Origin of the sequence: Microbispora sp. H10670 (assembly GCF_014161385.1) — a bacterium.
GTDB lineage: Bacteria > Actinomycetota > Actinomycetes > Streptosporangiales > Streptosporangiaceae > Microbispora > Microbispora triticiradicis.
On record NZ_JABBWW010000006.1, the window covers coordinates 171,122 to 228,792 of the forward strand.

The window sequence follows — 57,671 nt, forward strand, 5'->3', positions numbered from 1 at the left end:
CACGATGTGCGGCCGGAAGGCCCGCATCTCGGCGGCCAGCCGCAGCAGCGCGCGGCAGTCGTCGCCGGGCCGGACCGAGCGGCCCAGGCCGGGGACGCGGTGCACCCGTGCCACCGTGTTCCCGAGCCGGTCGCTCTCGGTCTCCTCGACCTGCCCGGTGTAGAGGCGGTGGTCGAACTCCTCGGTGTTCAGCCGTTCGCACAGCCCCAGAATCTGGGTGGCCGGGCCGCCGATGTTCATGCGCGCGATGATTTCCATGACCCGAATTCGGTCGTCCGGTCTCACCACGGGCTCTTCGGTGATGAGCCTGTTCACGTCGGAGAAGCTAACCCGCGATTTGAGCTTTTCGCCGACACCGTCACGGCCGCGGCGAAGCCTTTTCGCATTCCCTACCGAGGCATGATCGAGGACCTCCCGAGCACGTCCAGAGGCGCTTCGCCGGGAAAAGCAGAGCGACGACCGAACCGGGGGCCCGTACAAAAGAGTGGCAAGGAGTCGACCGGCCGCCCGCGCCGCGGCCCCGGCATCGCGCCCGTGCTCGTCAGGGTTGGCCCCATGGCCAAGACAGCGCCCGCCACACTGCCGCCACGGGCGGGGGACACCGCTCCTCTCCGGGAGCGCGACGAGAGGCCGGGCCGTCTCGGCAGATGGCTCCCGGCGGTGACGGCGACCGCGTTCGCGGGGGGCGCGGCGGTGCTCCACGGCGTGTCCGTGCGGGACCTGCTCGTCTTCGCCGCCTACCTCGCCGCCTGCGTGGCGCTGCCGGGGACGCTGCTGGTGCGTGCCCTGTATCGGGGCCGCCGCAGCCTGGCCGAGGAGATCGCGCTGGGCGTCGCGCTCGGCTACGTCGCCGAGGTCGTCGTCTACGCCGCCGCGCGGGCCGCCGGGGCGCCGCTGCTCGTCCTGGCATGGCCGGCCGCCACGTACGCGGCCGTCGCCGCGTCGGCGAGGCTGCGCCGCCGCGTGTCACGCGCGCCGCGGACACGCGCGCCGCTGTGGTGGTCGTGGGCCCTGTCGCTGGCCGTCATGGTCCTGGTCGCCTGGAGCGCGGTCACCTTCTACCGGCAGGCGGCGCTCACCTGGCCGCTCATGGCGGCCGCCAACGTCGACCTGCCGTACCACCTGGCGCTGATCGGCGAGCTCAAGCACCACATGCCGCCCACCGTGCCCGTGGTCGCGGGCGAGCCGCTGCTCTACCACTGGTTCGTGTACGCGCACCTCGCGGCGGCGAGCTGGGTGACCGGGATCGAGCCGGTGGTGCTGCTGTTCCGCCTCGGCATGCTCCCCGTGCTCGCCGCGCTCGTCGTCCTGCTCACGATGATCGCGCGGCGCGTCGCCGGCTCCCGGGCGGGAGCGCTCGCCGCGGTCGCCGGCACGTTCTTCGTCGCGGCCCCGAGCCTGTACCTGGGCGCTTCCACAGGGGTGTTCACCTGGCGGGTTCTGTCGTGGACGAGCCCGTCGCAGACGTTCGGGGCGCTGCTGTTCGCGCCCGTCGTCCTGCTCGTGATCGAGCTCCTGGAACGCCGCGGCGACGCCGGCCGGTGGGTGCTGCTGGGCGCCTTCCTCGTCGGGGTCATGGGCGCCAAGGCCACGCAACTGCCACTGCTCGCCGCCGGGCTGACGGCGGTGGGCGCGGTCGAGGCGGCCAGGCGGCGCAGGCTTCCCCGGGCGCTGCTCGGTGCGGCGGCGATGACCGGGGCGTGTCTCCTGTACGCGCAGTTCGTGTTGTTCGGCGGCGCGCGCAACGGGATGGTCGTGGACCCGCTCTCGCTCATGCGCTTCACCTGGGGAGAGCTGACCGGCCGGCCGGGGAGCGGCGCGGCGCCCCTGGGGGGCGCGCTCCTGTACGCGCTGTGCTGGACGGTCGTCTGGTTCGGAGCCGCCGGGCTGGTAGGCCGGTCGCGGGCGCCTATGGGCCCGGGACCGCTGCTGCTGACCGGCATGGGGGCGGCGGGCCTGGGAGCGGTGGTGGTGTTCGGGCACTGCCAGATGAGCCAGATCTACTTCCTGGCGGGGGTGATCCCCTACCTGGCGATCGTCGCGGTCCGCGGGCTGTCGGAGGTGCGGGCCAGGGCGCGGCTGTCGAAGACGGCGGTGACGCTGGCCGTCGGCACCGGGGTGCTGGTGGAGGTCCTGCTCCGGGTCGTCTCCGGCGTCGTGGTCCCGCTGGAGCCCGGCCTCCCGGAGGTCCTCCTCTTCCGGCCGTACGCCGCGCTGGCGGTCGCCGTCGCGTCGGCCGCCCTCGTGCTCCTCGTCAGGGGATGGGCCCGTGCGCGGGTCTGGGCCTTCGTGGTCTTCATGGTCAGCGCCGTCGGCCTGCCCGGGGCGTGGATCGCGAGGGCCGTCCCGTACGGCGGGGGCGGGGGCGCCGCCGCTCACCGGAGCGGGGCGCCCGCCGAGGCGGTCCCCGCCGGGACCGTGGCGGCGGCCCGGTGGCTGCGGGCGCACTCGGACCCCGGCGACCTGGTCGCGACGAACGCCCACTGCCGGTGGGGATACCGGAACCCCTGTGACAACCGTCATCTCTGGCTGGCCGCGCTGGCCGAACGACGGGTGCTGGTCGAGGGCTGGACCTACACGTCGTCGAACATGGCGCGCTGGCATCCTGGACTGCCGGTGCAGAACATCCCGTTCTGGGACCGGGAGCGGCTGCGGGACAACGACGCCGCCTTCCTCGCTCCCTCCCCGGCCGCGAGCAGGCGCCTGCGCGACCGTTACGGCGTGCGCTGGCTCGTCTTCGAGCGGTTGGGCGGAATTCCGGGCGGCGCTCCCGCATATCGCGCCGGCGATTACACGATCTACCGTGCCGGGTGAATTCCCGGACACCGCCGCCCGCTTTGTTTTCCGAGATATTCCGGTGGCGCTCCGGCTGTCGAATAGACCGTCACCGTATCCTTCGACCATGGATATTCGCGTCGTCGCCAGAAATGCCGCCCGCCCTGCTTATCTCCCCGTGATGACGCGGAAAATATGGTCTCGGCTGAGCCAGGGGCACGACCGGGAGAGGAGCTCCGCGCGCGCCTGGGCGGCGAAACACGCCGAGGACATGGACGCCTGGGGCGACGGCGTCGACCCGGTCCTGTGGCGGGAGGGCAAGGAGTTCGCCGAGTCCCTCGCGGACCTCGCCCGGCCGCGCATGGAGGCGCTCGCCGCGGCGGGGGTGAACCTGGGCGGGGCCGGCGGCATGCAACTGCTCTATCTGCTGACCAGGGTCGTACGGCCCGCGCTCGCCCTGGAGACCGGGGTGGCGGCCGGATGGTCCACCGCGGCGATGCTCGCCGCGATGCGGGTCAACGGATTCGGCCGGCTGATGTCCAGCGACTTCCCGTTCTTCCGGCTCGCCAACCCCGAGCGCTATATCGGATATGTCGTACCGAATGACCTGAAAAGCAGGTGGTCCTTGCGGATAAAGGGCGACCGCCGCAATCTCGAGGAATTCCTGTCCCCGGACACGATGGTCGATCTCGTTCACTACGACTCGGACAAGACCAGGCACGGGCGGGAGTTCTTCCTCCGGCGGGTACGGCCCCACATGACCGGCAGGCACGTGCTCGTGATGGACGACATCCAGGACAACCTGGTCTTCCGGGAGTACGCCGAGCGGCAGCCGCTCTTCCGCGTCTTCGCCTACGAAGGCAAGTACATCGGTGTCACGGGCTCGGGGCTGCGGGCCGTCGAGCGCCGCTAGCACCCCGATGGAACGCCTTGCGAGGGGATCGAGCGCGATGCGCTGTGTCCATGTCTGCGAAGTGATCAAGACGCTCGACGTCGGAGGCGCGGAGGTGCTCCTCGTGGAACGGCTGCTGGCCGCGTCGCGGCAGGCGCACCGCTACACGGTCGTGTGCCTGAGCGCCTCCACCGCCGAACTGACCGGCAGGCTCAGGTCGGCGGGGATCGAGGTCGTCGACCTCACCGCCTGCCCGCGGCCGCTGCGGCTCGCGCGCCTGCTCCACGAGGTCAGGCGCCTGCGGCCGGACGTCGTCAACCTGCACTCACCGCTGCCCGGGGCGCTGCTGCGGCCGGTGTCCCGGCTCTGGCGTCCCCGGCCGGTCCTGGTCTCGACGGTGCACAACGTGCGCTACCGCCCGGTGACCATGCTGCTCGACCGGCTGACCGGGTGGCTGGACAGCCGGATCGTCGCGGTCTCGCCCCAGGTCGCCCGGGCGCGCACCGGCAGGCGCGGTCGCGCCCCGGCCACCTGCGTGCACGGGGTGCGCGTGGCGGAGCAGCGTCACAGGGCGGCGCTCGCCGCCGTCACCCGGCGGGAGCGGGGCGTCCCCGATGACGCCTTCCTCATCGTCAACGTCGCGAACTTCCGGCCGCAGAAGAACCACAGGCTGCTGGTCGACGCCGCCGCCAGAGTCGTCGCGGCCGAACCGCGCGCCGTTTTCCTGCTCGCCGGGTCCGGCCCGGAGCTGGAGCCGACGGGCCTCCGCATCGCCGCGCTCGGGCTCGACGCCGCCGTCCGGATAGCCGGCCATGTGCCCGACGCGGGCCGGCTGATCGCCGCCGCCGACCTGCTCGTGCTCAGCTCCTCCTGGGAGGGGCTGCCGGTCGTCGTCATGGAGGCGCTGGCCGCGGGGGTTCCCGTGGTCTCCACCGCCGTCGGGGGCGTGCCCGACCTGATCGAGACCGGGCGCAACGGCGTGCTCACCCCGCCGGGCAGCGCGGACGCGCTCGCCGAGGGCATCCTGCGGGCGATGCGGCCCGGCACGCTGGCCCGGCTCCGGGCGGGCGCCCGGGAGAGCGCCGACCTGGTGGACATCAGGCGGGCCGCGGAGTGGTTCGACGCGCTGTACGCCGAGGCGTGTTCAAGGGACGTGGGGTGACGCCGGTGGAGTACATCGTCGTCATCGCCGCCGCGGTGCTGCTCGTCGTCGTCGTGCACGCCGGCCTCAAGCCCCGGGTGGCGTGGTGCGCGCTCCCGGTGCTGCTGGCCGCCTTCGCCGTACGGCTGGCCGTCCACGTCCTGCTGATGCGGTCGGGCCTGGGATACGGCGGGGACAACTACTCCTACGAGGCGAGGGCGCTCGGCATCGTCGAGCTGTGGCACAGGAACGGGGTGCACTACGTCACCTCCGACGAGCTGGGGTCGGTCTACGGCGTGGCGGTCCCATGCCACGTCTTCGCGCTGGTCATGTACCTGTGCGGCGGGAGGGCGCCCCTGGCCTGCACCTCGATCGTGGCCTTGCTCGGCTGCGCGCTGTGCGTCGTCCTCTACAGGTTCGCCCGGCTACTCGGTGCGGACGAGCGGGCGGCGTTCCGGCTCCTCGTTCTCACCGCGTTCCTGCCGGGGTTCCTGCTGCACACCTCCGACATGTTCAAGGACGGATTCAACGCGTTCCTCGTGGTGACGTGCCTGGGCCTCGCCGTGTCCAACCTGCGGCGCTTCGACCCGCTCAAGGTCGTCGCGCTCGGCCCGCTGCTCTGGGCGTTGTGGAACGTGCGCCCCTACATGGTGTTCATGTGCAGCCTGCCGCTGCTCGCCGGGGCCGTCCGGGTCAGACACGCGCTGTCGGGCCGGAGCCTCGTCGTCTTCGCCGTCGTGCTGATCCCGGTCCTCGTCCTGCTGCAGGGCTTCGACCAGGGCCTCGACCAGGACGGCGGGCCGCTCGGCACGATGCAGGCGCAACTCGACCGCGGGCAGTCGCAGCACACCCGGCTCGCGAACGCCGAGGGCGGATCGGGCGTCGTCTTCGACGACGGCGGCAACGCGTGGAGCGACCTGGGGCCGAAGCTGGCCTACACACTGCTGTCGCCCTTCCCGTGGGCGAGCGGGAGCATGGCGCTCCAGCTCGGCAAGATCGACACGCTGCTCTGGTACTGGCTGCTCTTCTGCGCGGTCCAGGGCGCACGCCACCTGTGGCGCCACGACCGCAGGACGCTCCTGATCCTGCTGCTGTTCCTGGTGCCCGCCTCCGTCGCGTACGCGACGACCATGTCGAACATCGGCCTGATCTTCCGGCAGCGCATTCCGATCGTGATGGTGACGAGCCTGCTGTCGGCGATCGCGTGGAGCAGGACGCGGCCGTACGCCGGGCCACCGGAGGAGCGCGCCGCCGACCCCGAAGCTCCCGGCTCACTCGTACGCGGAACGTGAGGTCGTCCGATGGCACCGACAGACGAAGGCAAAGTGCGGCGCGTCGTGCTCTTCATCGGGCACCTCGGGCTCGGAGGCGCCCAGAGACAACTGTGCCTGCTCGCGGAACGGCTGCGGGACAGGGGAGTAGAGGTCCACGTGTTCGTGATGTCCAGGGGCGGCCCGCACGCCGACGACCTGCGCGCGGCCGGGATCGGCGTGCATTATCTGGGCTTCTCCCGCAACCCGGAGGGGATCGTCCCGCCGCCCGGCAACCTGCGGGCCTTCGCCCGCCTGGTCGGGCTGTTGCGGGAACTCCGGCCCGAGGTCCTGCACGGCTACCTGTGGGAGTGCTACCTCGTGGGGACCCCCGCGGCCCGGCTGGCACGGGTGCCGGTGGTCGTCACCGCCCGGCGCACGCAGGGCTACCTACGGCCGAAGAAGCCGTGGACGGCCGCGATCGAGCGGGCGGTGAACCGGATGACCGACCACATCGTGGCCAACTCGGCGGTGATCGCCCAGGGCACACGCGAGGTCGAGGCCGTTCCCGGCCGCAAGGTGAGCGTGATCTACAACGGACTCCCGCCCTCGGCCTTCGACCGGGTCGAGCCCGAGCCCGTCGACACCGCGCTGCCCGTGGTCCTGTGCGTCGCCCGTCTCAGCGAGAACAAGGGGCAGCGCTTCCTCGTCGAGGCCGCCGCGCTGCTCGCCCGCCGGGGCCGCCCCTGCACGTTCGTGCTCGCCGGGGACGGCCCGGAGCGCGAGCGGCTCGAGCGGCAGGCAGCGGAGGCGGGAGTCGACGTCCGTTTCCTCGGCTTCCGCCAGGACACCGCGGGACTGCTGGCCCGCGCCGACGTGGTGGCCCTGCCCTCGACGGCGGAGGGCCTGAGCAACGCGGTCATGGAGGCGATGGCGGCGGGCAGGCCGATTGTCGCCACCGCGGTCGGAGGCACCCCCGAACTGCTGAAGGACCGGGGTGTCCTGGTGCCCTCCCGGACGCCGCGCGCCCTGGCGGACGGCATCGCCCGGCTGGTCGACGACCCGGCGCTCGCGGCCTCGCTGGGCGCGTCGGCCCGCGCCTGGGCCTGGAAGAACCTCGACGTGGAGACCGTGACCGACGAGCACCTCGACCTGTACCGGCGGCTCCTCACGGCCCGCCGGGGGAGCTAGAGCGTGCGGAGTTTCCTGCAGACCATGGTCAGCCAGGCGTTCCCGCTGGCCATGGCCGCCGTGGCGGGCGTCTTCCTCGCCCGCGGCCTGCAACCCGAGGGGCGGGGCGTCTACGCGACCGTCACCACGACCGCGGGGATCGCCACGGTCGTGGGCCATCTGTCGGTCGGAAGGTCGCAGATGGCGCTGTGGCCGGTCCTGGACCGCCATGGGCCCCTCGTCGGCAACGCCATGGTCCTCGGGCTGGTCCTCGGCGCGGCCGCCGGGGCGATGATCTTCTGCGTGGTGACCGTCCTGGGCCTGCCGGTCCCGCCGCAGCTCATGGTCATGGCCTTGTTCGCCGTGCCGTTCGGCGTCGCGGCGCTCAACCTGAAGGGCGTCCTGCTGCTCCAGTCCCGGGTCGGAACGGCCAACAGATCTACCGTACTGTCCGCATTGGTGTTGTACGTCCCGATCCTGCTGCTCGCGGTCACCGGGAGGCTCACGCTGACGGCGGTGGTCGCCTGCTGGACCGTCTCCACGATCCTCCCCTTCGTGCTGTTCGTCCGGCCACTCGGGCTGCCGGCGCGAGGGGAGAGGGCGCTCGCCCGCCGCCAGCTCGCGCTGTCGGGCCGCTACCACCTGGGCGCGGTCGCGTTCCATCTCCTGCTCACCGTCGACGTGCTGCTCCTGAACATTTGGGTGACACCGGCCGAGGTGGGGCTGTACACCGTCGCGACCTCGTTCCTGTCCCTGTCGAGGGTGCCCACCGACGCGCTGGCCCAGATCGTGGTCGCCCGCCAGGCGGTCAGGGACGAGGCCGAGGCCCGGGCCGTCACGGCCCGGACCGTCCGGCTCAACCTCATGCTCGGGTCGGCCGCCGTCTGCTCGCTGGCGTGCGTCTCGCCCCTGCTGATCCCCACCCTGTACGGCGCGGCCTTCTCGGGGAGCCTGACGCCGCTGCTCGTCCTCGCCCCCGGCACGGTGGCCTGGTCGCTGCTGCGGCCGGTGGAGCAGTACCTGGTGCGGCTGGGCCGTCCGATGACGATGACCGCCGTCGCCGCGTGCGCCCTCGCGTCGAACGTCGCGTTGAACGCCGTGCTCATACCGCTGTGGGGAGCGGCCGGGGCGGCCCTCGCCTCGACCCTGAGCTACGGCGCCATGGCGGCGGTGGAGGTCGCGTGGTTCGCCAGGGTCGCCGGACTCGGCGCGGGGGATCTGCTGCCGCGCGCCGCCGATGTGCGGTGGGCCGCCGCCTCGCTGCGCGACCGGGGGCGCGGGACCCGCGGTCTGGTGAGCGCGCGCAGATCCGTGTAGAGCCCGCCCGCGGGCGTCGAGGGCGGGCGCGGGAACCATCGGAGAGGATGACGTGAGGATTCTCCATATCTCGTACCGGATGCCTCCGGAGCCGGGAGGCAAGGAACGCCACACCGCGCGGGTCGCCCACGAGCAGGCGCTCCGGGGGCACCAGGTGCTGGTGGCCCTCCGGCACGGAGAGGTCCCGCCAGGCGTCGCGGCGGTGACGCCGGAGCGCAGCCGTGTGACCCGCGCCGTCGCCAGAAGGTCGGACCCCCTCGCGTTCGCCGTCGACTGCGCCCGCGCGCTTCCGCGCCTGGGGCCGCTGGACGTCGTGCACCTGCACGGGGACCACCGCGAAGCGCTCTTCCTCGGCCCGGTCGCCCGGCGGCTGAGGGTTCCGCTGCTGGTCACCGTGCACGGCGCGCTGGCGATGCGGCACCGGGCGATCATGCCCTGGGCCTTCCGCCACGTCGCCGGATTCACCGCGCTCGGCACCCGGCCCACGGCCGACCTGCGCAGAGCCGGAGTCCCCGCGCACGCGATCCTCACGATCTCCAGCGGAGTGGACCTGCCCCGGCTCGAGGCGTTCCGGGCGCGGGCCACCCCGGAACCCGGGCTCATCGTCAGCGTGGGCAGCCTCGTCCCGGTCAAGAATCACGCCCTGACCATCGAGGCGTTCCGCCGGCTGCGCGCCGTGCGGCCCGGGATGCGCCTCGTCATCGTGGGCGAGGGGCCCGAGCGCGCCCGCCTCGAACGTCTGGCGAGCGCGGAGCGGGGCGTCGAGTTCACCGGGCACCTTCCCGGCGACGAGGTCTACAGGCTGGTGAGCCGGGCGCAGGTGTTCGTGCTCTCCTCGTGCAGACTCTCCTCCGTCGGGGAGGGCGTGCCCACGGCCGCGCTGGAGGCGCTCGCCCTGGGCGCCGCGGTGGTGGTTTCCTCCGACGCCACGCTGGACCCGGTGGTGGCGGACCGCGAGGCCTACCGCGTGTTCCGCAGCGGATCGGCCGACGACCTCCTCGCCTGCCTGCGGTCGGTGCTGGACGGGGACGAGGCCCGCGCCCGGATGACCGGGCGCGCCAGGGCGGCCGTCGCCGGCCTCGACTGGCCGCTCGTGGCGGCCCGCATCGAGGACTGGTACGGGTCACCGTGATCGTGTGATCGATCGCGATCTGGCCCGGTGACCTTTCCTGTCCTTCGCCGGGCCGGGGACCAGGTACCGGAGCCTCTCCAGCATCGGCGCCCGTGCGGTGCCGTGCTGCGGCCGGCCGCTCCTGCGGACGAACGGTGCCGGCGCGTACGGCGCCGCGGGCCGTCGCCCCGGAAGCGAGCGCGGAACCGAGAGCGGCACCGGGTTCCCGTACGCCCGGTCCACTCCGTAGCGCAGGGCCCGGCGGGCGGCGGCCTGCATCTGCGCGGGGTCGAACAGCACGTCCACCCAGTAGTTGGAGGCCCGGTAGGTGGCGGTCGGGAACGTGTTCGCCCCGGCGTAGGCGTAGACCCCGTTGCCTCCGGACGCGGTGCTGGACGGGGCGGTGAGCGGGCCGCGGCTGTACTGGGTGGTGAAGTAGTCCCGGTCCAGCGCGTAGAACCCGGTCGGCGTGAAGTACGACGCGATGTAGGTTGTGCCCGGCGTGATGTTCACAGGCGTGGAGAACAGGGCCTGCTGCCACCCGGACGGCGTCTCGTTGGTGAACGTCACGTTCGCCAGCAACTGCCCGTCGACGGTCCACAGGCTGCCGACGTGGACACCCGTGTTCTGGGTGCTCTTGTAGAACCGGATCCCCCGGATGGCGCCCGAGACGGAGGACTGGAACTTGACGCCGAGCGTGACCGCCTTGGTGTCGGGCTGGGCGATGATGTCCGGTGTCGCCGACTCGTCCCACAGCGTGGTCGCCTGCGAGTAGACCACGTCGACCCAGGCGTTGCTGGCCCGGTAGGTGCTGGTCGGGAACGTGCTCGTCTTGCTGTAGGTGTAGAGCCCGTTGCCGCCGTCCGCGCCGTCCGCCAGACCGGTGATGAGGCCGTTGGAGTACTGCGTGACGAAGTAGTCCCGGTTGACCGAGTAGTTCCCGGTGTTGGTGTGGTAGGAGGCGACGTAGCTGACGTCGTTGTTCACCGGGACGGGCGTCGAGAAGTTCACCTGTTGCCACCCGCTCGCCGTCTCGCTGGTGAAGGTCGCCTGCGCCAGCAGCTGTCCGGTGTTGGTCCACAGGCTGCCGACGTGCGTGCCGGTGTTCAGCGGGCCCTTGTAGAACCTGATCCCGGAGATGTAGCCGGGGCTCCGGACCCGGAACCGGACGCCGACCTCGACGGGCTGTCTGTCGTCCTTGGTGATGGTGGCGGGCACGGTGTCCGGGGACCAGATGGAGCAGGGGCATCCCGCGTTGACGGTCACCGATCTGCCGGCCGGGGTCCGCTGGACGTTGCCGATGTCGTCGACGGCCCGGGACCTGATCGTGACCGGGCCCTGGTTGCTGGTCGTCGTCCACGCGTACTGCCAGTTGGTCCGGCCGGTCGCCCGATGCCACGTGGTGCCGCCGTCGACCGACACCTCGACCCCCGCCACGACGCCGCCTCCGGTGTCGGAGGCGGTCCCGGCGACCGTCACGGTGGTGCCGCCGGGCACCGAGGCGCCGCTCGACGGGGTGGTGATCGTCGAGGTCGGGGGAGCGGTGTCGGCCGACGGCGTGGCCGGCACCAGGCCCGCCTGCAGGGTGGCCGGCTGCGTCCGCATGTCGGCGAGCAGGTTGACCGTCGCCTGCTGCATCCGGATGTCGGTCGGCGTGCCCGGCCGGTCGTGGACGGCGTCCAGCCCCCACGACCACTGGATGGTCCCCGCGCCGAAGACGTACGCGCCGCTCGGGTCGCGGTAGAGGACGAGGCTGTGCGTGGCGACCCCGGCGCCGTAGGTCGCGCCGAAGTCGAGCAGGAACTTGTTCGGGCTGGCCAGGGTGGTGCGGGAGAGCAGCACCAGCCCCGCTGGAGCGAAGCTGTTGTCCGGCGCCTCGTCCCACTCGTAGCCGAGCGTCCCGTTGGGGAAGGTGGCGACCTGCCCGGGCTGCAGGTTCGCGACCGAGGTGTTGCGCCACAGGCGCATCGGGGCGTACTCCGCCGGAACGGTGATCGCGTTGTTGACGTTTCCGTTGATCATGAAGAGCGTCCCGGTCAGGGCGTTCTCCGGATAGCCGCCGTTGGGCGGCTGGGCGAAACGCGGGTCCCGCCACGTCCCGGTCCAGGTGGGACTCGGATCGATCTTCATGTTGGCGACGGTCTCCTTGTAGCAGACCATCGTCCGGTTCGGGGTCGCCGAGGGGTCGATGCTGCTCTCCCACCTCGTCTTCCAGAACATCTCGTTGCCGGTGAAGAAGGCGATGTTGACGCCCTTGTTCTTGGCGTTGATGACGTTGTCGCGTGTCTCCTGCGACCAGTACTCGTCGTGGCCGGAGGAGAAGAGCACCTTGTGGTTGAGAAGTTGCGCGCCGCTGGTCACCGTGTCGACGCTGCTGGTGTAGCTCACGTCGTAGCTGTTCGACTCCAGCCATCTGATCATCGGGTATTCGGCGTTGAAGAAATAGGTCTCCGGCCATCCGGCGCGGGTGATGACCGGGCGGTTGTAACTGACCTTGAAGGCGCGGCCCACGGGAAGGCCCTTGTACAGGCTGTTGCCTCCGTAGGTGTTGTACGCCTGCCAGGTCGCGTCGGAGGTCTGCACGAGGATGTCGGAGTTACGCGCGTCGTTCCTGACGACGAAGATGTTCTGGCTGACTCCGCTGGTGCCGTCCGTGCGGACGAAGTTCGCGAGGTAGACGCCGGAGACCGTGTCGGCCGGGACGGCCCAGGACGCCGAGACGCTCCAGTTGCCGCAGTCCACCAGTCCCGTCGCCGTGTTGTTGAGGCAGGCCGGCTGCGACTGCGGCAGCGGGACCGAGGGGTTGACGGTGGCGATCTTCCGCGCGCCCAGGCCGCTGTAGTAGCCGACCCGGTAGATGTCGATCCGGTAGGAGGTGATCGAGGGGGCGTTCACCTTGAACTGCTGGGTCTGTCCCGCGTTGACGCTCATCTGGGTGGCGTAACCGGTGATCGCCGGGCTGCCCGCACCGGGCACGTCCCATTCGGAGGGCGGACTGCCCGGCAGGCTGTTCTCGATGCAGATGATCGACGTCGGCGGGCAGGTCTGACGGGACGCCCGGCGGTGGCCGAGCCGCAGGTGCCTCCAGCCGCCGAGGCGTGCGGCCCGCGTGTCCGCCGTGGGGCTCGCCTCGGCCGCCTGCACGGTCCCGGGCGCCACGGGTCCGGCGGGGCCGCCGGGCGTGCCGGGTATGCCGGGCGGGGTGGGGGTCGCCGGGGCGTGACCGTCCGCGGCGGCACCTGTGGAAGCGCCTGTGGAACCACCGGGGGAAACCTTGGCGTCGGGGGTGGGCGTGCCCTGCGGCGAGCCGGAGGGGCCCGTGCTTACGATCCTCACGTCACCTTGGTCCAGGTCTTCGGCGGGCGCCGGAGCCCAGGCGGTGGCGAGCAGAACGGCCGCGGCCGTCAGCATGGTGCCGAAGATACGCGCGGTGCGGGGAAATCCTGTTTTCCGGGCAACGCCGATTGTTTTCCATTCGCCTGGCATGTACAACCTCTGGTTCGCGCGGCGGAACGCCTTAAGGTGAGGACGGCTAGCGAAGGCTAGCGGGGACCGAATATCGCCCGGCGGCATGCGCGGAAGCGGAGAGTTCCCGGCAGGGCGGACACCGTCTCGCATTTCGCGCGCCCGGTTGGCGCCGCCGGCACGCGCCCGGGTAAAGCGCCGTGGAAGAGCAGGACAGGGAATGGGTGTGGAATCGGCACGCCTCCCGCCGCACGGCCGCCGGAACACCCGTGCTGCGGTTTACCCGGGGAAAGATTTGGCCGGGATATCGCGGCGGCCCGGGAGCGGGCGTCAGAAGCTGGATTTCTCGCTGGAAGGACGGGTTCGCGTGAACCGGGAAAGTGGAGCGACGTCGCGGTCGCCCATCGGGGCGGGCGCACTGCGGCGTGCCGTCGCCGGTGTGGGAGTCGCTGTCGGAGCCACCGTGAGAGGCGCCGTGGGAGCCACCGTGGGAGCCACCGTGGTCGCCACGGTGGTCTCCGGCGTGGTCGCCGGCGGAGGTGTGGCGCCGGCCGCCCCGGCCGGCCTGGCCGCCCCGGCCGGCGCGGGGGTCGCGCGCTTCGCGGCGGGCGGGACCGCGTCCGCGAGCCACGGCCCGCGAGGGCCGAAGACGGACACGGAATGCGCCCCCGGGCGTCCGCACGGTCCGGCGGATCGCGGCGTGAAGAAGGCGAGGAAGCGGCCGTGCACGCCGCGCGGCGCACGCGCGACGAACGGGGCAGGCGCGCGGGGAGGGGCCGGCGCCGTGACCGCCGCGCCGCCCTGGTCCTGGGACGACGCGGCCGGAGGAGACGGCCCCGCGGCCGCTTCGCGGCCCGCGCCTCCGGGTGGGGCGGGGGCCGTTTCGGGTGGGACGGGGGCCGCCGCGCCGGTCCGGCCGGCCGGACCCGCGGGAGTCGTGCCCCTGTGGGACGACGACGGCGGGTCCCGCGACTCGGGCCGCGCCATCTGGCCGTTGCCGTCCGCGCCGCCCTGGCTGTCCGGAGCGGGCGGCCCCGCCGGTCCGTTCGTCCCGTTCGCCCCGTCCGGCTCGTCCGGGGAGCGAGGTGTGGCCGCACCCGCGGGGGAGACCGGCGAGCGTGGGCCGCAGGGGCCACCCGGACCGGAAGGCCCCGTGGGGCCCGAAGGACCGGAAGGACCCGCAGGAGCGGAAGGGGCCGAAGGACCCGCTGGACCCGAGGGGAAGGCCGGCCCGGAGGGGCCGCCCGGGCCCGCCGGAGCGCGGGGACCGGCCGGACCGGAGGGGGAGGCGGGTCCGCAGGGGCTGCCCGGGCCCGCCGGCCCCACGACGAGCGTGGACTCGAGCTCGTTCGTCGGCAATCCCGGATCGCTCCTGACGTTCCTCGGCCGGGTGCCCGGTGACGGCCGGACGCTGGTCCGGGATCCCCGCACGAACACCTGGTACGACCTGTCCCACGTCGCGGGCTACCCCGCCGGCGTGCTGGCCGCCTCGGTCGACGCCGAACTCGCGGGCACGGGCGACGACCTGTACGTGACCGTGGCCACCGCCGATCAGGTGGCGCAGACCCGGTGCACGGTCTTCCCGGCCCCGGGCACCGGCGGCGTCCCGGCCTGGCCGGGCAACTGCCGTCCGTTCACCGTCCTGTCCTGACCGTCCGGCGCCGGGCGGAGTTCCCGCCCGGCCCACCGCCCGGCTCTACCGCACGGCCGACCGCAGGGCGGCCGGAAACGCCCGGCGCAAAAGAGCCCATCGCCTATCGGGAAATGCGATGAAAGCGGAGCCGGGCGTAGCAAAAGGAGTGGACCGTATGGAAACTCCGAAGGCCCGGAGGTACCATCCAACCCGAGCGGTCATTTCGTAGATCTTTTTCGTCCGCATATAGATCCTGTTTATCGGCGCGGCAATCATCCATTCCGTAGCGACCTTCCTCGCGTCATCGTTTGCGCGTCGCATCTCTCGGCTCCGTGAGCCGGTTCGTATAGAAAGTCCCGCTGCGGCGCGCAGGGTCATGTGGCATTCGCCCGATTATGCGAGAAAGGTCAGGAAATGAATGCAAATGCGATGAAACGCGGGCGGGAGCCCGCCGTACGGAAAACGGGTCGCGGACGCCGTCCCGGCGCGGGCGGAACCCTACGGCGCCGCCTCCCGGCCGTCCTCACGGCTCTGTTCGCCATGCTCGCACCGGGGGTCGCGGTCCCCGGCGGCGCGAGCGCCGACCCGTCCCTGACGCTCGGCGACGCGGACACGTACGCGGTGCTGGCGGGGACGTCGGTGACGAACACCAACATCACCTCGATCACCGGGGATCTCGGGGTCAGCCCGGGGACCACGGTGACCGGCTTCCCGCCGGGCACCGTGAGCGGCTCCATCCGGACCGGGGCCGCCGCCGCCGGCGCGAAGGCCGACGTGACCGACGCGTACAACGCCATCACGGCCATGTCCTCGAACGCCACGATCCCGCCCGCCCTCGGCGGAACGACCAGGACCCCCGGCGTCTACGACTCCACCGGCGGCCCCTTCACCATCAACGGCACGCTCACGCTCGACGCGCAGGCCGACCCCGACGCCGTCTTCGTCTTCCGGGGCACCACCCTCACCGCCGGCGGCGTGAGCAACATCGCCCTGGTGAACGGCGCCCAGGAGGACAACGTGTACTGGCAGCTCACGAGCACCGCGTCGCTGGGCACGTTCTGCACCTTCCGGGGGAACGTGCTCGCCTCCGGCGCGGTGTCGGTGAGTCCGGGCGCCGCCGTGTTCGGACGGCTGTTCTCGCTGAACAACACGATCGGCCTGCAGGGCACGATGAGCCTCCCGGCCACCCGCGTGACGGTGCCGAACAACCCGCCCACGACCACGAGCCTGACCTCCTCGCTCAACCCGTCGAACACGGGGAACGCGGTGACCTTCACGGCCAACGTCCAGGCGCAGTCTGGGTCGATCGTCCCCGCGGGCTACGTGGCGTTCAAGGACGGGACGACGGTCATCGGCACGGACTACCACGACGACGGGCATCCCGCCAGGCTCACCACGTCGAGCCTCACCGCCGGGCAGCACCGCATCACGGCCGTCTACCTCGGCGGCGACACCTTCGACGGCGAGCAGGTCATCCACTTCGCCCCGAGCACCTCGCCCGAACTGGTGCAGAGCGTGTCGAGCGTCAGCCTGTGGAGTGACAGCGTGACTCCCGACCAGGCGTCGCGCAACGACCCGCAGGCCGTGGTGGTCGGCGTGAAGTTCCAGTCGGCGGTGGACGGCGTCGTCACCGGCATCCGGTTCTACAAGGGCCCGCTGAACACCGGCACCCACACCGGCAGCTTATGGACGGCCGGCGGCCAGAAGCTCGCCACCGTGACCTTCACGAACGAGACCGCGACCGGCTGGCAGCGGATGGACTTCCCCAACCCCGTCGCCATCAGCTCCGGCACCACGTACATCGCCTCGTACCACACCACGTCCGGCTTCTACGCGCTGAACCGGCCCTACTTCACCTCCGCTTACACCAACGGCCCGCTCACCGCGCCCGCGGACGGCCCTTCGGGCGGCAACGGGGTGTTCGCCTACAGCGCCACCGACACCTTCCCGACCGGCAACTACCGGGCGTCGAACTACTGGGTCGACGTGATGTTCACTGCCGCGCAGACGCTCTGGGACAACACCGCGACCCCCGCGGTCGCCAACCAGCCCGACACCCAGGACGCGGTGCTCGGCGTGAAGTTCACCTCCGCGACCGGCGGCCTGGTCACCGGCGTCCGGTTCTACAAGGGCCCGCTGAACACCGGCACCCACATCGGAAGCCTGTGGACCTCCGGCGGCACGCAGCTGGCGACCACGACCTTCACGAACGAGACCGCCTCCGGATGGCAGCAGGCCGACTTCCCCGACCCCGTCGCGATCACCGCGGGCACCACCTACGTGGTCTCGTACCACACCTCGGGGCGCTACTCGGTGACCAGGCCGTACTTCACCTCCGCGTACACCAACGGGCCGCTGACCGCGCCCGCCGACGGCGCGTCGGGCGGCAACGGGGTGTACGCCTACAGTCCGACCGACACCTTCCCGTCCAGCACCTTCCGCGCGTCGAACTACTGGGTCGACGTCGTGTTCCAGCAGAGCTGAACGAACGGCCGGCACCGGGCAAAGAACGGGCAACGAAACGCCCAGGCCCGGTGTCCGGCCGTGTCCCCGCCGGTCCCTTACCCAATGCTTACGCGCGGGCAGGCCACCGCGCCGATCGTCCCGTCCGGGACGGCCACGCGGCAGGGCCGGATCCCCGAGAGAAGGAGGAGTCCTCTCATGGCGGCAGTCGCCGGTCACCGCCGGTTTCTCCCACGCGGCGCCACCGCGGTGTGGTTGTACGCGGCCCTTGCCGGGGCCCTCGTCGCGGCCCTGATAGCGGGCGTCCTCGTCGTGACGGACGGCCGCGCGAGCGCGGACCAGCCCCCGGTGGACCTCGGCGCCGCCGAGCACACCGCGGTGCTCGCGGCGGGCACGGTCATCAGCGCGAACGCGACCCTGATAACCGGGGACGTCGACGTCAGCCCCGGCACCGCCGTCACCGGTTTCCCGCCGGGCGTGATCGAGGGGGACGTGCACGCCGGTGACGCCGAGGCGGCGCAGGTGATGGCCGACGCGACCGCCGCGTACGACGACATCTCGGCCCGGGGCCCCGCCGTCACCGTGCCCGCCGAGCTCGGCGGCACCCGCAGGACCCCCGGCGTCTACGACTCGGCGGACGGGACGTTTCGCATCGACGGCACGCTCACCGTCGACGCCGGGGGGAACCCGGACGCGGTCTTCGTCTTCCGCGCGGCCACGCTGACCACGGCCAGGGTCAGCAACATCGTGCTGACGGGCGGAGCGCAGGCGGACAACGTCTTCTGGCAGGCCACCGAGGGCGCCGTCCTCGGGACGTACTCCACCTTCCGCGGCACCGTCCTGGCCCGCGGCTCGATCAAGGTCACGGAGGGCGCCGTCGTCGACGGCCGGACCCTCCTGCTCGACAACACGGTCACGATCGAGGGCACCACCGAGGCGGACAACGGAATGGACCGCGCGAACGAGGTCGACGCGATCGTCCCGCCGCCGACCCGCGTCACGCTGCCGTTCGACCCCGGCACCACGACCCAGCTGACCTCCTCGCCCAACCCCTCCCAGGCGAAGTTCCCGGTCACGTTCACCGCGCGGGTCCGCCCCCGCAGCGGCACGCTGGCGCCCGCGGGAAGGGTGGTCTTCAAGGACGACGGCGTCGTCATCGGCTCGGGCATGCAGACCGGCGCCGACACGCCCGCCACGTTCACCACCTCGGCGCTGTCGGTGGGGGAGCACCACATCACCGCCGTCTACCTCGGCGGTCTCACTGCGCAGGCCGAGGCGTGGGTGCGCTTCGCGCCCAGCACCTCCAACGAGGTGGTGCAGGTCGTCAACGCGCGGTAGAACGGCTGACCTCCGGCCCCGCCGCCGTAAGGGTTGCGCCATCATTCGCCAACCACGCGCGGCGGCGGCGGGGCGGGGACGCGGGGCCGTTGTTCACTACGGCGGTGAGCACAACCAGCCCGAAGGCCGTCCCCTTCAACCGGACCCACGTGGCGGACAACGAGCTCGCCTACCTCTCGGAGGCGGTACGCCAGGGGTTCACCTGCGGGGACGGGCCGTTCACCGAGCGGGCCGGCCGGCTTCTGTGCGAACTGACCGGCGCCGGCCGCGCCCTGCTGACGACCTCGTGCACGCACGCCCTGGAGATGTCGGCGATCCTGCTGGACCTGCGGCCCGGGGACGAGGTCCTCATGCCGTCGTTCACGTTCGTGTCGACCGCCAACGCCTACGCCCTGCGCGGGGCGGTGCCGGTGTTCGTGGACTGCCGGCCGGACACCCTGAACATCGACGAACGCCTGATCGAGGCCGCGATCACCGAGCGGACCAGGGCCGTGGTGGTCGTCCACTACGCCGGGGTGGGCTGTGAGATGGACGCGATCGGCGCGGTGACGCGACGTCACGGCCTGGCCCTGGTCGAGGACAACGCGCACGGGCTGGGCGGGCTCTACCGGGGCCGGCCCCTCGGGTCGTTCGGGCTCATGGCGACGCAGAGCTTCCACGCGACGAAGAACGTGCAGTGCGGGGAGGGGGGCGCCCTGCTCGTGAACGACGCCGCCCTCGCCGCGCGCGCCGAGATCATCCGCGAGAAGGGCACCGACCGCAGCCGGTTCTTCCGGGGACAGGTCGACAAGTACCAGTGGGTCGACATCGGGTCGAGCTACCTGCCCTCGGACGTCCTCGCCGCCATGCTGACCGCCCAGCTGGAGTCGTTCGACGCGATCCAGCGGCTGCGCCAGGCGGTGTGGCACGAGTATCACGAGAGTCTTGCGGAGTGGGCGGCCGAGAACGGGGTGGCGCAGCCGGCGGTCCCCGGCGACCGCGAGCATCCGGCGCACCTCTACCACCTGCTCCTGCCCGACCTGCGCAACCGGCAGGCGTTCATCGCCCACCTCGCGGCGCACGGCGTGCAGGCGGCGTTCCACTACCAGCCGCTGCACAGCTCTCCGGCCGGTCCGCGGCACGGCAGGGCTGCCCCCGGCGGCTGCCCGGTCACCGAGAACGTCGCGGACCGGCTCGTGCGGCTGCCGCTGTTCGCGGGTCTCGGCGAGGCCGGCGCGGCTCGTGTCGTCGACGCGGTACGCGGCTACGAGGTGCGCTGACGGTGCGCCGGAACACGGCCGGGTTCGCGCCGGGGCCCGCTCCGGGATCGGCTCCGGGACCCGCCCTCGGCCCGGGTCCGGGTCACGCTCCCCGGCCGTCCGCGGCCTACGGCGGCCGGCCCGCGAGGCTCCTTCACCTCGCGCGGCGGGTCCTGTCCGCGACGCTCGACCGGCGGCGCCTGCTCTACCTGGGCGGCGGCGCGCTGTCGGCCGTGGTGTACTACGCGATCCTCGGCGCTGAACTGGCCGCGCTCGGGCACCGGGTCCCGTACCTCCTCCTGATCGTGACCAGCCAGTTCGTCGCCTCGGTCGTCGTCTATCCGTGGTATCGGCTGATGGTCTTCCGCGTGTCCGGATCGTCCTGGGTGCTGGGCCACCTGCGGTTCTACGCCGTCGGGCTGGGCTTCCTGGCGGCGTCGGTCATCGGCGTTCCACTCCTGGTGGAGCTCGCCGGGATGCCGATCATGGTGGCGCAGGCGCTGGTCATCGTCGTGAACGTGCCGCTGGGCTACCTGGCGCACAGACTCTGGACGTTTCCGTCCCGGCGTAAGAACTGATCACTAGAAAGGCTGCTCATGGAGGCCACTGACATCCGCCGTACGGTCGAGCTGGAGGACCGGCACTGGTGGTATCGGGAGCGGCGCACCATGCTCGCCCGGGAGCTGAGGCGGCTCGGGCCGCCCGGCAGGGCGCTCGACATCGGCGCCGCGGGCGGCGGCAACACCCGCGTGCTGGTCGAGCACGGGTGGGACGCGCTGGCGGCCGACTACTCCGAGACCGCGGTCGAGCTGGCCGTACGGCGGGGCCTGCGGGCGATCCACGCCGACGCGTGCGACCTGCCGCTGCCTGGTGAGTCCTTCGGCCTCGTGCTCGCGTTCGACGTGCTGGAGCACATCGAGGACGACCACACGGCCGCCCGCGAGCTGGTGCGCGTGCTGCGGCCGGGTGGCCGGGCGCTGATCACGGTGCCGTGCGACATGGCCCTGTGGTCGGCGCACGACGTGGCATCGTGCCACTTCCGCCGGTACGCCCGGGAGGAGCTGGCCGCGCTGCTGCGCGGGGCAGGGCTGGTCGTCGACCGCATGTGGAGCTGGAACGTGCTGATGCGGCCGATCGTGGCCTGGCGCAGGAAGCGCATCGGCGGCTCCGACGTCACGGACGTGCCGCGCCTGGTCAACCTGGGGCTGGGCGCCGTGGTCGCGGCGGAGAGATATCTCCCCGTCAGATCGCTTCCGGGGGTCACCCTGGTCGTGCGGGCGCACCGTCCCGCGTCTTTCTGAGGCGATTCTCCATTCCCGCGTTCTCCGGCCGTAGCGCGGGACGCCGCAAAAGAATGTCAAGGACTCCGCCCGGAACGAGGTCTTGGGCGAATACGCGCCGCCGCCGCCGCGAGAATCGCACGCATGGCTGACACCTCGCCTCGGGAAATCCCTGTGACGGGCCCGTCCCGATCGCATGAGAAAACGCTGGTCCATCCGGCCGCGGAAGGCGCGGCCGGGGGAAACCCGCGGACCCGGAGCCCGCTCGGATCGCCGCAGGAACATATGGCCGACGCGCCGGCGAACGGCGCAACGGCGCGGCGGACGCTGGTGAGATGGGTGCCGGCCGTCGTGGTGCTCGCGCTGACGGCGGCCGCGCTGAGCCGCTACGGCGTCCGCGTCTCCGACACGGCCCGTTTCTGCGGCTACGTCGTCGTCTGTCTCGCGGTCCCGGGAACGCTGCTGGTCCGGGCCCTCTACCGGGGTGACCGCTCCCGGGGCGAGGAGGTCGCGCTCGGGCTGGCCCTCGGATACGCGCTGGAGGTGTTCGCCTACGTAGCGGCCAGGGCTGTGGGGGCGCCGCTGCTCGTCCTCGCCTGGCCGGTCGCGACGTACGCGGCCTTCCTCTTCGTGCCCCGCCTGCGGCGGCACTGGCGAAGCGCCCCCGCCACGGCCCGGTCGCCGATCTGGTGGTCCTGGTCGCTGGCCCTCGTCGTCGCCTACCTGGTGGTCTGGAGCGCGGTCACCTTCTTCCGCACGCAGGCCCTCACCTGGCCGGCGCTCGGGGCGTCGTACCCCGACATGCCCCTCCACCTGGCGTTCATCGGCGAGCTGCGGCACCACGTGCCCCCGACGATGCCGATCGTCGCCGGGGAGCCCCTGCCGTACCACTGGTTCGTCTACGCCCACTACGCGGCGGCGAGCTGGGTGACCGGCGTGGAGCCGCTGGTCCTGCTGTTCCGCCTCGGCATGCTGCCGATGATCGCCGCGCTCGTGGTCCTGCTGGGCCTGGCCGCCCGGCGCGTGATCGGGTCGCGGGCCGGAGCCCTGGCCGCCCTGGCCGCCGTCTTCCTCGTCGCGGCGCCGAACCTCTACATCGGCCCGGTCGGCGGGGCGCTGGTCTGGAAACCGGTCCAGTCCTGGTCGAGCCCCACGCAGACCTTCGGCGCACTGCTGTTCGTCCCGGTCTTCCTCCTGCTGAGCGATCTGCTGGAGAACCGGCGGCCGCTGCAGAACCGGCGGCGGGACCCGCGCGAGTGGCTCCTGCTCGGGATCTTCCTGGCCGCCGTCTTGGGAGCCAAGGCGACGTACCTGCCCCTGCTCACGGCGGGCCTCGCGGCGGTGGCCGTCGCCGGGACGGTGCGGCGCCGCCGCCCGGACGGCCCGGCCCTGGTCGCGCTGGGCATGAGCGCGGCCTGCCTGCTCTTCGCCCAGTTCGTCCTGTACGGCGGTGTGCGCGGGGGAACGACGGCCGCCCCGCTGTCCCTGATGCGCGTGACGTGGGGCGGCGTGACCGGCGACGGGAAGCCGCTCGCGGGGCCGGTGGCCACGGTCCTCGGGCTCACCCTCCTGTGCGTCCTGTCCGGAGCCGTCGCCTGGTGCGGGACGCTCGGCCTGCTCACCCGGCCCCGGGCGCTCGCCCGGCCCGCCGTCGTGCTGACCCTCGGCATGAGTTTGGCCGGGCTGGGCGTGGCGCTCTGCTTCGGGCATCCCGGCCTGTCGGAGATCTACTTCCTCCAGGCGCCCTATCCCTATCTGGCGATCGTCTCGGTCTACGGGCTCGTCACCGTCCTGCGGGGGCCGGGGACGTCGCCGCTGTCCGTCGTGTGCGCCGCCGTCGCCGGAGCCGTCGCCGCCTACTGCATCCGGATCCTGTGCGACGTGCGGGTCCCGCTGCCCGGCGGCGAGCCGCTCGGCGTGCTCGCCCTGCCGTACGCCGCCCTGCTGGCCTTCGTGGCGCTGACGGCGGTCGCGCTGGCCGCCGCTCGGCGCGCCGCGCTGCCCCCGTTGGCTCTCACGCTCGTGGTTACCTCGGCGTTCGCCGCGCCGGCCGCCTGGTTCACCCGGGTCCTTCCGGTGACGTACAAGGCCCCGGTGGTCGCGTCGGAGGACGCCGGCCGCGCGGTGCGGGCCCAGGCGATGCCGCGGGGCATCGTCACCGCCGCGCGGTGGCTGCGCGACCATTCCCGCCCCGGCGACGTCGTCGCGACGAACCTGCACTGCCGTCTCGGCGTCGACGGCCCCTGCGACAGCCGCGCGGCCTGGGTGTCGGCGCTGACCGAGCGGCGGGTGCTCGTCGAGGGATGGGCGTACGCGACGGCGAACCTGGACCGGTGGAGTCCGGGCCAGGTGCTCTGGTATCTGCCGTTCTGGGACCGCGAGCGGCTCCGGGCGAACGAGGCGCTGTTCGCCGCGCCCTCGGCGCGGGCTGCCCGGTCGCTGCGGGACCGTCGCGGGGTGCGCTGGCTGTTCGCGGACGAGCGGCTGACGGTCCCCGGCGCGAGGCTCGGAGACGCCGCCGCCCTGCGGTTCCGCTCCGGGGACTTCGCCGTCTACGAGATCGCCGGCCCGGCCGCGGGGCGCTGAGCGCTCTTGAGATACCGGGCGGCGGCGGGCCCGGTGTTGAAGATCAGGTCGAGCACGCTGACGTGGTGGTCGAACGGCGGGTGCGCCTGCGGATACTCCGGATAGCCGGAGTAGTCGAACCACCGGACCCCGATCCCGGCCCGGTCGAAGAGGCCCTCGTCCAGGTAGGCGCGGGCGGCCGGGCCGGTGAGGTACTCGTCGGCGCCCGCCTTGCGGCACAGGTCCACGAGCCGCTCGGTCCTGGCGCCCGTCGCGGCGTAGTCCTCGGCGCGGGTCAGCTGCGCCGGGATGCCGAGCAGGCCCAGCAGCCCTTCGAGGAAGTGCCGGTTGATGTCCGACAACCGGTCGTGGCGGCAGCCGAGGTAGAGCCGTTCGATCGCCGGCGCGACCGTCTCGAAGCAGGGAGCCTTGCGGTAGGTCTGCGCGAGCAGGAGCCAGTGCGCGCGGGGCCAGTCCGGGTCGCTCGCGACCACCTCGTTGATCAGGCGGCCGCGCGGGCCCCGCCGTACCGGGACGGACAGCCACTTCGGACCGGCAGCCGTCTTGACCAGGTTGCGGTTGCGCCAGTCCCTGTCGGTGTACTGCACGTCGTCGAACAGGATGAACTCGTCGACGTGGGCGATCAGGTCGAAGTACCCCTTCCAGGGGATGTAGTTCGACTGCACGACGGCGACCCGCTTCACGCGCTCCACCCCTCCGGGCCGCCCGTCACCGTCATCGGCTGCGCCGCGCCGCTCTCGGCCCGGCTGCGGACGATGTAGGTGGGGCGTCCCATCCTCTCGACGTGGATCCGGCCGAGATACTCCCCGATGATGCCGAGCGCGATCATCTGGGCGGACGCGAACAACGCGATCATCGACGCGGTCGAGGTGAAGCCCTTGACGGTGCTGTCGCCCGACCAGTACGTCCAGAGGAAGACCGTCAGCAGGACGATGCCGAACGCTCCGGTCAGCAGGCCGAAATAGGTCACCAGGCGCAGCGGGAGCGTGCTGTAGCCGACGAACACGCCGATCGCGTGGCGGACGAGCATCGCGGGCGTGTAGTTGGAGCGGCCGGCGTGCCGGCTGTCCATCCGTACCGGTACGGTGCCGACCCGGGTGGTCGCCCACGAGAAGGCGATGTCGATCTGCGTGTGCGGACCCCCGACGCCGTCCAGCGACTCCCGCAGAAAACTCCGGAAGGCGCGGAACGCGGAGATGTCCGCGCCGTTTTCCGCGCCGAACCGCCCGGAAAGACTACATTTCAGGGATTTGGAGGCGAAATCGCGAATTCGTCCGTGCGTCCCGCCGGTCGGCACGCCGTACACGATGTCGAGGCCGGGCTCCAGGCCCGCCAGGAGCCGGGGGATCTCCTCCGGCGGATGCTGCAGGTCGTCGTCCATCGTCACCATGACCTCGTAGCGCGCGCAGCGGATGCCCGCGACCAGGGCGTTGTGCTGCCCGTAGTTGCGGGCCAGCAGCACGGCGCGGACGCTGCCGTGCCGCTCGGCGAGGCCCTGGGCCACCTCCCACGTGTCGTCGGGCGAGCCGTCCACGACGAGCACGACCTCGAAGAGGCCCGCGGCGGTGGGCAGAACGGCGAGAAGCCGTTCCACCAGGGCCGGCAGCGTCCGGGCGGATCGGTAGCAGGGGATCACAACGGATACGTTGGTCATGGCGTCATTGTGATGAGCGGCTACCGGCCTCCTCGTGCCGCACATCCGAATTTGCGGGATATTGAGAAATCCGATCCGCACCTTTCACGCTCGTTCGCAATGTGGCCCGCCGGCTTCGCGCGGGTCCGCGCATAGCATTGGCGACTGGCGGGCGGCCGGATGCGATTCCCGCGGCCCCGCCCGGGAGAAAAGGCGCCGGACATTCCGTTCCTTCCGCGCGGCTCCCGTATGTGAGGGGAGATCATGGACGTCACATTGAGGCCGGTCCGCGAGGCGGACCTCGACGTTTTCGAAGCGGAACGGGCGACGCCCGAGGCGCGGGGCGAGTTCCAGTGGTACGGATACCGCCACTCCGGCGCGCTGCGCCGGCGGTTCGCGGACGACGGCCTGCTCGGCGACGACTACGGGCGGCTCGCCGTCGACTCCGGCGGGGACACCGCCGGGTGGGTGGCCTGGTGGAAGACGGCCTGGGGGCCCGAGACGACGTGCTGGTGCTGGACGATCGGGATCTGCGTCTTCACGGGCTTCCGCAACCGCGGCATCGGCACCGAGGCGCAGCGCCTGCTGGCGGACTACCTGTTCGCGCACACCCGGGCCGAGCGCCTCCAGTGCTTCGCCGACGTGGCCAACATCGGCGAGCAGCGCGCGGTGGAGAAGATCGGGTTCACCCGTGAGGGCGTCCTGCGGCGGGCCCAGTGGCGCGACGGCGGCTGGCACGACCAGGTCCTCTACTCGCTGCTCCGCGGTGAGCCGCGATGAGCCGCCCACGGGGTGTCGCGGAAGGACGCGGACAGCGGTGAAGGCACTCGTCCTGGCGGGCGGCAAGGGCACGAGGCTGCGCCCGCTGACCCACACCTCCGCCAAGCAGCTCGTCCCCGTCGCCAACAAGCCCGTGCTCTTCTACGGGCTGGAGGCGATCAGGGACGCCGGCATCACCGACGTGGGGATCATCGTCGGCGACACGGGCCGGGAGGTCCGCGCGGCCGTCGGCGACGGATCCGCGTTCGGGCTCGACGTCACCTACATCCCCCAGGAGGCGCCGCTCGGGCTGGCGCACTGCGTCCTCGTCGCGCGGGAGTTCCTGGCCGGCGAGCCGTTCGTCATGTACCTGGGCGACAACTTCCTGGTCGGCGGCATCCGCGGCCTGGTCGACGCCTTCCGCGCCGAGGAGTGCGACGCCCGCATCCTGCTCACCCGGGTGGCCGAGCCGCAGTTCTACGGAGTGGCCGAACTCGGCCCGGACGGGGAGATCGTCGCGCTGGAGGAGAAGCCCGAGCACCCGCGCAGCGACCTCGCGATCGTCGGGGTGTACACGTTCTCGCCCGCGATCCACGAGGCCGTCCGCGCGATCGGGCCGTCCGCGCGGGGCGAGCTGGAGATCACCGACGCGATCAAGTGGCTCATCGACGGCGGGCACCGCGTGCGGTCCCACTTCGTCACCGGCTACTGGCGCGACACCGGCCGCCTGCAGGACATGCTGGAGTGCAACCGCATCGTGCTGGAGGCGGTCGAGCCCGGCGTCGCGGGGACCGTGGACGGGCTGTCGGAGGTGACCGGGCGGGTGGTGATCGCTCCCGGCGCCGTGGTGGAGGGCTCGGTCATCCGCGGCCCGGTGGTGATCGGCGCCGACACCAAGATCATCGGTTCGTACGTCGGGCCGTACACCTCGATCGGCGAGGGCTGCGTGATCGAGGACGCCGAGGTGGACTACAGCATCGTGCTGGCCGACTCGGCCGTCCGCGGCGTCCGGGGCATGACCCACTCGCTGATCGGCCGCAACGCGGAGGTCACGAAGGCGACCGGGGTGCCCAACGCCTACCAGCTCATGATCGGAGACCACAGCAAGGTGCAGGTGCGCGCGTGAGGATCCTCGTCGCCGGCGCGGCCGGCTTCATCGGCTCCCACTACGTCCGCTCGCTGCTGTCGGGCGCCTACCCCGGGTACGAGGACGCCCGGGTCACGGTGCTGGACAAGCTCACCTACGCCGGCAACCCGGCCAACCTCGCCCCGGTGGAGACCCGCCCCGCCTTCACGTTCGCGCGCGGCGACGTCTGCGACGCGGCGCTGCTGCGCGAGCTGGTCCCCGGGCACGACGTGGTCGTGAACTTCGCCGCCGAGACCCACGTCGACCGGTCGATCAGCGGCGCGGGCGACTTCGTGACGACCAACGTGCTGGGCACGCAGCGGCTGCTGCAGGCCGCCCTGGAGGCGGGCGTGCGCACGTTCGTCCAGGTGTCCACCGACGAGGTGTACGGCTCGGCCGACGAGGGGACGTGGACGGAGGCGGAGCCGCTGCTGCCGAACTCGCCCTACTCGGCCGCCAAGGCCGGGGCCGACCTGCTCTGCCGCGCCTACCACCGCACGTACGGGATGGACGTCCGGGTGACCAGGTGCTCCAACAACTACGGGCCGTACCAGTATCCGGAGAAGGTCGTCCCGCTGTTCGTCACCAACCTGATCGACGGGCGTCCCGTGCCGGTGTACGGCGACGGCGGCAACGTGCGGGAGTGGCTGCACGTGGACGACCACTGCCGGGGCGTCCAGCTCGTGCTGGACAAGGGGGAGCCCGGCGAGGTCTACAACATCGGCGGCGGCGTCGAGCTGAGCAACCTCGATCTCACCCGCCGGATCCTCGACGCCTTCGGCGCCGGATGGGAGATGGTCGAGCACGTACCCGACCGGCCGGGGCACGACCGGCGGTACGCGCTCGACAGCGGAAAGATCCGGGCCATCGGCTACGAGCCCCTGACGGGGTTCGACGAGGGGCTCGCGGACGTCGTGCGCTGGTATCGGGACCACCAGGACTGGTGGCGCCCGCTCGTGAACCGCCGCGGCTGAGACATCGTAACTGCCAGGGGACGGGGGTCCTTGATGGAGAAACTGGTCGTGGTGGGGCAGGGGTACGTCGGCCTGCCGCTGGCGGTCCGCGCGGTGCGGGCCGGGTTCGACGTGGTGGGCGTCGAGGTGGACGAGCTGCGGGTCAAGCGGCTCAACGCCGGTCAGTCGTACGTCGAGGACGTCGGCGACGACGCGCTCGCCGCCGCCCACGGGACGGGCCGCTACCGGGCCAGCGCGGACTACGCCGACGCCGACGGCTTCGACGTCTGTGTGATCACCGTGCCGACGCCGCTGACCGACGGCGTGCCCGATCTCAGCCACATCGCGTCGGCCGGCCGGTCGCTCGCCCCATATCTGCGGCCGGGCGCGACCGTGGTGCTGGAGTCGACCACCTATCCGGGGACGACGGAGGAGTACCTGCGCCCGATTTTGGAGGAGGGGTCGGGCCTGCGCGCTCCCGGCGACTTCCACCTCGGCTACAGCCCGGAGCGGATCGACCCCGGCAACGCGCGGTGGCGCCTGGAGAACACGCCGAAGGTCGTCTCCGGCCTCGACGACGCCGCCCTCGCGCGGGTCCGCGCCTTCTACGAGGCCGTCGTCGAGCGCGTCGTCCCCGTGTCCTCGCCGCAGGTGGCCGAGTTGTGCAAGCTCCTGGAGAACACCTTCAGGCACGTCAACATCGCCCTGGTCAACGAGCTGTCGGTCTTCGCCAGGCAGCTCGGCATCGACGTGTGGGAGGCCATCGACGCCGCCTCGTCCAAGCCGTTCGGCTACATGCGCTTCACCCCGGGGCCGGGGGTCGGCGGCCACTGCCTGCCGATCGACCCGTCGTACCTGTCCTGGAAGGTCAAGCGCAGTCTGGGGCACAACTTCCGGTTCGTGGAGCTGGCCAACGACGTCAACGACCACATGCCCGCGCACGTCGTCGACCGGCTGGTGCTGGCGCTGAACGACCGGCGCAAGGCCGTGAACGGCAGCCGCGTCCTCCTGCTCGGCCTGTCGTACAAGAAGAACACCGGCGACTGCCGCGAGTCTCCCGCGCTGGAGGTGGCGAGGCTCCTGCGCAGGCTGGGCGCGCGGGTGTACGCGGCGGATCCGCACGTCGACCTCGCGTTCGTGGCCGAGGGGGTGGCGATCGCCGAGCCGTCGGCGCGGGAGGCGGCCGCGGCCGACGCCGTCGTGATCCTCACCGACCACGACTGCTTCGACTACGAGATGATCCGGCGCGAGAGCGCCTTCGTCCTCGACACCCGCAACCGCTGCCGGGGACCCAACGTCGAGCGGCTCTGACGCGGCGCCGCCGCCCCGGCCCGCCGCCACGAGAGCGGGCCGGGGCGGCGGCGCCGGTCAGAGGACGCGGGGGTGCCGGGTCAGGTCGTGCGGGCCGACCGCCGGGCCGTGCTCGAACGGCAGGTCGCCGACGAGCGCCACACCCTCGCCGTGGCCGTCGGGGGAGCCGTCCGGCGGCGCCGGCCACGGCGGCGCGGCGGCGAGGCGGCGGGGCGCCCGGCCGCCCAGGCGGCGCGCAACGTCGGCCCGCAGCTGCGGCAGGTACGCGTAGAGGCGGTCGCCCGGGCAGGCGGTCCGGTTGAGGTCGCGGTGGCCGACGATCGCCACGCGCGGGTCGAGCTCGTACGCGTCGCACAGCCACGCCAGCAGCGAGGTCAGCGCGGCCAGCTGCCGGGCGGGCGGCAGGCAGGAGGTGTAGGTTCCCTCCGTCTCGACGCCCAGCGTGTGGTCGTTGTGGTCGGCCGCCTGCGCCCCCAGCACGTGCCTGCCCGCCTCGACGGCCGGCAGGGAGCGGTTGCGGCCCTCCATGACGTAGCCGCCCCGGCTGACCGTGAACTGCTCGCCGATGTCCTCCCAGCCGTTGCGCCGCATGTGGTAGCGCTGGATCGCCCGGGACAGCCGGAAGGCCGCCTCCAGGTCTGTCGCGCCGGTGTTCGCCGTCGCTGTGTGGTGGACGACGAGCCGGTCGGGGACCCGGTCGAGCACCTCGGCCTTGCTCGCGGGCGGGTCGGCCTGCCACTCCGAGCGGGTGTACACGCGCGGGCGCCGGGGGCCGCGGGCCGCCAGGGCGGGCCCGGCCAGTGAGGTGATCCCGCCCTGGGCGGACAGCAGCGCCACGGACAGGTACGCCGACGACAGGAACGCGCGACGCGAGATCGCTGGCAAACGTCCTCCCGGGTGGGCGCGGGCCCACGCGGGCCCGCATCAGGCGGGAGGCGGCTTCGGTATCCCCGTCCGCCACCGCGGATATTCCTGCCGCCGGGAAACCGGTCACATGTCAACCGAAATGTCTGTGCCATCCCGGTGGCGGAAACGGCGCACCCCGGTCACGAAACGGCAGTCCCGTGATCACGGGAATGTCGTGAAATGGCCACACGAGGTGCTCGGTCGCGGGAGCGCTGACCTTCGTGACGGCGTGCGACCGGCCCGCGCGCGGAGCCGGGCGGCACGGGTGCGGGCGGCGACACGCGGCCTTAACGCGGACTCCCGCGCGGGCGACCGGTCGTTAACGCGGTGTTGCGTCCGTTATGCCTGTGGATTGCATGTTTCCGGGGTGCGGCACATGTAACGACCGCACGATCACACATCGTCAAGGTGCGTAACGACCCCTTCCTAGCGTCGGTACCGGTTCCCAGCTGAGAAAGACGCCCCCAGCTGACACGAGACGCAGGAGGAACGATGACCGTGACGCAGGCGGCGAACACGGCTACCGGCGAACCCGGGAAGGGCCGGTGGATCGGTGACTGGCGACCGGACGATCCCGCGTTCTGGGAGAGCACCGGGAAGAAGACGGCCCGGCGCAATCTGGTGTTCTCGATCCTGGCCGAGCATCTGGGCTTCACGCTGTGGACCGTCTGGAGCATCGTCGCCGTCAAGCTCGGCGCCTACAAGTTCTCCACCGACCAGCTGTTCTGGATCGTCTCCCTGCCCAACCTCGTCGGCTCCGCGCTGCGCATCCCGTACACCTTCGCCCCCGCGCGGTTCGGCGGGCGCAACTGGACGGTGGTCAGCGCGCTGCTGCTGCTGGTGCCGGCGGTGCTGCTGGCGGTCGCGGTGAACGACCCGGGCACGCCCTACTGGGCGTTCCTCGCCATCGCGGCGACGGCCGGGGTCGGCGGCGGCAACTTCGCCTCCAGCATGGCCAACATCACCTACTTCTACCCGCAGAGCAGGCAGGGTGCGGCCCTCGGCCTGAACGCCGCGGGCGGCAACATCGGCGTCAGCTCGGTGCAGCTGCTGATGCCGCTGGTCATCGGGGGCTTCGGGCTCGCCGCGGCCGGACTGTTCTGGGTGCCGTTCATCCTGCTCGCCGCCGCCGGCGCGTACTTCTTCATGAACAACCTCACCTCCGCCAAGGCCGAGCCGAGGGAGATGGTCAAGGCGGCCGGCCGGGCCCAGACGTGGATCATGGCGCTCCTCTACATCGGCACGTTCGGCTCGTTCATCGGCTACTCGACGGCCTTCCCGCTGCTGATCAAGTCGCAGTTCGCCGAGCACGCCTCGATGGTCTCGCTGGCGTTCCTCGGCCCGCTGGTCGGCTCGGTCATCCGGCCGGTCGGCGGCTGGCTGTCGGACCGCCTCGGCGGGGCTGCGGTCACGTTCTGGAACTTCGCCGCGATGATCGGCGCGGTGCTCCTCGTGTGGCAGGCCATGTCCGTCCACAACTTCGCGCTGTTCTTCGTGGCCTTCATGCTGCTGATCGGCACCGCCGGCGTCGGCAACGGCTCCACGTACCGGATGATCCCGGCCATCTTCCGCGCCAAGGCCGTCGCGGGCGTCGAGCCCGGCACGCCCGAGTTCGAGGAGGCGCTGCGCACCGGCAAGCGCGACGCGTCGGCGGCCATCGGCTTCATCTCCGCGATCGGCGCGTTCGGCGGCTTCTTCATCAACCGCGGGTTCGGCAGCTCCATCGCCGCCACGGGCGGCGCGGGAGCGGCCCTGGTCGCCTTCGCCGCCTTCTACGCGCTGTGCTTCGCCGTCACCTGGTTCTGCTACATGCGGACCCTCGGCGCGAAGGCGGCCCCCAGCCTGGCGGCGGCCCGCGTCTGAGCCGGCCGGTCCGAGCGGGCCCGTCTGAGCGGGCCCGTCCGAGCAGGGTCCGGACCCCACCCCCCCCGCGGGCGCCCGTGCGGCGCCCGCTCTTTTCCGCCGTACGTCTCACCGGCGGCGAAAGCACAAGTGAGCTCCGGAGACGACGAGGTCTCTCACCACGCCGCGATCGCCGAAGTTAGCGCGGTTGGCGCCTTGTAGCACAGCGGTAACAGAAGGGACCCAGCGGTGAAACCGCCTGTACCCACCATCGGATCCATGCCGATCTCACTGCACGCTCCAGGTCCTGTGATGTCACAGGTCCACGGGGACACCACAGTGGGCTCGGCCACGCACTGCCCCTACTGCGCCCTGCAGTGCGGCATGTACGTCGCCAACGGCGAGATCACCCCGAGAGAGGACATCCCGGCCAACTCCGGCGGCCTGTGCCAGAAGGGCTGGACGGCGGCCGAACTGCTGACCTCACCCGAACGGATCACCACCCCGCTGCTCCACGGGAAGCCGGTGACCTGGGAGGAGGCGCTCGACTACACCGCCGGCCGCCTCCGGGCCATCCGGGCCGAGCACGGGCCGGACGCCGTGGCGGTCTTCGGCGGCGGCGGGCTGACCAACGAGAAGGCCTACCAGCTCGGCAAGTTCGCCCGGGTGGCGCTGCGGACCAGCCAGATCGACTACAACGGCAGGTTCTGCATGTCCTCGGCGGCGGCCGCCGTCAACCGCGCCTTCGGGATGGACCGCGGCCTGCCGTTCCCCATCACCGACATCGGCCGGGCGGACGCCGTGCTGCTCGCCGGGGGGAACGTCGCCGAGACCATGCCCCCCTTCGTGCGGCACCTGACCGCGATGCGGTCCCGGGGCGGCCGGCTCGTCGTGATCGACCCCCGCCTCACGCAGACCGCCCGGCTGGCCGACCTGCACCTGCAGGCCACCCCCGGCACCGACCTCGCGCTGGCGCTGGGCCTGCTGCACATCGCGGTCGCCGAGGGCCACGCCGACCTCGGCTACCTCGCCGCGCGCACCACCGGATTCGAGGCCGTGCGCGCCTCCGTGTCGGCCTGGTGGCCCGAACGGGTGGAGCGCGTCACCGGCGTCCCCGTCGCCCAGATGCGCGAGGCCGTACGCATCCTCGGCGAGGCCGGGCGCGCGATGATCCTGACCGGCCGGGGCGCGGAACAGCACGCCAAGGGCACCGACACCGTCACCGCGTTCGTCAACCTGGCGCTCACCCTCGGCCTGCCGGGCCGGGAGGGCTCCGGGTACGGCTGCGTGACCGGCCAGGGCAACGGCCAGGGCGGCCGGGAGCACGGCCAGAAGGCCGACCAGCTCCCCGGCTACCGGAAGATCGACGACCCGGCGGCGCGGGCGCACGTCGCGGCCGTGTGGGGCGTCGACCCCGCCGATCTGCCCGGACCCGGCAGGTCGGCGTACGAACTGCTCGACGCGCTCGGCACTCCGGAGGGGCCGAGGGCGCTGCTGCTGTTCGGTTCCAACCCCGTCGTCTCCGCGCCGCGCGCCGGGCACGTGACGGAGCGGCTGGCCGCGCTGGACCTGCTCGTCGTCGCCGACTTCGTGCTGTCGGAGACCGCGGCGATGGCCGACGTCGTGCTCCCCACGACCCAGTGGGCCGAGGAGTCGGGCACGATGACCAACCTGGAGGGCCGGGTGCTGCTGCGCCGCCAGGCCGCGGCACCGCCGCCGGGCGCGCGCAGCGACCTGCGGATCCTCGGCGGGCTCGCCGAGCGGCTCGGCTGCGGCGAGAAGTTCCCCGCCGACCCGCGCACGGTCTTCGACGAGCTGCGCCGGGCCTCCGCCGGAGGTATCGCCGACTACTCCGGCATCACCTACGAGCGGATCGCGGCCGAGACCGGCGTGTTCTGGCCCTGCCCCGCCACCGAGACCGCGCCCGAGACAGAGACCGAGACAGGGACAGCGACCGAGGCCGGGCCCCACCCGGGGACGCCGCGGCCCTTCCTGGACCGCTTCGCCACCCCGGACGGCCGGGCCCGCATGGTGCCGGTGGACCACCGCCCGCCCGCCGAGGACGTGGACGAGGAGTTCCCCCTCTACCTGACCTCCGGGCGGGTGCTCGCCCACTACCAGTCGGGGGCGCAGACGCGCCGCATCCGGTCGCTCAACCAGGTCGCGCCGGAGGTCTTCGTGGAGGTGCACCCCGACCTCGCCGAACGGCTGAACGTCGCGCCCGGCGACCGCGTGCGGGTGCGCAGCCGCCGGGGCGCCGCCGAGGCGGTGGCCCGCGTCAACGCCTCGATCCGGCCCGACACCGTGTTCATGCCGTTCCACTGGGAGGGCGTCAACCTGCTCACCAACCCGGCGCTCGACCCGATGTCGCGGATGCCGGAGTTCAAGGTCTGCGCCGCCGCTCTCGAACGGTGCACCGGCGAGGATATGGAGCGTGACGCGTGAGGCTCGTCGTGGTGGGGAACGGCATGGCCGGCGCGCGTCTCGTGAGCGAGGTGCGCGCCCGGGACCGGCACGTCAAGATCACCGTGTTCGGCGCCGAGGCCTGGCAGCCGTACAACCGGGTGCTGCTGTCGAACGTGGTGGCGGGCACGTCGCGGCCGGACCAGGTCCGGCTGCTCGGCCCCCGCTGGCACGCCGAGCACAACGTCACCGCGCACCTCGGCGTCGAGGTCACCGCGATCGACCGGGACGCCCGGACCGTCGTCGCGGCCGACGGGACGCGCGAGCCGTACGACGTGCTCGTGCTGGCCACGGGCAGCGAGCCGGTGATCCCGGCGATCCCCGGCGTGGAGCGGGCGACCGCGTTCCGCACGCTGGACGACTGCGACCGCATCAGGGAGGCCGCCGCGAGCGCGCGCAGCGCGGTCGTGATCGGCGGCGGGCTGCTCGGCATCGAGGCCGCGCGCGGGCTGGCCGGCCGGGGTGTCCCGGTGACGCTGCTGCACGTGCGCGACCACCTGATGGAGCGCCAGCTCGACGCGGAGGCCGGGCTCATCCTCCGCGAGACGCTCGGCTCGCTCGGCGTCGCCATCCGCACCGGCGTCACCGTGACCGCTGTGCGGGAGCGGCACGTGGAGCTGGCGGGAGAGGAACTGGTCGACGCCGACCTGGTGGTGGTCGCCTGCGGCGTGCGCCCGGTCGTCGGCCTCGCCCGCGACGCGGGGCTGGAGGTCGAGCGCGCCGTCGTCGTCGACGACGAGCTGCGCACGGACGACCCGTCGATCTTCGCCATCGGCGAGTGCGCGCAGCACGCGGGCCGGGTCTACGGCCTGGTGGCGCCGGCCTGGGAGCAGGCGTCGGTGCTCGCCGACCTGCTGACCGGGGCAGACAAGGGCGCCCGCTACCGGGGCTCGCGGCTGGTCACCCGGCTGAAGGCCAAGAGCGTCGAGCTCGCGGCGATGGGGGAGACCCACCTGACCGACGAGGAGGCGGAGATCGTCCGCTTCTCCCACCGGCACAAGGGCACCTACCGCAAGCTCGTCATCCGCGACGGCCGGCTGGTCGGCGCGATCCTGCTGGGCGAGACCTCCGCCGTGGGCACGCTCACCCAGCTGTTCGACCGGGGCGGGCCGCTCCCGGGCGACCGGACCGGCCTGCTGTTCCCCGGCGTGGGCGCCGCGGCGACGGCCGACAACCCGACCCGGATGCCGGACTCGGCCCGGGTCTGCCAGTGCAACAACGTGACGAAGGGCCAGATCAGGGCGTGCTGGGAGTCCGGCGCGCGTGACGTGGAGGCCGTAGCCGCCGCGACGAGGGCCACCACCGGGTGCGGCGGCTGCCGCGACGCGGTCGAGGGCATCGTCGGCTGGTTGTGTGAGCAGGAAGGCGTGAGCGCATGAAGGTACGTCAGCGCATGAGAATCGTCGTGGCGGGACACGGACCGACCGCACACCGCCTGATCGAGACACTCGTGGAGCGGGGCTTCGACGGGACGATCACGGTGTTCGGGGAGGAGCCCCGCCCGGCCTACGACCGGGTCGCGCTCACCTCCTATCTCAGCGGCAAGAGCGTGGACGACCTCACGTACCGGGTGCCGGACGGCGTGAGCGTGCGGACCGGCGTGAAGGTGGTCGGCGTCGACCGCGCCGCCCGCACCGTCGCCACCGACGCCGGCTACTCCGAGCCGTACGACGTGCTGGTGCTGGCCACCGGGTCGGCGCCGTTCGTGCCGCCGGTGCCGGGCAGGGACCTGCCGGGCTGCTTCGTCTACCGCACCATCGACGACCTCGACGCCATCAGGGAGGCGTCGCGGGGCGCCCGCGCCGGCGTGGTCATCGGCGGCGGCCTGCTCGGCCTGGAGGCGGCCGACGCCCTGCGCGGGCTCGGGCTGGAGACGCACGTCGTCGAGATGAGCGGCTGGCTGATGCCCCGCCAGGTGGACGAGGGCGGCGGCTCGGTGCTGCGTAACCACATCGAGGCGCTCGGGCTCACCGTCCACACCGGCGCCGGGGTCCGGTCGATCGAGGCCGGGCCGGACGGCCGGGTGGCCGCGCTGGTCAGGCCGGACGGCGAGGCCGTCGACGCCCAGGTCGTCGTCTTCTCCGCCGGGGTGCGGCCGCGCGACGAGCTCGCGCGGGACTGCGGCCTGGAGGTCGGCGAGCGCGGCGGCATCGTGGTGGACGAGGGCATGCGCACCTCCGACGAGCACATCTACGCGATCGGCGAGTGCGCGCTGGCCGCCGGGAGGGTCTACGGCCTGGTCGCGCCGTGCTTCGCCCAGGCCGAGGTGGCCGCCGACCGGATCCTGCTCGGCTCGGCCGCCTTCACCGGCGCCGACATGTCCACCAAGCTCAAGCTGCTCGGCGTCGAGGTGGCGCAGTTCGGGGCCATGTCGGGCGCGCTCGACGTCACCTACATGGACCCGGTCGCCGGCGTCTACAAGCGCCTGTTCGTCAGCGACGACGCCACGACCCTGCTCGGCGGCATCTGCGTCGGCGACGCCGGGCCGTACAACGCGCTGCGGCCCTTCGTCGGCAGGCCGCTGCCCGGCGCGCCGAGCGACCTGCTGTTCGCGGGCGCGGGCACCACCTCGACGGACCTGCCGGACGACGCCCAGGTCTGCTCCTGCAACAACGTCACCAAGGGGAAGATCTGCGCGGCCATCGCCGACAAGGGCCTGACCGACGTGCAGGGCATCAAGGACTGCACCCGGGCCGGCACCACCTGCGGCAGCTGTGTGCCGATGCTCAAGCAGATCCTGGTGAAGTCGGGCGTGGACGTCGGCAAGGCGCTGTGCGAGCACTTCGCCCACAGCCGGGCCGAGCTGTTCGACATCGTGAGCGTACGGGGGATCACCACGTTCTCCCAGCTCATCGCCGAGCACGGGACGGGCCGCGGCTGCGACATCTGCAAGCCGGTGGTCGCCTCGATCCTCGCGTCCCTCGGCCGCGGCCACATCCTCGACGGCGAGCAGGCCACGCTGCAGGACACCAACGACCACTTCCTCGCCAACATCCAGAAGAACGGGACCTACTCGGTGGTCCCGCGCATCCCGGGCGGCGAGATCACTCCGGACAAGCTCATCGTGATCGGCGAGGTGGCCCGCGACTTCGGGCTCTACACGAAGATCACCGGCGGGCAGCGCATCGACCTGCTCGGGGCCCGGGTCGAGCAGCTGCCCGCCATCTGGCGCCGTCTCGTGGAAGCCGGCTTCGAGTCCGGGCACGCGTACGGCAAGGCCCTGCGCACGGTGAAGTCGTGCGTCGGGTCCACCTGGTGCCGGTACGGCGTGCAGGACTCGGTCGGCCTGGCCATCGCGCTGGAGCTGCGTTACCGCGGGCTGCGCTCGCCGCACAAGCTCAAGTCGGCCGTCTCCGGATGCGCCCGCGAGTGCGCCGAGGCCAGGTCGAAGGACTTCGGCGTCATCGCCACCGAGCAGGGCTGGAACCTGTACGTCGGCGGCAACGGCGGCTTCAAGCCCCGCCACGCCGACCTGCTGGCCGCCGACCTGTCGACCGACGACCTGGTCAGGACCATCGACCGGTTCCTGATGTTCTACATCCGCACCGCCGACCGGCTGCAGCGCACCGCCGCGTGGCTGGAGGGCCTGGACGGCGGTCTCGGCTACCTCCGTGAGGTGATCATGGAGGACTCGCTCGGCATCTGCGCCGACCTCGACGCGCAGATGGAGCGGCACGTGGCCACGTACGTCGACGAGTGGCGCGCCGCCATCGAGGACCCCGACAAGCTGCGGCGCTTCGTCAGCTTCGTGAACGCCCCGGGCATCCCCGACCCCTCGATCTCCTTCGAGACCGAACGCGACCAGATCAAGCCGGTGCTGATTCCTCTGGAGGCAGTGCGCTCATGACCATCCTCAACGAGACCGCGACCCGTACCGACCGCTGGACCCCGGTCTGCTCCTACACCGACCTGCTCCCCGAGCGCGGCGCGGCCGTGCTGGTCGGCACCCGGCAGGTCGCGGTGTTCCGCACGTTCGACGGAGCCCTGTACGCCCTGGGCAACTTCGACCCCTTCAGCGGGGCGTACGTGCTGAGCCGGGGCATCGTCGGCACCAGGGGCGGCGAGCCGACCGTGGCCTCGCCCATGCACAAGCAGGTGTTCTCACTGGTCACCGGCGTGTGCGTGGACGACCCAGGCGTCGCCGTGCCGACCTATCCCATTCGTGTGACGGACGGAACCGTGGAGGTGAGCGTGGTATGACCACGCTGCTTGAGGAGGCCCCGATGACCCTGGAGACGGCGCCGGACGCGCTGGCCGGGTTCACGATCGGGGTGACGGCGACCCGCCGCAGCGAGGAGCTCTCGGCGCTCCTGGAACGGCGGGGCGCACGGGTGGTGCGGGCACCCGCGATCCGCATCGTGCCGCTGGCGGAGGACACCGGGCTGCTCGCCGCGACCCGGGCCTGCCTGGAGGCGCCGGTCGACGACGTGGTCGTCACGACGGGTGTGGGGTTCCGCGGCTGGATGGCGGCGGCGGAGGGCTGGGGCCTGTCCACCGACCTCAACGCCCACCTGGCCGGCGCCCGGCTGCTGGCCCGCGGCCCCAAGGCGAGGGGAGCGGTGCGGGCGGCCGGGCTGGCGGACTACTGGACGCCGGGCACCGAGTCGTGCGAGGAGGTCAAGGAGTACCTGCTCGCGCAGGACCTGCAGGGGCGCCGCATCGCCGTGCAGTTGCACGGCGAGCCGCTGGACGGCTTCGTCGCCGCGCTGCGCGAGGCGGGGGCGGACGTCATCGAGGTGCCCGTCTACCGCTGGCTGCCCTACCGCGACACCTCGCCGCTGCGCCGCCTGATCAGCCAGGCCATCACCGGCTCGGTGGACGCGGTCGCCTTCACCAGCGCGCCCGCCGTGCTGGCCATGCTGGGCGCCGCCCGCGCCGACGGGCTGGAGGACGCCCTGCTCGCCGCGTTCGACACCCGGGTGGTCGCGGCCTGCGTCGGCCCGGTCACGGCCGGGCCGCTGACCCAGCGGGGCGTACGGGTCGTCCAGCCCGATCGGGCCCGCCTGGGCGCGCTCGCCCGGACCCTCGCCCGGCACCTGCCGGAGAGCGGTGTCACCCGGCTCGTCGCGGGCGGCCACGAGCTGGAGATCCGCGGCCACGCCGTGGTGGTCGACGGCGACCTCAAGCCGCTGCCGCCCGCCCCGATGGCCGTGCTCAAGCGGCTCGCCGAGCGCCCTGGGCATGTGGTGGGCCGCGCCGACCTGCGGGTGGTGCTGCCCGGCGGGCCCTCCCGCGACTCGGCCGAGCACGCCGTCGAGATGGCGATCACCCGGCTGCGCCGGGCGCTCGGCCCCTCCGGCATCGTCGAGACCGTCGTCAAGCGCGGCTACCGCCTCGCCTGCGGCCGCGACGACCGGTGACGCCGCCCATGCGGTGAGACAACGGCCCGTGTGAGGCGGCTCGCGAGGTGAGGCGGCTCGGTGGCGGGAACGACGACGGAGGCTCTCGGGGCCTCGGGGCGGAGGAGTGCGAGATGGAGATCCCAACCCTGGTGATGGCGGCGCACGGGGCGCGCAGCGGGCACTGGGAGTCGGTGATGGAGTCGCTCGCGGCGCGGGTGCGCCGGGCCCGGCCCGGGGCGGGGGTGGAGCTGGCGTTCCTGGAGATCAGCTCGCCGCTGCTCGCCGACGTGCTGGCGGGGACGCCGGGACCGGTCGTCGTGGTCCCGATGCTCCTCGCCGGGGGATACCACGCCCACATCGACCTGCCGGCCGTCGTCGCCCGCACCCGGCCCGACGCGGTCGTCGCCGGGCAGCTCGGCCCGCACCCGCTGCTGACCTCGGTGCTGGCGCGGCGTCTGGCCGCCGCCGGCCTGCGGCCCTGCGACGCCGTCATCCTGGGCGCGGCCGGGTCGTCCGACCCCGCCGCCCTGGACGACGTCCGCGCCGCCGCGCGCCTGCTGTCCGTACGGCTGTCGCGTCCCGTCACCGCCGCCTTCGCCTCGTCCGGCACCCCCACGGTCGCCGAGGCGATGGAACGGGCCAGGTCGGGCCTCGCGCCCCGGGTGGCCGTCGCGTCCTACCTGCTCGCGCCCGGCTTCTTCCACGACCGCCTGACCGGCGCCGGGGCCGACCTGGTCAGCGCGCCCCTCGGCGTGGACGACGACCTCGCCGCCCTGGTCTGGACCCGCTTCGACGAGGCACTCGCCCGCCGCCACCCCACCGGCCTGCCCGCCCTCGCGGGCTAGGGTCCGGGCGTACGTCAGGCGGCGTGGTCACGGAGCCGACGCGCTCCCAGCCTGGTTGGTGTGCGGTATGAGCTGGTCTTTCAACCGTGTGGTTGACGGATGTCTCCTGCGCGGCCTAGGGTTCTTTCAACCAACGGGTTGAAAGAGGGTGGTGGTCACGGACGCGCTGTCCCGGGTCTTCGCGGCCCTCGCGGATCCGACCCGGCGCGACATGGTCGCCCGGCTCTCGGAGGGCGACGCGACCGTGAGCCGCCTGGCCGAGCCGTACGGGATGACGCTGCAGGCCGTCTACAAGCACCTGCGGGTGCTGGAGGACGCCGGGCTCGTCAGCCGTCCGCGCGGGCCGCAACCCCGGCCGGTACGCCTGGAGGCCCACGCCTTCGAACTGATGGGCATCTGGATCGAGCGCCACCGGGAGCGCGTCGAGCGGCGCTACCGCCGCCTCGACGCGGTTCTGGCGGAGATGGACGGAGACGAGAATGGACAGGATCACGGAGACGATCATCGAGGCCGACGCGAGCGTGCCGGTGATCCGGATGGCTCGTGACTTCGCGGCGACACCCGAGCGGCTGTTCCGCGCGCACACCGATCCCGTGTTGTTCGCCCGGTGGGTGGGGCCCGACACCACCGTCACCCGGATCGAGCACTGGGACGCGCGTACCGGCGGGAGCTGGCGGTACGTCTCGGTGCACGACGGCACGGAGTATGTCTTCCGCGGCTGCTTCCACGAGGTACGGCCGGACCGTATCGTGCAGACCTTCACGTTCGAGGGCGATCCTGACGGGGTCGCGCTGGAGACGCTGTGGTTCGAGGACCTGGGCGACGGCCGCACGCGGCTGCGGACGCAGTCGCTGACCGAAAGCTTCGAGAGCCGCGACGCGTGGCTGCGCAGCGGCATGGAGGTCGGCGTCGACGACGGGTACGCGAAGCTGGACAGGATGCTCGCCGATGACGCTGTCTGACCGCCCCGCCGAGCGGCACCGCCAGATCGCCGGGCTGTTCACCGACCGGGTCCGCGGCGCCCGGTCCTGGGACGCGCCGTCGCCGGTCGCCGGCTGGGCCGCCCGCGACGTCGTGCGGCACCTGACCGGATGGCTCCCCGGGTTTCTCGCCTCGGGCGCCGGTGTCGAACTGCCCCACGGGCCGTCCGTGGACGAGGACCCGGTCGCCGCGTGGCAGGTGCACTGCGACGGCGTGCAGGCGGTGCTGGACGATCCGGAGACGGCGCACCGGGAACTCGCCAATCCCCACGTCGGCAGCCTGCCTCTCGGCGCCGCGATCGACCGGTTCTACACCGCTGACGTGTTCATGCACACCTGGGATCTCTCCAGGGCCACGGGCCAGGACGACCGGCTGGACCCCGGCTTCTGCACCCTGCTCCTCGCCGGGATGGAGGGGATGGAGGAGGTCATGCGCTCCTCCGGCCAGTTCGGCGCGCGGGTCGAGGTGCCCGGCGACGCGGACGCCCAGACCAGGCTGCTGGGATTCATCGGCCGGGACCCGTTCTGGCGGGGCGCCGGGCCGGACGTCCCCTGACGGCGGGGAACGGCCCCGGCCGCTCTCGACGCGGGCGCCTGACGCCGCCGGATCAGCGGTCGGTGCCGCGGTCGCGGCGGCGCAGGTAGCGCTCGAACTCGGCGGCGATCGCGTCCCCACTGGCCTCGGGGAGCTCGGCGGCGTCCTTGCGCTCCTCCAGCTCCTTGACGTACTCGGCGACCTCGGTGTCCTGCGCGGCGAGCTCGTCCACGCCGTGCTCCCAGGCCCGCGCCTCCTCGGCCAGGTCGCCGTACGGCATGGGGATGTCGAGCATGTCCTCGATGCGGCGCAGCAGCGCCAGCGTCGCCTTGGGGTTGGGCGGCTGGGCGACGTAGTGGGGGACCGACGCCCACAGGGACACGGTCTCCAGCCCGGCCGTGCCCAGGGTGTGCTGGAGCACGCCGACGATGCCGGTCGGGCCCTCGTACTTGTTCAGCTCCAGGTTGAGCGCGCGGGCCAGGCCGAGGTCGCTCACGGAGCCGGTGATCGGCACCGGGCGGGTGTGCGGCGAGTCGTTGAGCAGCGCGCCGAGCAGGATCGCCAGCTCGACTCCGAGGTCGTGGCAGAGCCCCACGAGCTCCGCGCAGAACGAGCGCCACCGCATGTTGGGCTCGATGCCGCGCAGCAGCACCACGTCGCGCTTGGCGCCCGGCGGGCGGGCCAGCAGCAGCCGGGTGGTCGGCCAGACGACGGAGCGGGTGAGGCCGTCGCCGAGCTCGATCACCGGCCGCGTCACCTGGAAGTCGTAGTAGTCCTCGGGGTCCAGCTCCACGAGTGGCGTGGCCTTCCACTCGGCCTCGAGGTGCGCGAGCACGCCGCTGGACGCCTCGCCGGCGTCGTTCCACCCCTCGAACGCGGCGATCAGCACCGGGTCGACGAGCTCGGGGAGCCCTTCGAACTCGATCACGCGCCGCCTCCCTCACTGGCCCTATGCAGTATGGCTCACTCCAAGACTATTCGGTGAGGGGCCCCGCCCGTCACCTTCGCCGGGCACACCCGCCCGTGGCGCGGCCCCGACCTGCGGCGATGTCAGAGGGTGCGGAAAGGCCCGCCCCTCCTCCACCCGTCCTCCCCTTTCGGTGCGCGGAATCGGTGATCCGCCCGGCGGGCCGATAGTCTTGCTCCATGACCAGCAGACCGTCCTTCCGTACCGTGCTGTCCGAGCGAGTTCTGATCGCCGACGGGGCCATGGGGACGATGCTGCAGTCCTACGACCCCACCCTTGACGACTTCCAGGGCCACGAGGGCTGCAACGACGTGCTCAACGTGAGCCGTCCCGACATCGTGCGGGCCGTCCACGACGCCTACCTGGAGGTGGGGGTCGACTGCGTCGAGACCAACACCTTCAACGCCAACCGTGCGGCCCTTGGCGAGTACGGCATCGAAGACCGCATCTTCGAACTGTCCGAGGCCGGCGCGCGCCTCGCCAGGGAGCGGGCCGACCACTGGTCGACGCCGGACCGGCCCCGGTTCGTCCTCGGCTCGATGGGTCCCGGCACGAAGCTCCCCACGCTCGGCCACCTGCCGTACGAGACGCTGCGCGACGCCTACCGGGACAACGCCGCCGGCCTGATCGCCGGCGGGGCCGACGCCCTGATCATCGAGACCTGCCAGGACCTGCTCCAGGTCCGGGCGGCCGTCGTCGGCGCGAAGCGGGCCGTCGAGGCCGCCGGGCGGGACGTCCCGATCATCACCCAGGTCACCATCGAGACCAACGGCGCGATGCTGCTCGGCTCCGAGATCGGCGCCGCGCTGACCGCGATCGAGCCGCTCGGCGTCGACCTGATCGGGCTCAACTGCGCCACCGGCCCCGCCGAGATGAGCGAGCACCTGCGCTACCTGGCCAGGCACGCCCGCGTGCCGCTCTCGTGCATGCCCAACGCCGGGCTGCCGCAGCTCACGTCCGACGGCGCCTACTACCCGCTGAGCCCGGGCGAGCTGGCGGACGCGCACGAGAACTTCACCCGCGACTACGGGCTCGCCCTCGTGGGCGGCTGCTGCGGCACGACCCCCGAGCACCTGCGCCAGGTGGTCGAGCGGGTCGGCGGGCGCGCCCGCGGCGAGCGGCGCCCCCGTCCCGAGGCCGGCGCGGCCTCGCTGTACCAGCACGTGCCGTTCCGGCAGGACACGTCGTATCTGGCCATCGGCGAGCGGACCAACGCCAACGGCTCCAAGGCGTTCCGCGAGGCGATGCTGGCGGGCAACTACGAGGAGTGCGTCGAGATCGCCCGGGCGCAGGCCCGCGACGGCGCGCACCTGCTGGACCTGTGCGTCGACTACGTCGGCCGCGACGGCGTCGCCGACATGAAGGAACTGGCGTTCCGCTTCGCCACCGCCTCGACGCTGCCGATCGTGCTCGACTCGACCGAGCCGGCCGTGCTGGAGGCGGGCCTGGAGATGCTCGGCGGCCGGGCCGTGATCAACTCGGTGAACTACGAGGACGGCGACGGCCCCGACTCGCGGTTCCAGAAGGTCATGCGCCTGGTGCGGGAGCACGGCGCGGCCGTGGTCGCGCTGACCATCGACGAGGAGGGCCAGGCCCGCACCGCCGAGTGGAAGGTGCGGATCGCCGCCCGGCTCATCGAGGACCTGGTGCACAACTGGGGCATGCGGGTCGAGGACATCATCGTCGACTGCCTGACGTTCCCGATCGCCACCGGCCAGGAGGAGACCCGGCGCGACGGCATCGAGACGATCGAGGCGATCCGCGAGCTCAAGCGCCGTTATCCGACCGTGCAGACCACGCTCGGCGTCTCCAACGTGTCGTTCGGTCTCAACCCGGCCGCGCGCATCGTGCTGAACTCGGTGTTCCTCAACGAGTGCGTCAACGCGGGGCTCGACTCCGCGATCGTGCACGCCTCCAAGATCCTGCCCATGAACCGGATCCCGGACGAGCAGCGCCAGGTCGCGCTCGACCTGGTGTACGACCGCAGGCGCGAGGGCTACGACCCGCTGCAGCGGTTCATGGAGCTGTACGAGGGCGTGGACGCGGCGTCGATGAAGGCCGGGAAGGCGGCCGAGCTGGCCGGGCTGCCGCTCTGGGAGCGGCTCAAGCGGCGCATCGTCGACGGCGAGCGCAAGGGCCTGGAGGCCGACCTCGACGAGGCCCTCGCCCAGCGGCCCGCACTGGAGATCATCAACGACGTGCTGCTCGACGGCATGAAGGTCGTCGGCGAGCTGTTCGGCTCCGGCGAGATGCAGCTGCCGTTCGTGCTCCAGTCGGCCGAGGTGATGAAGACGGCCGTGGCCTACCTCGAACCGCACATGGAGAAGGTCGAGGGCAGCACCAAGGGCCGCATCGTGCTCGCCACGGTGAAGGGCGACGTGCACGACATCGGCAAGAACCTCGTCGACATCATCCTGTCCAACAACGGCTACGACGTGGTGAACCTCGGCATCAAGCAGCCGGTGTCGGCGATCCTGGAGGCCGCCGAGGAGCACCGGGCCGACGTGATCGGCATGTCCGGGCTGCTGGTGAAGTCCACCGTCGTGATGAAGGAGAACCTCGAGGAGCTGAACTCCCGGGGTCTCGCCGGCAAGTTCCCGGTGCTCCTCGGCGGCGCCGCGCTGACCAGGGCGTACGTCGAGCAGGACCTGGCCGACGTGTACCGGGGCGAGGTCCGCTACGCCCGCGACGCGTTCGAGGGCCTGCGCCTGATGGACGCCTTCATGGCGGTCAAGCGCGGGGAGGACGGCGCGTCGCTGCCGCCGCTGCGCGCGCGCCGGGTGAAGACCGGGGCGGTGCTGACGCGGACCGCGGAGGAGGACGTCCCGGCCCGCTCCGACGTCGCGGCGGACGTTCCCGTGCCTGTCCCGCCGTTCCTCGGCGACCGGGTGGTGAAGGGCATCCCGCTGGCCGACTACGCCGCGTTCCTCGACGAGCGGGCGACGTTCATGGGCCAGTGGGGCCTGAAGGCCGCCAGGGGTGGCGACGGCCCGTCGTACGAGGAACTGGTCGAGACGGAGGGCCGGCCCCGGCTGCGGATGTGGCTGGAGCGCCTGCAGACGGAGAACCTGCTGGAGGCGGCGGTCGCCTACGGCTACTTCCCCTGCGTGAGTGAGGGCGACAACCTGATCATCCTCGACGAGGACGGCAAGGAGCGCACCCGCTTCACCTTCCCGCGTCAGCGCCGCGACCGCCACCTGTGCCTGGCCGACTTCTTCCGCTCCCGCGAGTCGGGGGAGGTGGACGTCGTCGGCCTCCAGGTCGTCACGATGGGCAACCGCGTCAGCGCGGCCGCGGCCGAGCTGTTCGCGAAGGACGCCTACCGCGAATACCTGGAGCTCCACGGCCTGTCGGTGCAGCTCACCGAGGCGCTGGCCGAATACTGGCACGCGCGGGTGCGGTCGGAGCTGGGCATCGGCGGCGACGAGTCGCTGGCCGACATGCTCAAGGTGAACATCACCGGCTGCCGCTACTCCTTCGGCTACCCGGCCTGCCCCAACCTGGAGGACCAGGTGCAGGTCATGGAGCTGCTCGACCCCGCACGTATCGGCGTCACGCTGTCGGAGGAGTTCCAGCTCCACCCGGAGCAGGCCACCTCCGCCCTGGTCGTCCACCACCCGGAGGCGAAGTACTTCAACGTCTGACCCGGCACCCGGACGGGTGCCGCAACGCCCGACCGGCCGTCGTCGCGCCCACGCGGCCCCCGTACCATGTCAGTCCCCCCTCATCGGGGGGTGACCCGGGGGAAAGGGGCCACGTGGACGCCGTGCTGTTCGACATGGACGGGCTGCTCGTCGACACCGAAGGGGTGTGGTTCGAGGTCGAGACCGAGGTGGTCACCCGCCTCGGCGGCACCTGGGGCCCGGAGCACCAGGAGCAGCTCGTGGGCGGCTCCTGGGACCGCACCGTCAGATACATGCTGGAGCTGACGCGGGCGGACGTCGATCCCATGCTGGTGGGGCAGTGGCTGATCGACGGTATGGAGAGCAGGCTGTCGGCCGACGTGACGCCGATGCCGGGCGCCCTGGACCTGCTGCGCGGGCTCGCCGACCACGGGGTGCGCACCGCGCTCGTCACGTCGTCGCTGCGGATCATCGCCGACGCCGTGCTGAAGGCCGTGGGCCGGGAGCACTTCGAAGTGATCGTGACGGCCGACGACGTCACCTGCACCAAGCCCCACCCGGAGCCGTACCTCACGGCGGCGGGCCTGCTGTCGGTCGACCCCGGGCGGTGCGTCGCGCTGGAGGACTCGCCGAACGGCGTGGCGTCGGCGACGGCGGCGGGCTGCCGGGTCGTCGCCGTGCCGGGCGTGCTGCCGATCGCGCAGGCGCCCGGGCGGGTCGTCATGCCGTCGCTGCTCGACGTGGACGTGGATTTTCTCCGGGCACTCGTCCGCTGAATCGGGGTGGCGCGGGCCCCACATGATCGCGTCACGGATGCCAGGATGGAGGTACGTGACGAAGGGGCCCCGCCATGACTTACAACGACATCGCCTGGCTGCCGGTGTGCGGCGGCCTGACCGCGGTGGGCCTCGTGCTCACCTATCTGGCCTTCCGCCGCAGGGGAGCGGCCGCGGGTCTGCGGGCCGCCGCGTGGTCCCTGCTGCCGCTGGCCGCCTATCTCACCGGCGCGCAGGCCACGCTGTGGAACATCGGCACGGCCGCCGTGAGCTTCGTGACCGGCCTCGTGCTGTCGCCGCTCGCGTGGGCCGGTGTGGCCGTGGCGGGCCTGTCAGCGGTGCTGTTCGTCGTGTCCGGCGCGATGCGCGGCCGCTCGCTCTCCCGGGCCCGTACGGCCCGCCCCGGTCCCGCCGAGACGACACCGGCCGCACCGAAGGCTGAAACACCCAAGAAGGTGCAAACCACGAAGGCGGCACCACGTCAGGTCGAACAGCCCGCGGCGGACGATTTCTCCGACATCGAGGACATCCTGAAGCGGCGCGGGATCGGCTGAACATCCCACATCGTGGGACCAAGTTACCCGTGGGTGCAATGTTACAGTTCCACGACACAATCGAAACGGGACTCCGACAATCCTTTCAAGATCAACACGAATAAGTTTCTGGTAAATCACAGTTGGGCCACAGGCCTGCTCTGGGGACTGGTCATCCCAGCTCAACGCATACATTGTCCGTTTGCGGGGCGCCGTCGACAGCGGGCCCCGCTGGACAATGTCGTCTGGGACCCAGGGGGCCGTACACCAAATGGCCGCGCGAAGCAAGGTCATGAGCGAACTTCGCTCCTCCGCCTCAGTGCCGTACTCCGGCTCTTCTGAGTGCGCCGCCCGCCGCACGGCGGCCACCGGCGGGTCCGGAGGGGCCCGGTGAGCGCCCCTCTCGACGTCTCCGGTGAGGAGATGCGCGCGGAGCCGGAGGCCGTCGCCAAGGCCGGCGGCGCCCCCATCCAGGGCCGCTCGCTCGGCCAGATCGCCTGGATGCGGCTCAAGCGCGACAAGGTGGCCATCAGCGGCGGCCTCGTCGTGGTCCTCCTGATCCTGGTCGCGATCTTCGCGCCGCTGCTCGTGGGCTGGTTCGGCCATCCGCCGAACGAGTTCCACCAGGAGATGATCGACACCCTGACCATGCAGCCCAAGGGCGGCAGCGGCATCGGCAAGGACTTCCTGTTCGGCGTCGAGCCGGTCAACGGGCGCGACCTGTTCAGCCGGGTCGTCTACGGCGCCCGGATCTCGCTGCTCGTGGCCTTCTTCGCCACGCTCCTGTCGGTCGTGATCGGGACGGTCATGGGGATCGTGGCCGGCTACTTCGGCGGCTGGGTGGACACCCTGATCAGCCGGGCGATGGACATCTTCCTCGCCTTCCCCCTGCTGGTCTTCGCGCTCTCGCTGGTCGGCGTGCTCGGCCAGTTCGAGACCCAGCTCGCGGTGAAGGGCGACACGCTCCGCATCCTGCTGCTGATCTTCGTCATCGGCTTCTTCAACTGGCCGTACATCGGGCGGATCATCCGGGGCCAGACGCTGTCGCTGCGCGAGCGCGAGTTCGTGGACGCCGCGCGAAGCCTGGGGGCGCGTGGGCCCTATATCCTCTTCCGCGAGGTTCTTCCGAATCTGATCGCGCCGATCCTCATCTACGCGACGCTGCTGATCCCGACGAACGTGCTGTTCGAGGCGGCGCTGTCGTTCCTCGGCGTGGGCATCCAGCCGCCCACCGCGACCTGGGGCGGCATGCTGTCGGCGGCCGTGAAGTACTACACGGTCCCGCACTTCATGTTCTTCCCCGGCATGGCGATCTTCATCACGGTGCTCGCCTTCAACCTCTTCGGCGACGGTCTCCGCGACGCGCTCGATCCCAAGTCGTCCCGCTGATCCCTCCGGTTCCCCGGCTCCTACCTACAAGGGGTGCAATACACATGAAGAAGAGATACGCCACACCGGCCTTCCTGGCCGCGGGTGTCGCTCTCTCCCTGGGCCTTTCCGCGTGCGGCGGTGGCGGCGGCGGAGAGACCAAGAACGACTCCGGTTCGGCGGCGGGCAGCCAGGAGGCGCAGGCCAACGCCGGTCTGGAAAGCGTGGTGAACCCCTCCGACAAGAAGGGGGGGACGCTCAAGATGGCCATCACCGAGGCGTGGGACTCCATCGACCCCGGTGACACCTACTACGGCCTGTCGTGGAACTTCTCGCGCATCTACGGCCGCCCGCTCGTGACGTACAAGCCGGCCCCCGGGCAGGGCGGCCGCGAGCTGGTCCCCGACCTGGCGGAGAGCCTCGGCAAGTCGTCCGACGACGGCAAGACCTGGACCTACAAGCTCCGGCAGGGCGTCAAGTTCGAGGACGGCACCCCCATCACGTCCAAGGACGTGAAGTACGCCGTGCTGCGCCAGCTCGACAAGGACACCTTCGTCAACGGCCCGACGTACTTCAACGACTGGCTGGACCTGCCGAAGGACTTCAAGAGCGTCTACAAGACGCCGGACGTCAACACCGACTCCGCCATCGAGACGCCGGACGACCAGACGATCGTCTTCCACCTCAAGAAGGCCTTCTCCGGCTTCGACAACTTCGCCGCGCTGCCCGCCACAGTGCCGGTGCCCAAGGACAAGGACACCGGCATCAAGTACCGCCAGCACCCGGTCGCGTCGGGTCCGTACATGTTCGAGAAGGTCGAGGAGGGCAAGCAGTACACCCTCGTCCGCAACCCGAACTGGGACCAGGCCACCGACCCGATCCGCAAGGCGCTGCCGGATCGCTACGAGGTCTCGCTCGGCGTCGAGGCGAACGACCTGGACAACCGGATCGTCGCCGGCGACCTGCACGTCGACCTGGCCGGCACCGGCGTCCAGGCCGCGGCGGTCGGCACGATCCAGGCCGACCCGCAGCTCAAGAACCGGACCGACAACCCGACCGGCTCCCGGACCTGGTACATCTCGATCCTCGGCGACAACCCGCCGCTGGACAACGTCGACTGCCGCAAGGCGATCATCTACGGCGCCGACCGCGTCGGTCTGCAGAACGCCTACGGCGGCCAGCTCGCCGGCGAGATCGCGACCGGCCTGATGCCGCCGTCGATCGGCGGCTGGAAGAAGCTCGACCTGTACCCGACCGCCACGGGCGACGTCGAGAAGGCCAAGGCGGCGCTGCAGGCCTGCGGCAAGCCCGACGGCTTCGAGACCGTGATGACGTTCCGCTCGGACCGTCCGAAGGAGCAGGCGGCGGCCGAGTCGCTGCAGCAGGCGCTCGCCAAGGTCGGCATCAAGCTGACCCTGAAGGGCTTCCCCACCAGCGAGTACTTCTCCAGCTACGCCGGCAAGCCGGCCTACACCAAGGCCAACAACATCGGCCTCGCCACCAACGGCTGGTCGGCCGACTGGAACACGGGCTTCGGCTTCATGTCGCAGATCGTCGACAGCCGGGTCGTCCGCGCGGCGGGCAACTACAACCTGAGCGTGCGCAGCGACGAGATCGACGGCCTCATCGACCAGGCGAACAGCGAGCAGGACAAGAGCAAGAGCGACGCGATCTGGGGCCAGATCGACCAGAAGGTCATGGAGGGCGCCTACGTCCTGCCGGAGGTGTGGTCGAAGGGCCTGCTTCTGCGGGGCAAGGGCCTGACGAACGTGTTCGTCTCGGGCGCCTGGGACATGTACGACTACCTCAACATGGGTGTCGAGTAACCGTTAGGCGACGAGGCAAGGCGCAAGGGGGTCCGGCCGGGCGACCGGCCGGACTCCCGGAGCCGGGGGAACAGTGGTCTCATATATCATCCGGCGGCTCATCGCCGCGGTGCTGATGCTCGTCGTGGTGAGCATCGTCACCTTCTCCATCTTCTTCGTGATCCCGCGTCTGGCGGGCGTCACGACGATCGACTTCGCGAGCCGCTACGTCGGCAGCAAGGGCGCCTCGGCGGAGACGGTGGCGGCCATCGCGGACAAGCTCGGTTTCAACGATCCGCTGGTGGTGCAGTACGGCAGATGGGTCAAGGGAATCGTCCTGGGCGCCGAATACGACACCGGGGCGAGCGTCGAGCACTGCCCGGCTCCCTGCCTCGGCTACTCGTTCATCACCAAGACGCCCGTGTGGCCCGAACTGCTGGACCGGCTGCCCGTCACCGTGTCGCTCGCCATCGGAGCGTCGATCATCTGGCTGATCGCGGGCGTCGCCACGGGCGTGGTGTCCGCGCTGCGCAGGGGCAGCTTCTTCGACCGGGCCGCGATGGGCGTGGCCCTGGCCGGGGTCTCCCTGCCGATCTTCTTCACCGGCATCATCTGCCTGGTGTTCTTCAGCTACCGGTTCGGCATCACGGCGCCGGGCGGCAGCTACACGGCCATCACCGAGAACCCCGGTGAGTGGGCGTACGACCTCATCCTGCCGTGGATCACGCTGGCCTTCCTCTACGCGGCGAGCTACGCCCGGCTGACCCGGGCGGGCATGCTGGAGACGATGGGGGAGGACTACATCCGGACGGCCCGCGCGAAGGGCCTGCCGGAGTCGAAGGTCATCGTGAAGCACGGCCTGCGCGGCGCGCTCACCCCCATCCTGACGATCTTCGGCCTGGACCTCGGGCTGCTGCTCGGCGGCGCCGTGCTGACCGAGAGCACGTTCTCCCTCCCCGGGCTCGGCAAGTACGCCGTCCAGGCGATCCAGTCCAACGACCTGCCCAAGATCATGGGCGTCGTGCTGCTGGTCACCCTGTTCGTGGTGCTCGCCAACCTGATCGTCGACCTCCTGTACGCCGTCGTGGACCCGAGGGTGAGGCTGGGATGAGCTTCCTGGAACTGAAGGACCTGCGGATCCACTTCCCGACCGACGACGGCCTGGTCAAGTCGGTCGACGGGCTGTCGTTCTCGCTGGAGCGGGGCAGGACCCTCGGCATCGTCGGAGAGTCCGGGTCGGGCAAGAGTGTCACCAGCCTCGGCATCCTCGGCCTGCACAAGGGCGGCCGGGCCCGCATCTCGGGCGAGATCTGGCTGGACGGCGAGGAGCTCGTCGGCGCGAGCCAGGAGCACGTGCGGAGGCTCCGCGGCAAGAAGATGGCGATGATCTTCCAGGACCCGCTGTCGGCGATGCACCCGTTCTACACGGTCGGTAGCCAGATCATCGAGGCCTACCGCATCCACAACGACGTCAGCAAGAAGGTCGCGCGCAAGCACGCGGTCGACATGCTGGGCCGGGTCGGCATCCCGCAGCCGGACCGGCGGGTGGACAGCTACCCCCACGAGTTCTCCGGCGGCATGCGGCAGCGCGCGATGATCGCGATGGCGCTGAGCTGCGACCCCGAGCTGCTGATCGCCGACGAGCCGACGACCGCGCTCGACGTGACCGTGCAGGCGCAGATCCTCGACCTCATGCGCGACCTGCAGCGCGACTTCGACGCCGCGCTGATCATCATCACCCACGACCTCGGCGTGGTCGCCGAGCTGTCCGACGACATCCTCGTGATGTACGGCGGCAAGTGCGTGGAGTACGGCACCTCCGAGGACATCTTCGAGCGGCCCGAGCACCCCTACACGTGGGGCCTGCTCGGCTCGATGCCGCGGCTGGACCGCGAGCCGACCGAGCGGCTGTTGCCGATCAAGGGCTCGCCGCCGTCGCTGATCAACGTGCCGTCCGGTTGCGCGTTCCACCCGCGCTGCGTGTTCGAGGAGCGTACGGGCGGCCTGGCCAAGGTGGAGGTCCCCGAGTTGCTGGAGAGCGAGGGCGGCCACCTGGTGCGCTGCCATCTGCCGGCCGAGCGCAGGCGCGCCATCTGGCAGAAAGAAGTCAAGCCCAACCTGGAGGCTTCGTGAACGAGGAGCCCTTGCTGTCCGTACAGGGGCTGGAGAAGCACTTCCCGGTCACCAAGGGCCTGCTCCAGCGGCAGGTCGGCGCGGTCAGGGCCGTCGACGGCATCAGCTTCGACGTCAGGAAGGGGGAGACCCTCGGCCTGGTCGGCGAGTCGGGATGCGGCAAGACCACCACCGGACGCCTCATCACGAGGCTGATCGAGCCCACCGGCGGGAAGATCGTCTTCGCGGGACACGACGTCACGCACATGTCCCAGGGGCGGCTGCGCCCACTCCGCCGGGACGTGCAGATGATCTTCCAGGACCCCTACAGCTCGCTCAACCCCCGCCACACGGTCGGCGCCATCGTCGGCGCGCCGTTCCGGATCCAGGGGATCAAGACCGAGCAGGGCACGAAGAAGGCGGTCCAGGAGATCCTGGAGCTCGTCGGCCTGAACCCCGAGCACTACAACCGCTATCCGCACGAGTTCTCCGGCGGTCAGCGGCAGCGCATCGGGATCGCCAGGACGCTCGCGCTGAAGCCCAAGCTGATCATCGCGGACGAGCCGGTCTCCGCGCTCGACGTGTCGATCCAGGCCCAGGTCGTCAACCTGCTGGAAGACCTGCAGGGGGAGCTCGACCTGACCTACGTCGTGATCGCGCACGACCTGTCGGTGGTGCGGCACATCAGCGACCGCGTCGCGGTGATGTACCTCGGCAAGATCGTCGAGATCGCCGACCGCAAGGGCCTGTACGAATCGCCCATGCATCCGTACACCAACGCGCTGCTGTCGGCGGTCCCGATCCCGGACCCGAAGCGGCGCGCGGGCCGGGAGCGGATCCGGCTGCAGGGCGACGTGCCCTCGCCGCTGAACCCGCCGCCCGCCTGCCGGTTCCACACCCGCTGCTGGAAGGCGCAGGAGGTCTGCCGGACGGTCGAGCCGCCGCTGGAGACGCTCGCCCCCGGCCACCAGGTGGCCTGCCACTTCCCCGAGAACGTCGCCGGCTCCCCGGGAGGCGTCTCGGAAGGCGTCCTGGGAGGCACGGCCTCCACGGGCGCGGTCCCGGCCGAGGCCGCCCCCGCCCCCGAGGGCGGCGCCCTCGCCTGAGTGACCGGCGCGCGGCGTCCTCCGCCGGTACGGCTCCCTCCGTCCTTCCCCCAAGACGGTCCCCGGGAGCCGTACCGGCGGGGCGTGTTCCGCGCCCCCACGGCCACGCCCTGTCTCCGACGGTACCCGGGGCGGGCCCGGCCGGGCATCGGCCGCGCGTACGGCCCGCGCCTGCGCCCACAGGAGGATCCGGCGGGCTTCGCTACTCCCCGAGGAGGAGCGTGCGCCCGCCCGCGGTGCGGCTCAGGAGAAGGCGCCGGGGATGATCAGCCCGGTCTCGTAGGCGAGCACGACCGCCTGCACCCGGTCACGCAGGCCGAGCTTGGTCAGCACGTTCCCCACGTGGGTCTTGACGGTCGTCTCGCTGACTACCAGCGTGGCGGCGATCTCCGCGTTCGACATGCCCTTGGCGATGAGGCGCAGGACCTCCAGCTCGCGTTCGGTGAGCCGGTCGAGCCGCGCGGGGGTGGCCTGCTGGTGCGCGGAGGGCAGCCGGGCGGCGAACCGGTCCAGCAGCCGCCGGGTGACGCTCGGCGCCACGATGGCGTCGCCGGCCGCCACCACCCGGATCGCCTGCACCAGGTCGTCCGGGGGCACGTCCTTGAGCAGGAACCCGCTCGCGCCCGCGCGCAGCGCCTCGACGATGTACTCGTCCAGGTCGAACGTGGTCAGCACGAGCACCTTCGGCACGTGGGCGGTGGGCGCGGCCTCCCGCACGATGCGGCGGGTGGCCTCGATGCCGTCGGTGCCGGGCATGCGGACGTCCATGAGCACCACGTCGGGCAGCAGGGCGCGGGACTGCTCCATCGCCGTAGCGCCGTCGCCGGCCTCGCCCACGACGGTGACGTCGGCCTCCGCTTCGAGGATGAACCGGAATCCGGTGCGCAGCAGCGGCTGGTCGTCGACCAGCAACACCCGGATCGTCATGATCCGTCCGTCCTGGGCGTCGCGGCGACCCGCCGCCGCGCGGGGGAGAACACCCTGATCGTCATGTCGTGTCCTTGAGGGGGCCGTGCTTGAGGGGATGGTTCGTTGCGGGCTCGTGCCCGGTCGTGCCGTGTTCGGGGGCGTGCTCGGTCGTGTCGTCGCCGGGGGCGACGTGCCTGAGGGGAAGCTCCCTGCCCGGACCGCCCTTGCCGGAGCCGTCCCTGCCGGAGCCGACCCTGACGGGCCTGTCCTTCAGGGGGCTGTCCTTCAACGGGAAGCGGGCGCGGACCTCGAACCCGCCCCCGACGCGGGGTCCGATCCGCAGGACTCCACCATAGAGGGCCACACGCTCGCGGATGCCGACGAGCCCGTGACCTTTGCCACCGATCCGCACCGATTCCTCGGCCGCGCCCCGCCCGTCGTCCTCGACCTGGAGGGTCAGCTCGTTCCCCTCGTGCCGTACGGTGACCCACGCGCGGGCCGCGGGCCCGGCGTGCCGCAGGCTGTTGGTGAGCGCCTCCTGCACGAGGCGGTAGGCCGCGAGGTCGACCCCGGGCGGCAGGCCGGGCCGGTCGCCCTCGATGCGCAACTGCGTGCGCAGGCCCGCCTCGCGCATCTGCTCGACCAGCGCCGGCAGGTCCTGCATGCCCGGCTGCGGCCCGCGCTCGGCCGGGCCGTCGGTGCGCAGCACGCCGACGATGTTGCGCATCTCCGCCATCGCCGTACGGCCCATCTCCTCGATGGCGGTGAGGGCGTCGCGGGCCACGTCCGGCTTGGTGTCGAGCATCCGGCGCGCCGCGGCGGCCTGCACGGTCATCACGCTCACGTGGTGGGCCACCACGTCGTGCAGCTCGCGGGCGATCCGGGAGCGTTCCTCGGCCCGGGCGGCCCGCGTGTCGGCGTCCCGCGCCCGCTCCAGCCGGTGCGCCCGCTGGACCAGTTCGTCGAGGTAGGCGCGGCGCAACCGCAACGCCCGGCCGCACACCCAGCACAGCAGCAGGACGGCGGTCACGACGACGTGGTCGGTCCAGGACGGGGTGATGACCCCGCTGACGGCGCTGGCGACGTAGGAGGAGAAGGAGACGACGAGGGCGGCCAGGCTCAGCGCCAGTCCCCGGTAGGCGGCCACGGAGTAGAGCAGCACGAGCCCGCCGAACTCGCTGAGACCGGGATCGTAGTGAAGCGTGTCGAGCGCCGCCTGCGGGACGCAGGTGGCCACGAGCAGGACGAGGGGCCGGCTACGCCGCAGCGCCACGGGCAGCGTGCAGGCCGCCGCCAGGACCAGGTTCAACGCGTCCGCCGGACGAGGCGTCGCGGACCGCAGCCAGCCTGCCCCCTCCTCGGGGCCGGCCGAGGCGATCCACCACAGGGACGCGGTCGTCAGCACCACCGCGAGGATCGCGTCGAAGACCAGGGGATGAGCCCGAAGCCAGGACCGCGTACTGCCGGGGGTGGTGCGCACGTACCAAACTTAGGCCGTCCCCGCGCGTGTCCACCCTGCCCGGGAGGGAAATCCCGCATCCTCCGTACGGAGGATGCGCGCACTGACCCGGTGAGTGTGAGGCATGGCCCGGCACACGGGCCCCGGCGATGTGCCCGGGCGGAGCGGTGCCGAGACGGCGCCAGGGGGCGGGGTCGCTAGATCTCGTCGGCGGCGGACCGCCTGTTCACGCGGGCCGACAGGCCGGGCTCGCGGTCCGGCACGGGCGGCGGCGTGCCGCCGAACTCCGGGCACAGGGCCTGGTGGTCGCACCAGTCGCACAGCCGCGAGCGGCGGGCCCGCCACTCCCGGGTGCGCACCGCGCGCTCGATCGCCGCCCACAGCGCCTCGACCTTGCGCTCGGTGGCCCGCAGGTCCGCCTCGTCGGGGACGTAGCGGAGGATCTCGCCGTTGCCGAGGTACATGAGCTGGAGCATCCGGGGGACCTGCCCCTTCAGCCGCCACAGCGCCAGCGCGTAGAACTTCATCTGGAACAGCGCCTTGGCCTCCCACTCGCGCCCCGGCGCCGTGCCCGTCTTGTAGTCCACGATCCGCGTCTCGCCGGTCGGGGCCACGTCGAGCCGGTCGATGTAGCCGCGCAGCAGCAGGCCGCTGTCGAG

General features: G+C 71.9%; 45 protein-coding genes (2 of these 45 running past the window's edge). 36 read left to right on the forward strand and 9 right to left on the reverse strand.

Annotated features, from left to right (window positions below):
- Positions 1-258 carry the beginning of a glycosyltransferase gene (locus tag HHX33_RS11430; protein WP_220501711.1) on the reverse strand. It extends 897 nt beyond the left edge of the window, so only the first 258 of its 1,155 coding nucleotides appear in the window; its start codon is at positions 256-258; its stop codon lies beyond the left edge, outside the window.
- A 297-nt stretch (positions 259-555) separates the two neighbouring features.
- Between HHX33_RS11430 and HHX33_RS11435 the strand changes: the two genes are divergently transcribed.
- From HHX33_RS11435 to HHX33_RS11465, 7 genes are all read left to right on the forward strand, one after another.
- Positions 556-2,814: a hypothetical protein gene (locus tag HHX33_RS11435; RefSeq protein WP_182874549.1), complete on the forward strand. Its 2,259-nt coding sequence runs from the start codon at positions 556-558 to the stop codon at positions 2,812-2,814.
- A 142-nt stretch (positions 2,815-2,956) separates the two neighbouring features.
- A complete protein-coding gene (locus tag HHX33_RS11440) occupies positions 2,957-3,688 on the forward strand; it encodes a class I SAM-dependent methyltransferase (RefSeq protein ID WP_182874550.1) in 732 nt (243 codons plus the stop codon).
- A 37-nt stretch (positions 3,689-3,725) separates the two neighbouring features.
- Positions 3,726-4,829, forward strand: coding sequence for a glycosyltransferase (locus HHX33_RS11445; RefSeq protein WP_182874551.1), 1,104 nt, complete (start codon positions 3,726-3,728; stop codon positions 4,827-4,829).
- On the forward strand, positions 4,808-6,100 hold the full coding sequence (locus HHX33_RS11450; RefSeq protein WP_182874552.1) for a hypothetical protein: 1,293 nt from the start codon (positions 4,808-4,810) through the stop codon (positions 6,098-6,100). The genes HHX33_RS11445 and HHX33_RS11450 overlap by 22 nt, the downstream gene beginning before the upstream one ends.
- 9 nt (positions 6,101-6,109) lie before the next feature.
- Positions 6,110-7,249: a glycosyltransferase gene (locus tag HHX33_RS11455; RefSeq protein WP_182874553.1), complete on the forward strand. Its 1,140-nt coding sequence runs from the start codon at positions 6,110-6,112 to the stop codon at positions 7,247-7,249.
- A gap of 3 nt (positions 7,250-7,252) precedes the next feature.
- Entirely contained in the window at positions 7,253-8,545 is a 1,293-nt protein-coding gene (locus tag HHX33_RS37135) for a lipopolysaccharide biosynthesis protein (RefSeq protein WP_182874554.1), read from the forward strand.
- Between the two features lie 52 nt (positions 8,546-8,597).
- A complete protein-coding gene (locus HHX33_RS11465; RefSeq protein ID WP_182874555.1) occupies positions 8,598-9,677 on the forward strand; it encodes a glycosyltransferase family 4 protein in 1,080 nt (359 codons plus the stop codon).
- Here the strand turns inward: HHX33_RS11465 and HHX33_RS37140 are convergent.
- A complete protein-coding gene (locus HHX33_RS37140; protein WP_310741312.1) occupies positions 9,669-12,992 on the reverse strand; it encodes a DUF4082 domain-containing protein in 3,324 nt (1,107 codons plus the stop codon). The genes HHX33_RS11465 and HHX33_RS37140 overlap by 9 nt on opposite strands.
- A gap of 616 nt (positions 12,993-13,608) precedes the next feature.
- On the opposite strand from HHX33_RS37140, the gene HHX33_RS11475 reads away from it, so the two are divergent.
- The 7 genes from HHX33_RS11475 to HHX33_RS11505 all read left to right on the forward strand — a co-directional run bounded on the left by HHX33_RS11475 (position 13,609) and on the right by HHX33_RS11505 (position 23,659).
- Positions 13,609-14,772, forward strand: a complete 1,164-nt coding sequence (locus tag HHX33_RS11475; protein ID WP_220501712.1) for a hypothetical protein — start codon at positions 13,609-13,611, stop codon at positions 14,770-14,772.
- Positions 14,773-15,294: 522 nt separating this feature from the next.
- Positions 15,295-17,238 carry a DUF4082 domain-containing protein gene (locus tag HHX33_RS11480; protein WP_182874558.1) on the forward strand — a complete coding sequence of 648 codons (1,944 nt, stop codon included), beginning with the start codon at positions 15,295-15,297 and terminating at the stop codon, positions 17,236-17,238.
- A 177-nt stretch (positions 17,239-17,415) separates the two neighbouring features.
- Positions 17,416-18,555 carry an ice-binding family protein gene (locus HHX33_RS11485; RefSeq protein ID WP_182874559.1) on the forward strand — a complete coding sequence of 380 codons (1,140 nt, stop codon included), beginning with the start codon at positions 17,416-17,418 and terminating at the stop codon, positions 18,553-18,555.
- A 104-nt stretch (positions 18,556-18,659) separates the two neighbouring features.
- On the forward strand, positions 18,660-19,814 hold the full coding sequence (gene rffA, locus HHX33_RS11490) for a dTDP-4-amino-4,6-dideoxygalactose transaminase (RefSeq protein ID WP_182874560.1): 1,155 nt from the start codon (positions 18,660-18,662) through the stop codon (positions 19,812-19,814).
- Positions 19,815-19,816: 2 nt separating this feature from the next.
- Positions 19,817-20,371 carry a GtrA family protein gene (locus HHX33_RS11495; protein ID WP_182874561.1) on the forward strand — a complete coding sequence of 185 codons (555 nt, stop codon included), beginning with the start codon at positions 19,817-19,819 and terminating at the stop codon, positions 20,369-20,371.
- Positions 20,372-20,389: 18 nt separating this feature from the next.
- On the forward strand, positions 20,390-21,094 hold the full coding sequence (locus tag HHX33_RS11500) for a class I SAM-dependent methyltransferase (RefSeq protein ID WP_182874562.1): 705 nt from the start codon (positions 20,390-20,392) through the stop codon (positions 21,092-21,094).
- A 318-nt stretch (positions 21,095-21,412) separates the two neighbouring features.
- On the forward strand, positions 21,413-23,659 hold the full coding sequence (locus HHX33_RS11505; protein WP_182874563.1) for a hypothetical protein: 2,247 nt from the start codon (positions 21,413-21,415) through the stop codon (positions 23,657-23,659).
- Here HHX33_RS11505 and HHX33_RS11510 read toward each other — a convergent pair.
- Together HHX33_RS11510 and HHX33_RS11515 are read right to left on the reverse strand one after the other, a co-directional pair.
- On the reverse strand, positions 23,626-24,342 hold the full coding sequence (locus HHX33_RS11510; protein WP_182874564.1) for a WbqC family protein: 717 nt from the start codon (positions 24,340-24,342) through the stop codon (positions 23,626-23,628). The genes HHX33_RS11505 and HHX33_RS11510 overlap by 34 nt on opposite strands.
- Positions 24,339-25,313 (reverse strand): glycosyltransferase family 2 protein, encoded by a 975-nt coding sequence (locus tag HHX33_RS11515; RefSeq protein WP_182874565.1) that lies wholly within the window; start codon positions 25,311-25,313, stop codon positions 24,339-24,341. Before HHX33_RS11515 ends, HHX33_RS11510 begins: the two co-directional genes overlap by 4 nt.
- Positions 25,314-25,556: 243 nt before the next feature.
- On the opposite strand from HHX33_RS11515, the gene HHX33_RS11520 reads away from it, so the two are divergent.
- Genes HHX33_RS11520 through HHX33_RS11535 form a run of 4 tightly spaced genes read left to right on the forward strand, consistent with a single transcriptional unit; the run spans position 25,557 to position 29,441 of the window.
- Positions 25,557-26,072, forward strand: coding sequence for a GNAT family N-acetyltransferase (locus tag HHX33_RS11520; protein ID WP_182874566.1), 516 nt, complete (start codon positions 25,557-25,559; stop codon positions 26,070-26,072).
- A 37-nt stretch (positions 26,073-26,109) separates the two neighbouring features.
- Positions 26,110-27,177 carry a glucose-1-phosphate thymidylyltransferase gene (locus HHX33_RS11525; protein WP_182874567.1) on the forward strand — a complete coding sequence of 356 codons (1,068 nt, stop codon included), beginning with the start codon at positions 26,110-26,112 and terminating at the stop codon, positions 27,175-27,177.
- Positions 27,174-28,151: a dTDP-glucose 4,6-dehydratase gene (gene rfbB / locus HHX33_RS11530; RefSeq protein WP_182874568.1), complete on the forward strand. Its 978-nt coding sequence runs from the start codon at positions 27,174-27,176 to the stop codon at positions 28,149-28,151. The genes HHX33_RS11525 and rfbB overlap by 4 nt, the downstream gene beginning before the upstream one ends.
- Positions 28,152-28,184: 33 nt before the next feature.
- Positions 28,185-29,441: a nucleotide sugar dehydrogenase gene (locus tag HHX33_RS11535; RefSeq protein WP_182874569.1), complete on the forward strand. Its 1,257-nt coding sequence runs from the start codon at positions 28,185-28,187 to the stop codon at positions 29,439-29,441.
- Between the two features lie 57 nt (positions 29,442-29,498).
- Here HHX33_RS11535 and HHX33_RS11540 read toward each other — a convergent pair whose 3' ends face one another.
- The gene (locus tag HHX33_RS11540) at positions 29,499-30,326 is read right to left on the reverse strand and encodes a peptidoglycan recognition family protein (RefSeq protein WP_259402351.1); all 828 of its coding nucleotides are present in this window, start codon (positions 30,324-30,326) and stop codon (positions 29,499-29,501) included.
- A gap of 513 nt (positions 30,327-30,839) precedes the next feature.
- Here HHX33_RS11540 and HHX33_RS11545 point away from each other — a divergent pair.
- The 10 genes from HHX33_RS11545 to HHX33_RS11590 all read left to right on the forward strand — a co-directional run bounded on the left by HHX33_RS11545 (position 30,840) and on the right by HHX33_RS11590 (position 42,375).
- On the forward strand, positions 30,840-32,210 hold the full coding sequence (locus HHX33_RS11545) for an MFS transporter (RefSeq protein WP_182874570.1): 1,371 nt from the start codon (positions 30,840-30,842) through the stop codon (positions 32,208-32,210).
- A 291-nt stretch (positions 32,211-32,501) separates the two neighbouring features.
- Positions 32,502-34,634 (forward strand): molybdopterin oxidoreductase family protein, encoded by a 2,133-nt coding sequence (locus tag HHX33_RS11550; protein WP_259402352.1) that lies wholly within the window; start codon positions 32,502-32,504, stop codon positions 34,632-34,634.
- Positions 34,631-36,031 carry an FAD-dependent oxidoreductase gene (locus HHX33_RS11555; RefSeq protein WP_182874572.1) on the forward strand — a complete coding sequence of 467 codons (1,401 nt, stop codon included), beginning with the start codon at positions 34,631-34,633 and terminating at the stop codon, positions 36,029-36,031. The genes HHX33_RS11550 and HHX33_RS11555 overlap by 4 nt, the downstream gene beginning before the upstream one ends.
- A 14-nt stretch (positions 36,032-36,045) precedes the next feature.
- The gene (gene nirB / locus HHX33_RS11560) at positions 36,046-38,499 is read left to right on the forward strand and encodes a nitrite reductase large subunit NirB (RefSeq protein ID WP_182874573.1); all 2,454 of its coding nucleotides are present in this window, start codon (positions 36,046-36,048) and stop codon (positions 38,497-38,499) included.
- Positions 38,496-38,852, forward strand: a complete 357-nt coding sequence (nirD, locus tag HHX33_RS11565) for a nitrite reductase small subunit NirD (protein ID WP_117410607.1) — start codon at positions 38,496-38,498, stop codon at positions 38,850-38,852. The genes nirB and nirD overlap by 4 nt, the downstream gene beginning before the upstream one ends.
- The gene (locus HHX33_RS11570) at positions 38,849-40,012 is read left to right on the forward strand and encodes a uroporphyrinogen-III synthase (RefSeq protein WP_182874574.1); all 1,164 of its coding nucleotides are present in this window, start codon (positions 38,849-38,851) and stop codon (positions 40,010-40,012) included. The genes nirD and HHX33_RS11570 overlap by 4 nt, the downstream gene beginning before the upstream one ends.
- A 113-nt stretch (positions 40,013-40,125) precedes the next feature.
- Positions 40,126-40,839 (forward strand): sirohydrochlorin chelatase, encoded by a 714-nt coding sequence (locus HHX33_RS11575; protein ID WP_182874575.1) that lies wholly within the window; start codon positions 40,126-40,128, stop codon positions 40,837-40,839.
- Between the two features lie 151 nt (positions 40,840-40,990).
- Positions 40,991-41,386 carry an ArsR/SmtB family transcription factor gene (locus HHX33_RS11580; protein WP_182874576.1) on the forward strand — a complete coding sequence of 132 codons (396 nt, stop codon included), beginning with the start codon at positions 40,991-40,993 and terminating at the stop codon, positions 41,384-41,386.
- On the forward strand, positions 41,319-41,801 hold the full coding sequence (locus tag HHX33_RS11585; RefSeq protein WP_182874577.1) for an SRPBCC family protein: 483 nt from the start codon (positions 41,319-41,321) through the stop codon (positions 41,799-41,801). Before HHX33_RS11580 ends, HHX33_RS11585 begins: the two co-directional genes overlap by 68 nt.
- A complete protein-coding gene (locus HHX33_RS11590) occupies positions 41,788-42,375 on the forward strand; it encodes a TIGR03086 family metal-binding protein (protein WP_182874578.1) in 588 nt (195 codons plus the stop codon). The genes HHX33_RS11585 and HHX33_RS11590 overlap by 14 nt, the downstream gene beginning before the upstream one ends.
- A 52-nt stretch (positions 42,376-42,427) precedes the next feature.
- Here the strand turns inward: HHX33_RS11590 and HHX33_RS11595 are convergent, their stop codons facing one another.
- Complete coding sequence (locus tag HHX33_RS11595) at positions 42,428-43,282, reverse strand: PAC2 family protein (RefSeq protein ID WP_117410600.1); 855 nt, start codon at positions 43,280-43,282, stop codon at positions 42,428-42,430.
- A gap of 218 nt (positions 43,283-43,500) precedes the next feature.
- On the opposite strand from HHX33_RS11595, the gene metH reads away from it, so the two are divergent.
- The 8 genes from metH (at position 43,501) to HHX33_RS11635 (ending at position 54,644) form a co-directional block, all read left to right on the forward strand.
- Complete coding sequence (gene metH / locus HHX33_RS11600) at positions 43,501-46,965, forward strand: methionine synthase (RefSeq protein ID WP_182874579.1); 3,465 nt, start codon at positions 43,501-43,503, stop codon at positions 46,963-46,965.
- A 113-nt stretch (positions 46,966-47,078) separates the two neighbouring features.
- Positions 47,079-47,720 (forward strand): HAD family hydrolase, encoded by a 642-nt coding sequence (locus HHX33_RS11605; RefSeq protein WP_117410598.1) that lies wholly within the window; start codon positions 47,079-47,081, stop codon positions 47,718-47,720.
- 74 nt (positions 47,721-47,794) lie between these two features.
- Positions 47,795-48,274 carry a cellulose synthase gene (locus tag HHX33_RS11610; protein WP_182874580.1) on the forward strand — a complete coding sequence of 160 codons (480 nt, stop codon included), beginning with the start codon at positions 47,795-47,797 and terminating at the stop codon, positions 48,272-48,274.
- A 402-nt stretch (positions 48,275-48,676) separates the two neighbouring features.
- On the forward strand, positions 48,677-49,642 hold the full coding sequence (locus HHX33_RS11615; protein WP_182874669.1) for an ABC transporter permease: 966 nt from the start codon (positions 48,677-48,679) through the stop codon (positions 49,640-49,642).
- Between the two features lie 44 nt (positions 49,643-49,686).
- The gene (locus tag HHX33_RS11620) at positions 49,687-51,447 is read left to right on the forward strand and encodes an ABC transporter substrate-binding protein (RefSeq protein WP_182874581.1); all 1,761 of its coding nucleotides are present in this window, start codon (positions 49,687-49,689) and stop codon (positions 51,445-51,447) included.
- Positions 51,448-51,520: 73 nt separating this feature from the next.
- Positions 51,521-52,537, forward strand: coding sequence for an ABC transporter permease (locus HHX33_RS11625; protein ID WP_182874582.1), 1,017 nt, complete (start codon positions 51,521-51,523; stop codon positions 52,535-52,537).
- The gene (locus HHX33_RS11630) at positions 52,534-53,559 is read left to right on the forward strand and encodes an ABC transporter ATP-binding protein (RefSeq protein WP_182874583.1); all 1,026 of its coding nucleotides are present in this window, start codon (positions 52,534-52,536) and stop codon (positions 53,557-53,559) included. Before HHX33_RS11625 ends, HHX33_RS11630 begins: the two co-directional genes overlap by 4 nt.
- Positions 53,556-54,644, forward strand: coding sequence for an ABC transporter ATP-binding protein (locus HHX33_RS11635; RefSeq protein ID WP_182874584.1), 1,089 nt, complete (start codon positions 53,556-53,558; stop codon positions 54,642-54,644). Before HHX33_RS11630 ends, HHX33_RS11635 begins: the two co-directional genes overlap by 4 nt.
- A gap of 243 nt (positions 54,645-54,887) precedes the next feature.
- Here HHX33_RS11635 and HHX33_RS11640 read toward each other — a convergent pair whose 3' ends face one another.
- The 3 genes from HHX33_RS11640 to HHX33_RS11650 form a co-directional block, all read right to left on the reverse strand.
- A complete protein-coding gene (locus tag HHX33_RS11640; RefSeq protein WP_117410593.1) occupies positions 54,888-55,571 on the reverse strand; it encodes a response regulator in 684 nt (227 codons plus the stop codon).
- 61 nt (positions 55,572-55,632) lie between these two features.
- On the reverse strand, positions 55,633-57,033 hold the full coding sequence (locus HHX33_RS11645; RefSeq protein WP_182874585.1) for a sensor histidine kinase: 1,401 nt from the start codon (positions 57,031-57,033) through the stop codon (positions 55,633-55,635).
- Between the two features lie 176 nt (positions 57,034-57,209).
- Positions 57,210-57,671: the 3' portion of a PD-(D/E)XK nuclease family protein gene (locus HHX33_RS11650; RefSeq protein ID WP_117410591.1), read on the reverse strand. The gene runs 399 nt beyond the window's last position; 462 of the gene's 861 nt are visible here — the last part of the coding sequence; its start codon lies off the right edge, out of view; it ends in the stop codon at positions 57,210-57,212.

What these genes read in the sequence shown, in the direction of transcription:
- HHX33_RS11500 (WP_182874562.1), top strand. Translation starts at nt 20,390, where the DNA reads ATGGAGGCCACTGACATCCGCCGTACGGTCGAGCTGGAGGACCGGCAC.
- HHX33_RS11515 (WP_182874565.1), bottom strand. Translation starts at nt 25,313, where the DNA reads ATGACCAACGTATCCGTTGTGATCCCCTGCTACCGATCCGCCCGGACG.
- HHX33_RS11445 (WP_182874551.1), top strand. Translation starts at nt 3,726, where the DNA reads ATGCGCTGTGTCCATGTCTGCGAAGTGATCAAGACGCTCGACGTCGGA.
- metH (WP_182874579.1), top strand. Translation starts at nt 43,501, where the DNA reads ATGACCAGCAGACCGTCCTTCCGTACCGTGCTGTCCGAGCGAGTTCTG.
- nirB (WP_182874573.1), top strand. Translation starts at nt 36,046, where the DNA reads ATGAGAATCGTCGTGGCGGGACACGGACCGACCGCACACCGCCTGATC.
- HHX33_RS11620 (WP_182874581.1), top strand. Translation starts at nt 49,687, where the DNA reads ATGAAGAAGAGATACGCCACACCGGCCTTCCTGGCCGCGGGTGTCGCT.
- HHX33_RS11440 (WP_182874550.1), top strand. Translation starts at nt 2,957, where the DNA reads ATGACGCGGAAAATATGGTCTCGGCTGAGCCAGGGGCACGACCGGGAG.
- HHX33_RS11550 (WP_259402352.1), top strand. Translation starts at nt 32,502, where the DNA reads ATGTCACAGGTCCACGGGGACACCACAGTGGGCTCGGCCACGCACTGC.
- HHX33_RS11570 (WP_182874574.1), top strand. Translation starts at nt 38,849, where the DNA reads ATGACCACGCTGCTTGAGGAGGCCCCGATGACCCTGGAGACGGCGCCG.
- HHX33_RS11575 (WP_182874575.1), top strand. Translation starts at nt 40,126, where the DNA reads ATGGAGATCCCAACCCTGGTGATGGCGGCGCACGGGGCGCGCAGCGGG.
- HHX33_RS11485 (WP_182874559.1), top strand. Translation starts at nt 17,416, where the DNA reads ATGGCGGCAGTCGCCGGTCACCGCCGGTTTCTCCCACGCGGCGCCACC.
- HHX33_RS11590 (WP_182874578.1), top strand. Translation starts at nt 41,788, where the DNA reads ATGACGCTGTCTGACCGCCCCGCCGAGCGGCACCGCCAGATCGCCGGG.
- HHX33_RS11535 (WP_182874569.1), top strand. Translation starts at nt 28,185, where the DNA reads ATGGAGAAACTGGTCGTGGTGGGGCAGGGGTACGTCGGCCTGCCGCTG.
- HHX33_RS11545 (WP_182874570.1), top strand. Translation starts at nt 30,840, where the DNA reads ATGACCGTGACGCAGGCGGCGAACACGGCTACCGGCGAACCCGGGAAG.
- HHX33_RS11520 (WP_182874566.1), top strand. Translation starts at nt 25,557, where the DNA reads ATGGACGTCACATTGAGGCCGGTCCGCGAGGCGGACCTCGACGTTTTC.
- HHX33_RS11480 (WP_182874558.1), top strand. Translation starts at nt 15,295, where the DNA reads ATGCTCGCACCGGGGGTCGCGGTCCCCGGCGGCGCGAGCGCCGACCCG.
- nirD (WP_117410607.1), top strand. Translation starts at nt 38,496, where the DNA reads ATGACCATCCTCAACGAGACCGCGACCCGTACCGACCGCTGGACCCCG.
- HHX33_RS11455 (WP_182874553.1), top strand. Translation starts at nt 6,110, where the DNA reads ATGGCACCGACAGACGAAGGCAAAGTGCGGCGCGTCGTGCTCTTCATC.
- HHX33_RS11640 (WP_117410593.1), bottom strand. Translation starts at nt 55,571, where the DNA reads ATGACGATCCGGGTGTTGCTGGTCGACGACCAGCCGCTGCTGCGCACC.
- HHX33_RS11585 (WP_182874577.1), top strand. Translation starts at nt 41,319, where the DNA reads ATGGACAGGATCACGGAGACGATCATCGAGGCCGACGCGAGCGTGCCG.
- HHX33_RS11630 (WP_182874583.1), top strand. Translation starts at nt 52,534, where the DNA reads ATGAGCTTCCTGGAACTGAAGGACCTGCGGATCCACTTCCCGACCGAC.
- HHX33_RS11435 (WP_182874549.1), top strand. Translation starts at nt 556, where the DNA reads ATGGCCAAGACAGCGCCCGCCACACTGCCGCCACGGGCGGGGGACACC.
- HHX33_RS11610 (WP_182874580.1), top strand. Translation starts at nt 47,795, where the DNA reads ATGACTTACAACGACATCGCCTGGCTGCCGGTGTGCGGCGGCCTGACC.
- HHX33_RS11615 (WP_182874669.1), top strand. Translation starts at nt 48,677, where the DNA reads ATGCGCGCGGAGCCGGAGGCCGTCGCCAAGGCCGGCGGCGCCCCCATC.